A 56,522-nucleotide genomic window follows, 5' to 3' on the forward strand; every position below is an offset into this window, starting at 1 on the left:
GCCGTGACCAGCTCGGTCTCCGACCGGCTCGCCGAGCTGGGGCTCGACGGCACCGTCCGCCCCCGCGTCACCCTCTCCCGGAAGGCCGCCCGATGAGCGCCCGCACCGACTCGGTCAACCGCAGCGTGCTCACGCTGCTGGCCCTGCTCCTGCTCGCCGCGGGCGGGGTGGGTCTGGCGACGAGCTTCGGGGCCTTCGGGAGCGCGCCCGACGTGCTGCCGCAGGGGCTGCGGGACTTCGCCGCCGACCAGTGGTGGTTCTGGCTCGTCGCGGGTGCCGTCTGCCTGCTGATCGCGCTGCTCGCCCTCAGGTGGCTGCTGGCCCAGCTCAGCACCGACCGGGTCGGGCAGGTGGACCTGACCAGCGACGAGCGCGACGGCCGGACCGTGGTGCACTCCGGAGCGATCGCCGACGCCGTGGAGAACGAGGCGGAGGCGCTGCGCGGGGTGTCGAGTGCCTCGGCGCACCTGCGAGACGAGCGCGGCCGCCGGCTGAGCGTCACGGTGGACCTGACCGACTACGCCGACATCGCCGAGGTGCGGCGCATCCTGGAGGAGCGGGTCGTCGGCCACGCCCGCCAGGCGCTGGACGACCCGTCGCTGCCCGTCGACATCGAGCTGCGCCCCGGCCGGTCCCGCTCCGGCGGCCGCGGCCTGCTGTAGCGACCGAGCGCACGCTGAGGGCCCCTTCCCGACCACGGGAAGGGGCCCTCAGCGCGTCTTGATCAAGCCGGGGCTCGTGAAGCCGGGGACGCGGTCCGTCCTATCGCGCCGAGCGGGCCCCGGAGGGGTCCGCGCAGGCGCGATGCACACGCTCGGCGCAGCAGGGGAACGGCACCTGGCCGCGGTGCGATCCGGAGGATCGCAGTGTTCTAGTCGTCGCGGGCGTGCCGGCCGGTGCGCCGGCCGCTGGGCTCGTCGCGCTCGGCCAGGGTCGCGATGCCGTCGGCGTAGCCGCTGGCGTAGTCCCAGCTGACGTAGTCGTCGGGGTTGGGCTCGAACGGCGGCTCGTGCCGGCCGGTCTGGCCCTCCTCGAGCAGCTGGCGCAGGTTGGCCTGCATCAGCGCCCAGTCGACGTGGTGCTCTTCCTCGCAGTCGGGGCAGTCCACGACGATGCCCTTGATGCCCGTCGGCTCCAGGAGCGTGCGGAAGACCTCGAGCTCCGCGAGGTCGTCGAGCACCCCCGCGCGCTCCTCCATCGTGAGCGGTGGGGGAGCGGGACGGTCGGTGGAACCGAAGTCCGGCCCGAAGGCGTCGTCGAACGGGGACACGGTCACACGGTAGCCGCCGTACGGGCGGAAGGCCGCTCCTCATCCCCGCCGCCTACGATCAGGGGAGGTCCGCGGCCCCCGTACCCGGGGGCGCCGACCGGGAACAGTCCCCGATCTGCCCCGAAGGGTGGCCGCGCACATGCAGCCCGACGACCGCGACATGGAGCTGCCGGCGAAGTTCGCCCGCCTCGGCCTCACCTACGACGACGTGCTGCTCGTCCCCGGGGCGTCCGACGTCGTCCCCGCGGAGGTGGACACCAGCAGCCGGGTGACCCGGCGCATCACGCTGGCCGTCCCGCTGCTGTCCAGCGCGATGGACACCGTCACCGAGGCCCGCATGGCGATCGCCATGGCCCGGGTCGGCGGCATGGGCGTGCTGCACCGCAACCTCTCCGCCGAGGAGCAGGCCGGGCAGGTCGACCTGGTGAAGCGGTCCGAGGCCGGCATGGTGACCAACCCGGTGACCTGCTCGCCCGACAGCACCCTGGCCGAGGTGGACGCGCTGTCCGCCCGCTACCGGATCTCCGGTGCCCCGGTGGTCGACGCCGACGGCGTCCTGCTCGGCATCGTGACCAACCGCGACATGCGGTTCGAGACCGATCACGACCGGCTCGTGCGCGACGTGATGACGCCGATGCCGCTGATCACCGCGCCGGTGGGCGTCGACCCCGACGCCGCCCTGCAGCTGCTCTCCAAGCACAAGATCGAGAAGCTGCCGCTGGTCGACGAGGGCGGGCGGCTGCGCGGCCTGATCACGGTCAAGGACTTCGTCAAGCGCGACCAGTTCCCGCTGAGCACCAAGGACGCCGACGGCCGCCTCGTCGTCGGCGCCGCGCTCGGAGTCGGCGAGGACGCCTTCAAGCGCGCCGGCCTGCTCGTGGACGCCGGGGTCGACGTGCTCGTCGTCGACACCGCCCACGGCCACCAGCGCGCGGTGCTGGACATGGTCGCCCGCGTGAAGAAGGAGTTCGGCGGCGAGAACGGCGTCGAGGTCATCGGCGGCAACGTGGCCACCCGCGCCGGCGCCCAGGCCCTGGTCGAGGCCGGCGTGGACGCGGTGAAGGTCGGCGTCGGGCCGGGCTCCATCTGCACCACCCGCGTGGTCGCCGGCGTCGGCGTCCCGCAGATCACCGCCATCTACGAGGCCTGGCTGGCGGCGGGCCCGGCCGGCGTCCCGGTCATCGCCGACGGCGGGCTGCAGTACTCCGGTGACATCGCCAAGGCGCTGGTCGCCGGTGCCGACACGGTGATGATCGGCGGCCTGTTCGCCGGCGTCGAGGAGGCGCCGGGCGAGCTGGTCTTCATGAACGGCAAGCAGTACAAGACCTACCGCGGCATGGGCTCGCTGGGCGCGATGCAGAAGCGCGGCAACCAGTCGTTCAGCCGCGACCGGTACTTCGCCGACGACGTCCTCTCCGACGACAAGCTCGTCCCCGAGGGCATCGAGGGCCAGGTGCCCTACCGCGGCTCGCTGTCCGGTGTCGCCCACCAGCTGGTCGGTGGCCTGCAGGCGTCCATGGGTTACGCCGGCGCCGCCACCATCACCGACCTCAAGGAGCGCGGTCAGCTGACCCGCATCACCTCCGCGGGGCTGGTCGAGAGCCACCCCCACGATATTCAAATGACCGTCGAGGCTCCGAACTACCGGAGTCGGTGACCGAGATGAGCGTTCGGCCCTTGTCATCCAGTCAGACCGTCGAAGCCCCGAACTACCGGAGTCGCTGAGCATGAGCGTGCGTGACACCGTCGAGATCGGGCTGAACCGCTTCGCCCGCCGCGGCTACGACCTGGACGAGGTCTCCATCGTCCCGTCCCGCCGCACCCGGGACGTCGACGACGTCTCGACCGCCTGGCAGATCGACGCCTTCCGGTTCGACATCCCGCTGATCACCAGCCCGAGCGACGCCGTCGTCAGCCCGGCCACCGCGATCGCCGTCGGCCAGGCAGGCGGGCTCGGTGTGCTCAACGGCGAGGGTCTGTGGACCCGCTACGAGGACCCGGCGCCGGTCTACCGCGAGATCGCCGCGGCCGCCGCCGCCGGCGCCCCGCCGGTCGCCCTGCTGCAGAAGGTCTACGCCGAGCCGGTGAAGGCCGACCTGATCACCGCGCGGATCAAGGAGATGAGCGAGGCCGGGGTGACCACGGCCATCCGGGTCTCCCCGCAGCACACCCAGCAGCTGGCGCCCGCGGCACTGTCCGCGGGCGTGGACCTGCTCGTCATCCAGGGCACGATCGTCTCGGCCGAGCACGTGACGTCGAACGGTGACGCGCTGAACCTCAAGGAGTTCATCGCCGACCTCGACGTCCCGGTCATCGTCGGCGGGGCCGCGAACTACACCACCGCGCTGCACCTGATGCGCACCGGAGCGGCCGGCGTCATCGTCGGCGTCGGTGCCGACACCTACTCGACGACCGACGCCGTCATGGGCATCCGGGTGCCGCTGGCCAGCGCGATCGCCGACGCCGCCGCGGCCCGCCGCGACTACCTCGACGAGACCGGCGGCCGGTACGTGCACGTCATCGCCAACGGGGCGATCGAGACCAGCGGCGCCATCGCCCGCGCGCTGGCCTGCGGCGCCGACGCCGTCCAGCTGGGGGAGCCGCTGCGGATCGCCGCGGAGGCTCCCGCCGGTGGCGTGTGGTGGGACTCGGTGGCCGCGCACCCGCGGCTGCCGCGCGGTGCCACCTCCGCGCCGGTCGAGCCCGCCGGCTCGCTCGCGGACGTGCTGGGCGGCGCCGCGGAGTCCGCCGACGGCCGCACCAACCTGTTCGGCGCCCTGGCCCGCACGATGGCGAAGACCGGCTACCGGGACCTCAAGGAGTTCCAGCGCGTCGACCTCGTGATCGGCGGCTGACCCGCGTCATGGTCATGGACTTCCCGACCGTCCTCGTCGTCGACTTCGGCGCCCAGTACGCCCAGCTCATCGCCCGGCGGATCCGGGAGGCCGGCGTCTACTCCGAGCTCGTCTCCTCGGAGGTGCCGGTCGCCGACATCCTCGCCCGCAAGCCGGCCGCGATCGTGCTCTCCGGTGGGCCGTCGAGCGTCTATGCGCCGGGCGCCCCGAAGGTGGACCCGACGCTGTTCGAGGCGGGCGTCCCGGCCTTCGGCATCTGCTACGGCTTCCAGGCGATGGCCGACTCGCTCGGTGGCACGGTGGCCCGCACCGGCGACCGCGAGTACGGCGGCACCCCGCTGACCGTCACGACCGAGGGGCGGCTGTTCGGTTCGCTCCCCGTCGAGCAGAACGTCTGGATGAGCCACGGCGACGCCGTCAGCGAGGCGCCCCCCGGGTTCACGGTCACCGCCACCTCCACCGGCGCCCCGGTCGCGGCCTTCGAGGACGTCGACCGCAAGCTCGCCGGCGTGCAGTTCCACCCCGAGGTGAAGCACACCGCGCACGGGCAGACGGTGCTCGAGCACTTCCTGTTCGAGATCGCGGGCCTGGAGCGCTCCTGGACGATGAGCAACGTCGTCGACGAGCAGGTCGCGCTGATCCGCGAGCAGATCGGCGACCGCCGGGCGATCTGCGGCCTCTCCGGCGGCGTGGACTCCGCCGTGGCGGCCGCGCTGGTGCAGCGGGCCATCGGCGACAAGCTCACCTGCGTCTACGTCGACCACGGGCTGATGCGCGAGGGCGAGACCGAGCAGATCGAGCGGGACTTCGTCGCCGTCACCGGCGCGGACCTGCGGGTCGTCGACGCCAGCGAGCAGTTCCTCTCCGCGCTCGCCGGGGTCAGCGACCCGGAGCAGAAGCGGAAGATCATCGGCCGCGAGTTCATCCGGGTGTTCGAGCAGGCGGCCCTCGACGTCGTCGCCGACGCCCAGGCGCACGGCGAGACCGTCGACTTCCTCGTGCAGGGGACGCTGTACCCCGACGTCGTCGAGTCCGGCGGCGGCACCGGGACGGCGAACATCAAGAGTCATCACAACGTCGGTGGGCTTCCCGAGGACCTGCAGTTCACCCTCGTCGAGCCGCTGCGCACGCTGTTCAAGGACGAGGTGCGCGAGGTCGGCCGGCAGCTCGGCCTGCCCGACACCCTCGTGCAGCGCCAGCCGTTCCCCGGCCCCGGGCTGGGCATCCGCATCGTCGGCGAGGTCACCCGCGAGCGGCTCGACGTGCTCCGCAAGGCCGACGCGATCGCCCGCCAGGAGCTCACCGCGGCGAAGCTGGACACCGAGATCTGGCAGTGCCCCGTGGTGCTGCTGGCCGACGTCCGCTCGGTCGGCGTCCAGGGCGACGGGCGCACCTACGGGCACCCGGTCGTGCTGCGGCCGGTGTCCAGCGAGGACGCCATGACCGCGGACTGGACCCGGCTGCCTTACGACGTGCTGGCGAAGATCTCCACCCGCATCACCAACGAGGTGGAAGAGGTCAACCGCGTCGTCCTCGACGTCACGAGCAAGCCGCCGGGCACCATCGAGTGGGAGTAGGGACCTCCCTAACTCTCAACCATCGCCGCGCTGGAACGAGCTCGGTCCAGCAGAATGCACAGCGCTGGCCGACCTCCGGTGCCGCGCCGGCACCCTGCGTGGATCTGTCCCAACGGTGGAGCGTCTCGCCGCCGCGCGCGGGTACCAGCCGGTGCCTCGAGGGCGGGCTTCCTTCTGCGTCCGCGTGTGCACCTGATCGGTTGATCCCAGCACGAGCGCGAAGCGGTCATGCAACGGTGGAGACGTGGACACAGTCATCGTCGTCGTCGTGGCAATCGGAGCTGTCGCTGCCGGATTGGCCCAGCTCTACTACTTCTACTCGAGGAAGTGAGGAGCTGGTTCCTCGACGCCTTGGAGCCGACCAGGTCCGATGGCCATAGAGCGCTGAATTGAGACCGAGAATCTTTGTGTCTCAGCGGCGGCGCCGACATGTCTGTTCGCCGTCTCGCATTGGCGCGCCGCCGGCGTCGGCGAGTTGCGTCTATCTGCTGATGCCTGCGGATTCACGTTCTCTCACTGGCCATTTCGGGCGGCCGCAGCCACGCTGACGAGCGGTCCTCCCGGCCATCGCTCGGCATGGGCCGGCTACTTCGTGAACTCCAGCCCGAGGCCGTCGGGGGCGGTGAGGGTCAGCCGGTCGCGGACGATGCGCACGGTGCCGCCCTGGCGGAGCACGTCGAGCACGTGACCGTCCTGCTCGGCGCCCTCGGGCGGGCACTCCCCGTCGGCGACGACGTCGGCGGTCGCGAGCCGTTCGTCGGTCACCTGCCAGGTACCGCGCACCGGGCGGCAGCCGGTCGTCCCCTCGAGCGTGCCGTCGGCCCGGAACTCCAGCTCCGCCGGCCGCAGCGGTGACGACGCCAGCTGCGTGGTGGTCAGCGCCGCGAGCTGCCAGCGGCCGGCCAGGTCGGCGTCCTCGACCGGTGGGCGCGGGACCAGGCGCACGTCGACGCCACCGCCGCTGACGAGGAGCTCGCCGCCCTCGCGGCGGAGCCGGACGTCGGACGCGGTCAGCGCGTCCAGGTAGAGCCGTTCGAGCTCGGCGATGTCGGGGGAGCAACCGATCAGCGACTGGGCCAGCTCCTCGACCACCAGCCGGTCGCCCTCGATCCGGTAGGACTGCGCGCCGAAGCCGTTGCAGAAGGCCCGTCCGCTCAGCCGCTCGTCGAGGGTCAGCGTGCCGTCGGTGCCCGGCGGGATCGGCACGACTTCGCCGTCCCGGCGGAGCTCGGTGACCACCCACTCGCCGCGCACGTCGCCCAGCTCCCCGGCCGGTGGGGACCCACCGGTCGCGCCCCCACCGCCGCAGGCGGTCACGGCCAGGACCACCACCAGCAGCAGCGCGGTCCGCGTCATGCCAGCCCAGACGCTCGGCAGCACCGCAGAGTTCCGGACGACGACGGGGCCCGGGGAGCGACTGCTCCGCGGGCCCCGCCCGCTCCGCCTCCCCGGTTCACCGCGTGCGGCGCGACCTCCGCAGTTCCTTCCCCAGCAGCAGGACCCCGGCGGCCACCACGGCGATCCAGATGAACCCGCCGTCGGCCAGGAACTCCAGGCGCAGGTCCACGCCGGCCATCGCGGCGACGGCCAGGAGCACGAACAGCAGACCCGGCACCAGGGCGACCAGGTCGACCGCCCGCCGCGCCGGAGCCGGCTCCGGCCGGTCCTCGGTCGCGAGCGCCTTGACCTCTTCCCACTGCTGCTCCTGCCACGCGGTCGGCGTGGTCGGGAACTCGCTGTAGTCAGCCACGGGACACCTCCACCTCTCCGACACCGGCCTCGATGTCGATCACGAACTCGAGCTCGTCGTCGTCGGTCCAGGGCGCGGACCCGGTGCCCGGGAAGGTGCGCGGCCCGTCGACGCTCTCGCCGAAGACGTCGACCTCGCCGAGGCCGTGCTCCACGCTGACGCGCACGTCCGCGGAGCGGGGCACCACCACCTCGACGTTGCCGATGCCGTGCTCGACATCGATGCGGAGCGGCCCGTCCAGGTCCGCCAGCGGCACGTCGGAGAGGTCGACGGTGAGGTCACCGACCCCGCCGCGGTAGGTCTCCTCGACACCCGCGACGGTGCGCGGGGCGAAGGTGCGGTCGCCGACCTGGGCGTCGGTCGGGAACGGCTCCGTGGCCGCGACGACGACGGCGACCGACAGGACCAGGCCCAGGGCGATCAGCCCGCCGCGGGCCCGGCGACCACCGGTGAACGCGGCCGCCACGAGCCCGAGCCCGACCAGCAGCAGCGCCGTCCCGAGGAAGCCCACGGCGTCGAGGTCCCAGCCGGTGAACCGGTCGGTCAGCGCCAGGCCGCCCAGCACGATGAGCAGCACCGCGAGGGTGATGCCGGGCACCGGGGAGCGGGGCGCGGCGGGCTCCTTGGCGCGGACCGCGGGCCGGTCGACGGCGGGGCCGTCCGGGCCGGCGGGCAGCAGCACCCACAGGAGCAGGTAGACGAGGACGCCCGAGCCCGCCGCGAGGGTCAGGGCCACGAAGCCGACCCGCCAGAGCAGGGCGTCGATGCCGGTGTACTCGGCGAGCCCGCCGTTCACGCCACCGAGCACCTTGTCGGTGCGGCTGCGGCGCAGCTGGGGGCGGTCGGGCGGACCGGAGCGCGACGGGGGCTGCCAGGCCGGCGGCTCCACCGTCGTCGGGGGAGGGGGTGCGGAGGTCATGGCAGCAAGCGTGGCGGTGCCGGCGCCTGGAGACCATCAGGGAAACCCCCGAACCGACCCTGGTTCCTCTTCCGGGGTGATCACCGGTGTCGGGCGGCCGCCCGCCGGTGCGACCATCGACACCGTGACCACGTCCCTCGCCGCGCCGCCGCGCCCGCCGCTGGCGCGCCCGCGCTCCGGCCGGGTGATCTCCGGTGTGGCCGCGGGGACGGCGGTGCACCTGCGGCAGGACCCGGTCGTGGTGCGCGTGGCCTTCGCGCTGCTCGCGGTCACCGGCCTCGGCGTGATCGCCTACGCCCTGCTCTGGATGACCATGCCGGTGGCCGCCCCGGGTGAGGACCCGGCGCCGGCCTCGGCCGCCTGGCGGCCCGCCGGCAAGCGGCAGTGGGCGGCCCTGGTCGTGCTCGGGCTGGTGGCGGCCTCGCTGCTCGGCGAGCTGACGAGGTGGACCAGCAGCGACGTCGTCCTGCCGCTGCTGCTGGTCGGCGCCGGTCTCGCCGTCATCTGGCGGCAGCTGGACACCGACCGGACGCTGGCCGTCAGCGGGGTGCGGTGGGCCCTGGCCGGCGGCGTCGCGCTCGCCGGCGGCGGCCTGGTGATCCTGCTGGCCACCACCGGCCAGTTGGCCAACGCGCGCAACGGCTTCGCCGCGACCCTCGTCATCCTCACCGGGCTGGTCCTGGCGACGGCGCCGCTGTGGCGCCGGCTGCTGGACTCGCGGGCCGAGGAGCGCGCCGCGCGCATCCGGTCCGAAGAGCGCGCCGCGGTCGCCGCGCACCTGCACGACTCGGTGCTGCAGACCCTGGCCCTCATCCAGCGCAACGCCGAGGAGCCGCAGGCGGTGAGCCGGCTGGCCCGCAGCCAGGAGCGCGAGCTGCGGGCCTGGCTGTACGACCCCGCGGCCGTGCGCGAGGGCGGCACCTGGGCCGGCGTCGTCGCGGGCATGGTGGCCGAGGTGGAGGCCGACCACGCCTTCACCGTCGACCCCGTCGTCGTCGGCGACGCCCCGGTCGACGAGGCGCTCGCCGCCCTGGGTGCGGCCACCCGGGAGGCGCTGGTGAACGCCGCCAAGCACTCGGGCGTCGACTCGGCCGACCTCTACACCGAGGTCACCGCCCAGCAGGTGTCGGTCTTCGTCCGCGACCGCGGCAAGGGCTTCGACCCTGCCACCGTGCCCGACGACCGCCGCGGGCTGCGCGACTCCGTGCACGGCCGCCTGGCCCGCCTCGGGGGCACGACGCTGGTGCGCTCCGCCGTCGGTGAGGGCACCGAGGTCGAGCTGACCCTGCCGAGAGGTGCCGTGAGCGGACAGGGGCGTGAGCATCGCAGCGAGGAACGAGCGAGGAGCGGAGCGCCCCGCGGGAGCGAACCGAGGAGCAGAGCGTGACGCATCGGGTGTTCCTGGTCGACGACCACGCGATGGTGCGGGCGGGGGTGCGTGCCGAGCTCGGCGACGCCGTCGACGTCGTCGGTGAGGCGGCCGACGTCCCGACCGCGATCGAGGGCATCCGCGCCACGCGACCCGACGTCGTCCTGCTCGACGTGCACCTGCCCGGCGGCGACGGCCGGGCGGTGCTCGAGGCGCTGCGCGGCGAGCTGCCGGACGTGCGCTGGCTGGCGCTGTCGGTGTCCGACGCCGCGGAGGACGTCATCGCGGTCATCCGGGCCGGTGCGCGCGGCTACGTCACGAAGACCATCTCCGGGCCGGACCTGCTGGACGCGCTGCGCCGGGTGGCCGACGGTGACGTCGTGTTCAGCCCGCGGCTGGCCGGCTTCGTGCTCGACGCGTTCTCCGCCGGCCCCGCCGCGCCCGCGCCCGCCGAGGAGGTCACCGACCCCGGGCTGGACCTCCTGAGCGCGCGCGAGCGCGAGGTGATGCAGCTGCTGGCCCGCGGCTACACCTACCGCGAGATCGGCTCCCGGCTGTTCATCTCGGTGAAGACGGTGGAGTCGCACGCCTCGAACGTGCTCCGCAAGCTTCAGCTGTCCAACCGCAACGAGCTCACCCGGTGGGCGGCGACCAACCGCCTGCTCTGAGCGTCAGGCCGACTGCGCCGCGACGTGCGCGCGGGCGTCCTCGACCAGCGGCGCGGGGTCGCCCGCGCCGGTGAGCACCACCCACCCGTTCATTCGGCGGCCCTCCATCGGCTCGAACGGGGTGCCGCCGCCGTCCTCGACCAGCGCGGTGGGCCGGGCCGGCGGGAGCTTGAGCACCAGCTGCCCGTCCCACCGGATGGCGAAGAACTTCCGGCCGGTCCGCAGCCCCTGGCAGCCGAACATCGTGCCGCGCGTGACCTCGCCGTCGGTGAACCGGTCGACGAGGCCCTCCCAGCCGTCCTCCGTCATGCGGGCATCCTGCCGGGACCGGGCGCGCGGGTCCACGGTCTCAGACGCCGAAGGCCGCCCGGCGGAAGGCGTCGAACAGCGGGGGAGGCTGCGGCGAGGACCACATCTGGTTGGTGAGCAGCACGGCCGAGACGTCGGTGACCGGGTCGGTCCACCAGGTGCTGCCCAGCCCGCCGTCCCAGCCGTAGGACCCGGCGTGCCGTCCGCCCGGCTCGTCGGTGCGCCGCACGCCGATGCCCAGGCCCCAGCCGCCGCCCTCGTCGTCCACCGGTCCGACCTGCTCGGTGGTCATGGCGGAGACCGCGGCCTCGGTCAGCACCCGGGAACCGTCCGGAGCGCGACCGCCGTCGGCCAGCATGCGGGCCAGGGCGCCGAGGTCGTCGACGGTGGACACCAGGCCGTCGCCGCCGTCGGGGAACGCCGGGGGGAGGGCCCACTGGCCGTCCGCGGCGTCGTAGCGGTCCCGGGTGCCGTCGGGACCGGGCGGTGTCCAGTGCGGGCCCAGCCGGTCCCGGGCCGCGGCCGGCACGCCGAACCCGGTGTCGCGCATCGCCAGCGGCTCGAGGACCCGCCCGGCGAGCACCTCGGGGAGCGGTCGGCCCGCGGCCCGCGCCACCAGCACGCCGAGCACGCTCGCTCCGACGTGGTAGAGCCAGCGCGTCCCCGGCTGGTGCGCCAGGGGCACGCTGCCCAGCAGGCGCATCCACTCGTCGGCCGGGGGCGCGGCCTGCGGCTGCGGTGGGCCGGCGGGCAGCCCGGCGGCGGCCAGCGCCGCCACCGTCGGGGAGGGCCACGGCACCGTGAAGTCCAGGCCCAGCCCGAGCCGGAAGGTCAACAGGTCGCGCACGGTGATCGGGCGGACCGCGGGCGCGGTCCCCGCTCCCGGGTCGGCCGGATCGGCGAGGACCTGGCGGTCGGCCAGCTCCGGGAGGACGTCGTCCACCGGGTCGTCGAGGCGGAGCACGCCGTCGTCGACCAGCGTCATCGCGGCCACGGCCACCACCGGCTTGGTGACCGAGGAGATCCGGAAGACGCTGTCCGGCTCGACGGGGTCGTCGCTGCCGGGCACGTGCGTGCCGGCCGCCCCGCGGGAGAGGACCTTCCCGCCCCGGACGACGAGCCAGGCAGCGCCGGGCACCTGCCCCGCCGACACCGCCTCGGCCACCGTCGTGCCGATCCGTCCCGCCCGCTGTCCGTCCACGGAGGGGAGACCGTCGTCCCGCGGGGAACTGATCGGCTCAGGCGGTGTGGACGACGTGGAACACCTCGGCCAGGCGGCCGTCGGGGAGCCCGTGGGTGCGGGCGTTCTGCCGCATCCAGGCGGTGAGGAAGCCGTCCAGGTCGTCCATGTGGCTGACCTGGGTGACGTGGCGGCGCAGCGCCGCCAGCTTGCGGTCGACGAACTCCGTGACGTCGACGGCGTGGTCGGCGCGGGGGCTCGCGCCCAGCCACACCTCGGCCACGGTCCAGGCGTCGAGCCCTTCGTCGGCCAGCAGCTCGGGGAAGGCGAACGGGTTGCGGGCGTCGGGGTAGACCGCCCGCAGGGTGGACTCGCCGACGGTCATGTGGTCGGGGTGGCTCGCGCCGATGCGCTCCCAGAAGCGCTCCGGCGAGCTGGTCAGCACCCGCTGCGGCCGCACCTGGCGGATGACCCGGCTGATGTCGCGCCGCAGGTCGAGGGTCAGCTCCAGCCGGCCGTCCGGGTAGCCGAGGAAGCGGACGTCGGTGACGCCGACCTCCGCGGCCGCCGCGCGCTGCTCGGCCTGCCGCAGCGGCCCCATCTGCTCGCGCGGCGTCTCGTCGAACCCGCCGGCGTCGCCGTCGGTGACGATCAGGTAGGTGACCTCGGTGCCCGCCGCCGTCCAGGAGGCGACGGTGCCGGCGCTGCCGAAGTCGACGTCGTCGGGGTGGGCGAGCACGCACAGCGCGCGCTCGACGTGCTCGGCGGGGTGCTGCGGGAGGGGTCCGGTCACCCGCGGGAGCCTATGCCCGCGAGCTTCTCGGGGTTCCGGACGAGGAGGACCTGCTCGATGCGGCCGTCGACGACGACCAGCGACATCGCCAGCAGCGGGTCGCCGTCGGTCCAGGCCACGATGCCGGGCCCGCCGTTGACCTCCGCGACCTCGATCCGCAGACCGGCGAGCTCCATGCCCTGGGCGGCCACCCCGACCGCGAAGCGGGCGACCTTGTCGGCGCCGGTGATCGGCCGCAGCGCCGCCGTCACCTTGCCGCCGCCGTCGCTCACCAGGACGACGTCGGGGGAGAGGACCGCCAGCAGCGCGTCGACGTCCCCGCCGGCACAGGCGGCGAAGAAGCGCTCGGTGACCTCCTGCTGCGCCCGGCGATCGGTGTCGAATCGAGGCCGGCGGGCCTGCACGTGCTCGCGGGCCCGGTGCCCCATCTGCCGCACGGCGGCCTCGCTGCGGCCCAGCGCCTGCGCCACCTCGGCGACGGGCATGCCGAACACCTCGCGCAGGACGAACACGGCCCGCTCCGCGGGGGAGAGGGTCTCCAGGACCACGAGTACCGCCAGCGAGACCTGCTCGCCGAGCTCCGCGGTCTCGTCCGGGCCCGCGGGCGGGGGTGCGGCGGCCACCGGGTCGCTGCCGGTCAGCAGCGGCTCCGGGAGCCACGGGCCCACGTAGCTCTCCCGGCGGGCGCGGGCGGAGCCGAGCCGGTCCAGGGCCAGGTTGGTGGCGATCCGCACCAGGTAGGAGCGCGCGTCGGCCACCTCGTCCCGGTCGGCCGCCGACCAGCGCAGCCAGGTGTCCTGGACGACGTCCTCGGCGTCGGCCACGCTGCCCAGCATCTGGTAGGCCACGGAGAACAGCAGCCCTCGGTGGCGGTCGAACGGGGCGAGGGGCGGGGTCATGCCGGGATCCCGCAGCGGTCCCGGAACCCCTGGCTGGTCAGCCCGAGGGCGCTGGTGAGGCGGGACCGCGAGTTCTCCACGGAGCTGATCATCGTCAGCTCGACGAGCCGCGCGTCGTCCGGGTGCCTCCGCAGCTCGGCCACCATCTCGTCGGTGACCTCCAGCGGCGTCGAGGTCATCGCCTGGGCGTAGGCCATCACCTGCCGCTCCAGGTCGGAGTGGACGGCGCTGTCCCGCCACCGGGGCACGTCGCGCAGCTCGGCCGGGTCCACCCCGCGCCGGGATCCAGGACGGCGCCGTACGCCCGACGCGAGTACCACCCGGTCAGCCGGGTCATCAGCGTGCGGGGCGGGTCGAGAGGGATGCGGGCCATCGTCGGTTCCTCTCTCCGGTCGGGTGCACCGGTGGAGACGAGGCAGCCGCCGCGGGTGTGACACGGGGCGGTGGCGACGGCGCGACCGGGGTCGCGCAGACTCGCCGCGTGCCCTCGTTCACCCTCTCCGTCGCGCTGCGCTCCTCGACGCCGCTGGACGACGACGCGATCGACCGCATCCGTGCCGCGCTGCGCCCCGACGACCCGGAGCTCAGGGTCTGGCGGGAGCCGGACCGGGCGGTGCTGCGGGTGGCCACCGAGTGCGAGGCCGCGGACCTCGACGCCGCCCTGACCCTGGGGAAGGACCTGGCCGACGAGGCCGGCGCCGCGTGCCCGGGCCGCGTGTTCGAGGTGGCCGCGATGGACGACGAGGACTCGCAGGTCTGGCGCAGCGGGCCCTGAGGGTCAGAGCTTCCCGCGGCCCTGGCGCAGCAGCAGCATCCCGAGCGCGGCGCCGTCGGTGCCGAGCGCCTCGCGGAAGCGGGCGAGGACCTGCTGCTCGCGGGAGAGGTTGAGCCGGGTGCCGCCGCTGGCCTTGCGCAGTTCGCCGATCTCCTGGGAGACGGCCAGGCGGCGCTGGACCAGGTCGATGATCGCGGCGTCGCACGCGTCGATCTCGGTGCGCAGTGCGCCGATGCGCTCCACGTCGGTGCCGGTGACGGCGGCGGGGGGCGTGCTCATGGGGGTCTCCTTCGGTCGTCCGGCCCGGGACCCCTGAGAACGAGAAACGCCCCGGGCTCCTCGGGCCCGGGGCGTCTGTTGCGGCGTGTGCTCAGCCAGCGGTGACGGACACCGGATCCCGGTGGCCGTAGTAAAAGCTGACGGTGGCGAGCACGGTGCGAGTCTGCCACAGGCCGGTCGGAACCGTCACCCGTTCGGCTTACAGTGGCTCCGTCATGAGCAGCAGCATCCAGCAGTCCCTGCCCGGTACCGCCGCCCTGCAGCGGTCCGCCTCCGGTTCGATCGGGCGGGAGCTCGACCGGATGCTCGCCGGCCTCAACGGGCCGCAGCGCGACGCCGTCGTCCACGAGGGCGGGCCGCTGTTGATCGTGGCCGGAGCCGGGTCGGGCAAGACCCGTGTGCTCACCCACCGCATCGCCTACCTGCTCGGCGCCCGCGGTGTGCAGCCCGGCGAGATCCTGGCGATCACGTTCACCAACAAGGCCGCCGGCGAGATGAAGGACCGGGCCGCCGCACTCGTGGGCCCCCGCGCGCGGTCGATGTGGGTGTCGACGTTCCACTCGATGTGCGTGCGGATCCTGCGCGCCGAGGCGGCGAAGCTGGGCCTGAAGTCGTCGTTCACGATCTACGACCAGGGCGACTCCGTGCGCCTCATGACGATGGTCGCCCGCGACCTCGACCTGGACGCGAAGCGCTTCCCGGGTCGCAGCCTCGCCGCACAGGTGTCGAACCTGAAGAACGAGCTGGTCGACGAGGAGGAGTTCAGCCCCCAGACGGCGCCGGAGAAGGTGCTCAAGGAGGCGTACACGCTCTACCAGCGGCGGCTGCGCGAGGCGCACGCCATGGACTTCGACGACCTGATCATGAACACCGCGCACCTGCTGCAGGCGTTCCCCGACGTGGCCGAGCACTACCGCCGCCGCTTCCGGCACGTGCTGGTCGACGAGTACCAGGACACCAACCACGCGCAGTACGTGCTGATCCGCGAGCTGGTGGGTCCGGAGGGCGGGCCCGTCCCGCCGGCCGAGCTGTGCGTCGTGGGTGACGCCGACCAGTCGATCTACGCCTTCCGCGGCGCCACGATCCGCAACATCGACGAGTTCGAGCGCGACTACCCGCAGGCGACGACGATCCTGCTGGAGCAGAACTACCGCTCCACCCAGCGGATCCTCAAGGCCGCCAACACGGTGATCGCGAAGAACACCAGCCGGCGGCCGAAGAACCTGTGGACCGACTCCGGCGACGGCGAGCTGATCGAGGGCTACGTCGCCGACAACGAGCACGACGAGGCCGCCTGGGTCGCCGAGCAGATCGACGCCCTGGTCGACGAGGGCAAGGCCCAGCCGAAGGACATCGCGGTCTTCTACCGCACGAACAACGCCTCCCGGGTGTTCGAAGAGGTCTTCATCCGCGTCGGCATGCCCTACAAGGTCGTCGGCGGCGTGCGCTTCTACGAGCGCAAGGAGGTTCGCGACGCGCTGGCCTACCTGAAGCTGGTGGCCAACCCCGCCGACGTCGTGAGCCTGCGCCGGATCATCAACGTGCCCAAGCGCGGCATCGGCGACAAGGCCGAGGCGTGCATCGAGTCCTTCGCCGACCGGGAGCGCATCGCTTTCGGGTCGGCGCTGCGGCGGTGCAGCGAGATCACCACGCTCGCCACCCGCTCGCTCAAGGCGCTGCAGGAGTTCGTCGCGCTGCTGGAGGAGTTCGAGCAGCTGGTCGAGACCGGCTCCGGTCCGGCCGCCCTGCTGGAGAGCATCCTCGACCGCACCGGCTACCTCGCCGAGCTGCAGGCCAGCACCGACCCGCAGGACGAGGGCCGGGTCGACAACCTCAACGAGCTCATCTCGGTCGCCGCGGAGTTCGAGGCCGCCAACCCCGGGGGCTCGGTCACCGACTTCCTGGAGCAGGTCTCGCTGGTGGCCGACGCCGACCAGATCCCGGTCTCCGGCGACGAGGCGGGCGTCGTCACGATGATGACCCTGCACACCGCCAAGGGCCTGGAGTTCCCGGTCGTCTTCCTCTCCGGCATGGAGGACGGCGTCTTCCCGCACCTGCGCGCGCTCGGCGACCCGCGGGAGCTGGAGGAGGAGCGCCGGCTGGCTTACGTGGGCATCACGCGCGCCCGGCAGCGGCTGTTCATCTCGCGGGCGACAGTGCGCACGAACTGGGGGCAGCCGGCGTACAACCCGCCGTCGCGGTTCCTCGACGAGATCCCGGCCGAGACGATCCACTGGGAGCGGCTGGACCCGACGCCGGCCCCCTCGACCGGCTACCGCTCCGCGCAGACGCGGGTGGCCGCCACCGGGCTGTCGACCGGCGGGCTGCGCGGCGGCGCCGGCAACCGCCAGGTCATCTCGGTGGAGGTGGGCGACCGGGTGAGCCACGACGCTTTCGGTCTCGGCACGGTGGTGGAGGTGACCGGCGTCGGTGACAAGGCGCAGGCGACGGTCGACTTCGGCTCCGGCGGCACCAAGCGCCTGGTCCTCCGCTACGCCCCGCTGGTGAAGCTCTGACCGACGCCGTCCGGTTCACCGTGGTCGCCGTCATCGACGTGCCGGGGGAGGCCCTGGCCGCGTTCGGGCGGTACGAGGACGCCGTGCTGCCGCTGCTCGCGCGGCACGGCGGGCGGCTGGACCGCCGGCTGCGGTCGGCCGACGGCACGACGGAGGTCCACGTGCTGTCCTTCGCCGAGGAGAGCGGCTACCGGGACTACCTCGCGGACCCCGAGCGTGGTGGGCACCGGAGCCTGCTGACCGGCGTGGAGACGAGCCAGCGCGTGCTCGAGGGCCTGGTCGACGCCCCGTAGGGGGCGCCGGTCGCGTCAGACCTGGACGCCGCGCTCGGCGAGGTACTTCGCGGGATCGGTGGGACGGCCGTCCATCCCGCCGCGGTGGATCTCGTAGTGCAGGTGCGGGCCGGTGGACTGGCCCTCGTTGCCGACCTTCGCGATCTGGTCGCCGGCCGTGACGAGGTCACCCTCGGCGACGCTGAAGTAGCGCATGTGCCCGTAGATGTGGACGTTGCCGTCCGCGTCCTGGATGTAGACGGCGTTGCCGTAGCCCGAGGCGCGGCCCGCGCGGACGACGACGCCGTCGGTGGCCGCCAGGATGGGCGTGCCCAGGGGCGCGGCCAGGTCCAGCCCGTAGTGCATCGAGCCCCAGCGCATGCAGAAGCAGGTGGTCAGCGTGCCGCGCACGGGAAGCGCGGTCTTGGGCTGACGCGCGGCGCGCGAGGCGGCCAGCTCGTTGAGGCGGGCCTGGGCCTCGGCCTCGGAGATGCCCCGGCGGGCGTCGGCGCCCTCGAGGCCGCCGGCGAAGCTGACCTCGGTGCTCTCGCCGAGGCCGTAGTCCGACGCGGTGGCGGAGACGGCCGGTGCCTCGTCCAGCGTGGCCGGCACGTAGGCGACCAGGGCGCCGGCGACGAGCGCGGCGAACCACATCGGTGCGCGGCGGCCCGGCGGGTGGGGCAGCCGGCGGCCGGCCAGGAGCCGGTCGAGCAGAGAGGCCTTCCCGGTGGCGGGGGCGTCGTCCACGGCCGCGGCGGACTCGGCTCGCGCGGCGCGCCGGGCGGCGAGCGCCCGCGCGACGGTGGAGGACTGCTTCTCGACGGCGTCGGTCGCCGGTCGCTCCAGCACCTGTGCACTGCTGTGAGACACGGCGAACCTTCCCGGACTGCGTATCCAGCGAGCGCGCGGTGGCGTTCGTCGGGGGAGCGACGACGGCGAGGACCCCGGACTGGCGTCCGCCGGTTTCCACCGGCGCCGTGATCGAACCGTAACGATCCGTCAGGACGCGGCCAAGTACCGGACGCTGCGTGTCGCGATGTGCACGAGTCGTGAAGGGAATGAGTCGACTCGTGGGGCGGGAGGGTGCCGCTGTCAGGCGACGGCGGCGATGTGCCGGCCCGGGCGCGGCGCCGGGCGGAGGCCGGCGAGGGTGGCCGCCACCTCGTCCAGGACGCCCCGGTGGATGGGCAGCGACATGTGCCCCACCCCGCGGAAGAGCAGGTTGCGGGCGCCGAGGTCGGGGTGGTCGCAGCGGCCCGAGTGGGTCGGCAGCACCATCTGGTCCAGGTCGCTGTAGACGGCGGTGACCTGCGTGCGGCACCCCGGCGCCGGCTCCTCCAGCTCGCGCAGCACCGGCGATCCGGGGCGCAGCTGCCGCACCAGCGGCGTGGGCAGCACGTGCGCCAGCACCGAGCCCTGGTGCGGCGTGCCGAGCGTGACCAGCGATTCCACGTGCCGGTCGCCGCCCTGGCGCTGCACGTGGTAGCGGGCGATCAGCCCGCCGAGGCTGTGGCCCACGATGTGCAGCCGGTCGTGGCCGGTCTGCTCGCAGATGCGCTCGATCTGCTGCCCGAGGTCCGTGGCGGCCCGGGCGATGTCGGTGAGGAACGGGCTGTAGTTCCAGGAGCAGACGTGCGCGAAGCCGCGGCGGCGCAGGCTCCGGCGCATCACGGAGAAGACCGAGCGGTTGTCGACCAGGCCGTGCACCAGGAGGACCGGGACGCGGGCGGCCAGCGGGTCCTCGCAGAAGAGGGCGCGGACGGCGGGCGGCTGCTCCCCGGTGCGCCGGCGCGGATCCGGTCGGAGGGCCTCCATCCGGGTGCCCAGCGGGTACATCAGCACGTGCGCGCCGACCCAGGCGAGCTCGGTCAGCCCGCCGGTGAGGGTGGTCGGCGAACAGAGTCCCCGCAGCCCCCGTGGCGCACCCGGGGAGCGCTGCCCCGTGTGCGACTCTGGACCGGAGACCGGATCGACCGATGGCCGCATCGCCTGCTCCTCCCCGTCAGCACCGTCGGCGGGAGCGCGGGCTCGAGCCGTCCCGCCCGGTGGCGGTGCACGTGCTGTGCTCAGTTCACGCGACGATAATGCCTGCGTGTGGCGGGCGTCACACCGGTGGTGCCGGATCCCGGCCGATCGTGGCCTGTTCGTGACCAGCCAAGCCGAGGGGGAGACCGTGCCCGCCCGCGATGCCCGCACCGGGACCGACCGCACCCGAGCCACCGCCCGCCGGAACGGGGTGGAGAAGGAGCCCCCGGCCCCGGTGCTCACCGGGGACCGGCTCGTCGTCGGCACCGTTCCGCCGCTGGTCCCCGGAACCGGCGTCCTGCTCGTGCTGGCCGGCCTCGTCGGCATCGCCGCGGCGTTCGCCCCCTACCTGACCGTCGACGGGCAGCAGCTGCGCCAGGTGGACGGCGTCGGCAGTGCGCTGGTCGCCCTGCTGGTCCCGGGCGTGCAGCTCGCGGTGGGGGCGACGCTGATCCGGCGCGCGGTCCCCAAGTTCGGGCTCGCCTACGCCGCGGTCGCGGCGGCGCTGGCCGTCGGGCAGCTGCTGATCGAGATCTACCGCGGGCGCAGCTCCACGTCCCGCCCGGGCGTCGAGGTGCTGGCCGGTGAGGTGGTCCTGACCAGCGGCATCGAGGTCGGTGCCGGCTGGGTGCTGGGGCTCGGGGCGCTGGCGCTGACCGTGGTCGCCGGGCTCGTCGGCACGGTGGCCTGGGGGCGCACCGTCATGGAGGACCGCGGCCCGCTCGACGCCGTCCGGTCGCTGCTGGCCGGCGCGGCGGTGCTGCTCGGGGTGGCCACGGCCGTCTGCCTCACCGTCCCCACCGCCGACGTCCCGGACCAGCTCCGCACCGACCCGGCCACCGGCTTCGAGAGCGTGGTGACCCAGGAGGGCCCGCAGGCGCTGCTCGAGCGACCCGGCCTGGCGCTCCTGGGCGGCCTGCTGCTGACCGGGGCGCTCCTGCTGTGCTCCGTCGTGGCGCCCTCGCTGCGACCGCGGCTGGCCGTGGTGGGTGGCCTGCTCGCCGTCGCCGTCGCCGTCCTGGCTGCCGGGCTGGTCGGGCTGCAGGACGCCGCCTCGTCCGAGGAGCTGGAGTGGACCGTGCCGGGGATGGGCCTCCTCGCGCTGGGGCTGGCGTTCCTCGCGCTGACGGCCGTGGCCTGGCGCGCCCGCCGATCCGCCGTCTGACCAGTTCGGGCGCAACCGGTTCCGGGACGGGGCCCCGCGGTCATAAGCTCCGACCGTGGACGAACGCATCCGGGTGGTCATCGCCAAGCCGGGCCTCGACGGGCACGACCGCGGCGCCAAGGTGGTCGCGCGAGCGCTGCGCGACGCCGGCATGGAGGTCGTCTACACCGGCCTCCACCAGACACCCGAGCAGATCGTCGAGACCGTGATCCAGGAGGACGCCGACGCCGTGGGCCTGTCGGTGCTCTCCGGCGCCCACATGACGCTCTTCGCGCGGCTGGCCGAGCTGATGCGCGAGCGCGGGATCGACGACGTCGTCGTCTTCGGGGGCGGCATCATCCCGGAGGAGGACGTGCCGGAGCTCGAGCGGCTCGGCGTCTCCGGGGTCTTCACCCCCGGCGCCACCACCACCGACATCGTCGACTGGGTGCGCACCCACGTGGGAGCGCCGGCCGGCGCCTGACGGGCCGCCGTTCCGTCACCCCACCACGGGAATCGTGAAGGTCTGGGGGGCGCCGGTGCCGGTGGTCAGGCTGACCGGCTGCGGCAGGGTGGCTCCCCGGTAGGCGAGGTCGCCGCCGGCGAGCACGACCGCGAGCTGGTGGCCCTCCTCGAAGCGGTGCACGATGCCGGGCAGCTCGATGGTCACCGGCTTCGTCGCGTCCGTGATCCGCACGGGGGAGATCAGCCGGTTCGGCAGCTCGACCGTCTCGCCGTCCGGCCCGATGTCGTAGAGCTTCGCGTACGCGACCAGCTGCCCGGCCGGGCCGCCGCGCTGGGTGAGCTCCACCGAGGGCGCGTCCAGCTTGACGGTGAGCCGGGGTGAGCCGACGACGTCCAGCGGAGCCGAGAGCCTCCCGGTGGAGAACCGGATCGCCGTGCCGTCGGGGTCGGTGACCGGCTGCTGCTGGTCGAGGGCGGACGTCTCGGTGTAGTTCGGCCCGACCGGCGCGACGCTGCTGTAGCTGCTCGTCCCCGTGCCGACCTCCTCCGCGCTGTCGACCAGCGCCCCGCCCTCCGGCCCGGTGCTGGACAGGTGGAACGTGCGCTCGCTGCCGAGCGGGTAGCTCGCCGTGACGGCGTAGGCGTCCGCGATGGATCCGCCGGCCGGCAGCGCCCAGTCCCGGAAGTACGAGAACGTCGACCCCGGCGCGGGGCCCTGGCCTCGGACGTAGTGGTCCAGCCAGGCCAGCGCCTGCCGGCCGAGGTAGCTGTTCTCCGGGTCGGAGAGGTTCATCTCGCCCGGTGCCGGCGTCGAGTTGCTGTGCCCGAAGGACTGCCACACCAGCGAGACCGGCGTGCCCTGGGCCCGGAGCGACGTGTACGTCGCGACGGACTCCTGCAGGTTGAACAGCGTGTCGGCCTGCCCCTGCATGAGCAGCGCCGGCACCTGCATCTCGGCCATGTAGCTGGCCACCGAGTTCGAGCGGAGGAAGGCGATCGTGTCAGCGCTCGGGTAGCCCAGGAGTGCCACCTCGGCGAGAGCCCGGCACACCTCGGGCTCGAAGTTCGCGCAGTTCTGCTGGGCGAACTGCTGGGCCTTTTCCGGGTCGGTCAGCGCCGGCAGGTCCTGGACGCCGTTCGCGACGCCGAGTGCGGTGAACAGCGCCGCCCACTGGTACTTGAAGACGCCGGTGCCCGTGGAGCTGACCGAGCCCGACGTCGCCGAGCCTCCCGGCAGCGCGCTGTTCTCCGGGGCCAGGGAGTAGGAGAGGTCGTTCCAGGTGATGGTCGGGACGATCGCGTCCAGCCGGTCGGTCCCTGCGCGGCGCTCGGCCGCCGCGGCGGCGAATTGGATTTGTCCGCCGTACGAGCCGCCGATCATGCCGACCTGCGGGTCGTACGTCGGCTTCTTCCCCTCGGTCTCGCCCTTGTGGTCGCCCTTGCCCTTGTGCCCGTGCTTGCCCTTGTCTCCGTGTTCGGCCCTGCCCTTGCCGGAGGTCGCGGCCGGGGCGTCCTCGCGGGCCACCTGCGTGACGACGACCCGCTCACCAGTCGCGTCGTCCACCGCCTGGATCGAGGGGTCACCGCCGAGGAACCGCAGCAACTGGCTGGCGGCCGCGCCGTCGTGCTCGACGTCGTCCAGGGTGATCGGGCACAGGTCGCCGTCGACGAACCCGAGGCCGGTGTAGGAGAGCGTCACGTACCCGTGCTCGCCGAAGCCCTGCGCGAGCCCGTCCTGGTCGTCCTTGGTGCCGCCGAACCCGTTGGTCACCAGCAGCGCGGGGCCGGGGTTCTCCGCCGTCACCCCGTGCGGGACGTGCAGGTCGGCGTCGATCTTGCAGGTCCGCTTTTCCGGCCCGAGGTCCGTGACCGTGATCGTCAGGTCGCGGACGGTGGCGGGCGTCGCGGCGGCCGCCGGCGCCAGCGTGACCAGGCCCCCGGCGGCCAGCGCCGAGGAGAGCAGGACGGTCGCGACTCGGCGCACGGAGGGCTCCTCGGGTCGGGGACACGCGGTGGGCCTGCGCCGTTGCTGCTGCCAACGGGTGAGGCATCGTGTGATGCACCCCACGCGGGACCCAGTTCTACAACGCCCGGGGCAGCGCTGTGGTTACGGGCGGTCTACGGTGCCTTTTCGTGGATCTCTTCGAGTACCAGGCCCGTGACCTGTTGGCCTCGCACGGCGTCCCCGTGCTCCCCGGCGGCGTCGCCGAGACGCCCGAGCAGGCGGAGGCGATCGCCCGCGAGATCGGGCAGACCGTCGTCGTCAAGGCGCAGGTGAAGACCGGCGGCCGCGGCAAGGCCGGCGGCGTGAAGCTCGCCGACAACCCCGACGACGCCAAGGCGCGCGCCCAGGACATCCTCGGGCTGGACATCAAGGGGCACATCACCCACAAGGTGATGGTGGCCCAGGCCAGCGACATCGCCGAGGAGTACTACTTCTCCTACCTGCTGGACCGCTCCAACCGCACCTTCCTGGCCATGGCCTCGAAGGAGGGCGGCATGGAGATCGAGCAGCTCGCCGTCGAGCGTCCCGAGGCACTCGCCCGCATCGCGATCGACGCCAGCAAGGGCGTCGACGCCGCGAAGGCCGCCGAGATCGTCGACGCCGCGAACTTCCCGGCCGAGGTGCGTGACCAGGTCATCGCGATCGCGATCCAGCTGTGGGACGTCTTCGCCAAGGAGGACGCCACGCTGGTCGAGGTCAACCCGCTGGCCAAGGCGCCGGACGGCACCGTCCTGGCCCTCGACGCCAAGGTGACCCTCGACGAGAACGCCGGCTTCCGACAGACCGAGCACGCCGCGCTCGAGGACGCCGCCGCCGCCGACCCGCTCGAGGCGCGCGCCAAGGAGAAGGACCTCAACTACGTCAAGCTCGAGGGCGAGGTCGGGATCATCGGCAACGGTGCCGGCCTGGTCATGAGCACCCTCGACGTCGTCGCGTACGCCGGGGAGGAGTTCGGGGGCGTCAAGCCCGCCAACTTCCTCGACATCGGTGGTGGCGCCTCGGCCGAGGTCATGGCCAACGGCCTGGAGATCATCCTGTCCGACCCGGCCGTGAAGAGCGTGTTCGTCAACGTCTTCGGCGGGATCACCGCCTGCGACGCCGTCGCCAACGGCATCGTCTCCGCGCTGAGCATCCTCGGCGACGAGGCCACCAAGCCCCTGGTCGTCCGGCTCGACGGCAACAACGTCGAGGAGGGCCGGCGGATCCTCGCCGAGGCCAACCACCCCCTGGTGACCGTGGTCGACACGATGGACGGCGCCGCGCGTCGCGCCGCCGAGCTCGCCGCCTAAGCGCCCCGAAACGACAGGACTCCAGAGATGTCGATCTTCCTCAACGAGAACAGCAAGGTCATCGTCCAGGGCATGACCGGCTCCGAGGGCAGCAAGCACACGCAGCGCATGCTCGCCTCCGGCACCGCGATCGTCGGCGGCGTGAACCCCCGCAAGGCCGGTACCAGCGTCGACTTCGACGGCACCAGCGTGCCGGTGTTCGGCGGCGTCGCCGACGCCATGAAGGAGACCGGCGCCGACGTCAGCGTCATCTTCGTGCCGCCGCCGTTCGCCAAGGCCGCCGTCATCGAGGCCGTCGACGCCCAGATCGGGCTCGCCGTCGTCATCACCGAGGGCATCCCGGTGCACGACTCGACCTACTTCTGGGCGCACGCCCAGGGTGGCTCGACCCGCATCATCGGCCCGAACTGCCCCGGTCTGATCAGCCCCGGGCGCTCGAACGCCGGCATCATCCCGGCCAACATCACCAAGCAGGGCAAGATCGGCCTGGTGTCGAAGTCGGGCACGCTGACCTACCAGATGATGTACGAGCTCCGGGACATCGGTTTCTCGACCGCCATCGGCATCGGCGGCGACCCGGTCATCGGCACCACGCACATCGACGCGCTCCAGGCGTTCCAGGACGACCCGGAGACCGAGGCCATCGTGATGATCGGTGAGATCGGTGGCGACGCCGAGGAGCGGGCCGCCGACTTCATCAAGGCCAACGTGACCAAGCCGGTCGTCGGCTACGTCGCGGGCTTCACCGCCCCCGAGGGCAAGACGATGGGCCACGCCGGCGCCATCGTCTCCGGCTCCGCCGGAACCGCGCAGGCCAAGCAGGAGGCCCTCGAGGCCGCCGGTGTCCGCGTGGGCAAGACCCCGTCGGAGACGGCGAAGCTCATGCGCGAGATCGTCGGCGCGTAAGTCCTGACCGCTGCCCGGTACCCCGATCTCGGGGTGCCGGGCAGCGTCGTTCCCGGACCCCGGCGGCGACGCGCCGCACCCTGCCGTTGCGGTCGCGCGGCGGCCGCCGTCACGATCATGGGGACCCGAACCGTTCCGGAGGAGAGCCTGTGACCGCCAGCCAGCCCCCGAACCCGCCCGAGGGCGGGCAGCCGCCGCCCGGGGGGCAGCCGCCGGAGGCGCACGGGTCCTCGGCGGCCGGGCAGCAGCCCGGCCCGCCGCCGCAGGGCGCACCGCACCAGCACGGCGGGCCCCAGCACGGCCAGCCCCCGCAGCCCGGGCAGCCCTATTACGGGCCGCCCCAGCAGTACGGGCAGCCGCAGCCCTACGGCCAGCAGCAGTACGGCCAGCCCCAGTACGGCCAGCCGCAGTACGGTCAGCCCCCCTACGGTCAGCCCGCGTACGGCCAGCCTGCGTACGGGCAGCAGCCCCACCCCGGGCAGCCCTACGGTCAGCCGCCCTACCCGGGCCCGCCCCAGTACGGGCAGCCGCCCTACTACGGGCAGCCCCAGCCGTACGGCCAGCCGTACTACGGCCAGCCAGGACCCCATCAGCAGGGACCGCAGTTCCAACAGCCGCCCTACGGGGCGCCGAACCCCTACCTCCGCCGGCCCGGCGGGGGCGCGGAGTTCTCCGTCGACCTCAAGCGGGTCCGGAAGCTCGACTGGGCCGTCGCCGGCGGCGCGCTGCTCTTCCTCGTGCTCGCCCTCCTGCCCTGGTGGCGCTTCGGGGACGACACCTTCGGCGTGACCTTCAGCGGCTTCGAGGACGGCACGGTCGTCTCGGCCTTCCTGCTCTTCCTGCTCGCAGCCCTGTGGGCCGTGCTGCCGGGCTTCGTCAAGGCGACGGTGACCTTCCCGCGGGCGGCGGTGACCGTGGGGCTGGCCTCGCTCGGGCTGGTCCTGACGTTCTTCGCCTGGATGGACACCCTCAGCTACTCGTTCTCGATCTGGGCGCTGCTCGGCTTCCTCACGGCCGTGGCGATCACGGTGGTGGCCGCGCTGGCCCTGCGCCGCGATCTGCGGGAGCGGCCCGCCCGGCCGAGCGGGCCGTACGGGCAGCCGGGGCCGGCGCCGTATCCGTATCCCGCTCCACAGCCTCCCGCCCAGCAGCCTCCCGCCCCGCAGCCTCCCGCCGCCCAGCCGGGGGCCGCGCCGTGGTCGTCGCCGCCGCACCAGGGCCCGGGCCCTTCCGCGGGTCCCGGACCGGCTGCGGAGGGTGAGCACCCGCGCACGGACACCTGACCCGGGCGGTTCCGCGGAGGGGCGCCCGGCGCGTGCGCCCGGCATCCCCCCGGCGAGCTTGGGAGAGTGGGGGTGTGGTCGCCCTGCTCGCACGCCTGCCCTTCCGGCGGGACGACGGCGAGGTCGCGCGACCGGCGCCGTCGGTCCTGCTGGCCGCCGCCGCCGCGGTGGCCGTCACAGCCGTCGGGCTGCTCGGGCTGGGGCTCGCCGTCGTCGTCGTCCAGACGCTGGACCCTGTCGGCGGCCTGTCCACCGGGGCCTCGGCGGTGCTCGCGGCGCGGCTGTGGCTGCTCGCCCAGGGCGCCGAGCTCACCCTGCCCACGGGCCCGCTGGTGCTGGCTCCGCTGCTGCTCACCCTCCTGGTGTCCTGGGGACTGTCGTGGGCCGGGCGGGTCTCGGTCCGCGCGCTGGGCGGTGACGACGGCGGCGGCCGGGTCGTGCGGGCGGTCGGGGGCGTGGTCGCGCTGCACGTGGGGCTGACCCTGCTCGTCGCGCTCCTCGCGGGGGGCGGCGACGTGGGGGTCGGCTGGCTCCGCACCGCCGTCGGACCCCTCGTCCTCGCCCTGCTGGCCGTCGGGTGGGGTGCGGGCCGGGAGTCGGACCTGCTCGACGTCGTCCTGGACCGGCTCCCCGGCGCGTTCCGGCCGGTCCTGCGCGGCGTGCTCGCCGGGCTGTTCACCGCCTTCGCCCTGGCGTCGTGCGTGGTGGCCATCGCCCTGGCCGGCGACACCTCCGGGTACGCGGCCGTCTCCGGCTCCCTCGGCGGAGCCGCGGCCGGGGCGGTGGGGCTCGTCGGGCTGGGCGCCCTGCTCCTCCCGAACGCCTCGCTCGCGGTCCTCGGGCTCGCCGCCGGCCCCGGGTTCTCCGTCGGCACCGGCACCCTGGTGTCGGTGCACGGGGTGACCCTGGGCCCGGTCCCGGCGCTGCCCCTGCTCGCGGCGCTGCCGGACACCCAGGCGGTGCCGTTGGTCGCCTTCGCCTCCCAGGTGATCCCGGTCGTGGCCGGGCTGGTGGCGGGGACGACAGTCGGCCGCTGGTTCGGCCACGACGAGGGCGGCTCGGTCAGCGCCGGGCTCGCCGGCGTGCTCACCGGCGCGCTGCTCGGCGTCGTCGTGGGTCTCCTCGTGTGGGTCGGCGGCGGCACCCTCGGCGACGGCTCCCTCGCCGTGATCGGCGCCCCCGCGGTCGCCACCGGTATCGCGGTCGCCGCGCAGAGCGGGATCGCGGCGGCGGTGGCCGCCGCCGTCACCCGCTGGCGGGCCCTCGGCTGAGCCGCCTCCGAGCCCCTGCGAGGGGGCCGAGGATCGGCAGCCCCTACTGTCGGGGCCGTGGCTGCGGGCGGGGGAGAGACAGCAGACGAGCCTGCCCCGCGGGCGCGCGTCGTCGTCCTGCTGTCGGGTACCGGTTCGCTGTGCGCCGCCCTGCTCGCCGCGACCGACGACCCCGCCTACCCGGCCACGGTCGTCGCCGTGGGCGCTGACCGGGACGCCCCGGGCTTGGAGCACGCGCGCCGCCGGGGTCTCCCCACGTTCGTGTGCGCGCTCGGCGAGCTCACCGACCGGGCCGCCTGGGACCGCGCGCTGGCCGAGCGGATCGCCGAGTTCGAGCCCGACCTGGTCGTCTCGGCCGGCTTCATGAAGATCGTCGGACCGGCGGTGCTGGACCGGTTCGAGGGCAGGCTGATCAACACCCACCCGGCGCTGCTGCCGCTGTTCCCCGGCGCGCACGCCGTGCGGGACGCCCTCGAGGCCGGGGCCGGCGTGACGGGCTCGACGGTGCACCTGGTCGACGCCGGCGTCGACACCGGCCCGGTGCTCGCCCAGCGCGAGGTCCCGGTCCTGCCCGGTGACGACGAGGCCAGCCTGCACGAACGGATCAAGGACGTGGAGCGAGAGCTCCTGGTGGAGACGGTGGCGGCCTTCGTCACCCGGACGAGGAAGAGCCCCTGATGAGCGAGCGCACCCCCATCCGTCGTGCCCTGCTGGGCGTCTACGACAAGACCGGGATCGAGGAATTGGCCCGCGGGCTGGCCGCGGCCGGTGTCGAGCTGGTGAGCACCGGGGCCACCGCCCGCCGCATCGCCGACGCCGGGGTGCCCGTCACGCCGGTCGAGCAGGTCACCGGCTTCCCCGAGTGCCTGGACGGCCGCGTGAAGACGCTGCACCCGGCGGTGCACGCCGGCATCCTCGCCGACCGGCGCAAGCCCGAGCACGTGGCCCAGCTCGACGAGCTCGGCATCTCCGCCTTCGACCTCGTCGTGGTGAACCTCTACCCGTTCACCGAGACGGTCGCCTCGGGCGCCTCGCCGGACGAGTGCGTCGAGCAGATCGACATCGGCGGACCCGCGATGGTGCGCGCCGCGGCGAAGAACCACCCCTCCGTCGCCGTCGTCGTCGACCCCGGTCGCTACGACGACGTCCTCGCCGCCGTCTCGGCCGGCGGGTTCACGCTCGCCGGGCGGCAGAAGCTGGCCGCCGCCGCGTTCCGGCACACGGCGAGCTACGACATCGCCGTCGCCTCGTGGATGGGCAGCGTGCTCGCCCCCGACGAGGGCACCGCCTTCCCGGAGTGGGTGGGCGCGAGCTGGGAGCGCGCCGACGTGCTGCGCTACGGGGAGAACCCGCACCAGCAGGCCGCGCTGTACCGCGGTGGGGCGCTGCCGGGCCTGGCGCACGCCGAGCAGCTGCACGGCAAGGCCATGTCCTACAACAACTACGTCGACACCGACGCCGCGTGGCGGGCGGCGCACGACCACGACGAGCCGACCGTCGCGATCATCAAGCACGCCAACCCGTGCGGGATCGCCGTCGGTGCCGACATCGCCGCCGCGCACCGCAAGGCGCACGCGTGCGACCCGCTGTCGGCCTTCGGTGGCGTGATCGCGGCCAACCGCGAGGTCGACCTGACCATGGCCGAGCAGGTTTCCGAGGTGTTCACCGAGGTGGTCGTCGCGCCGTCCTTCACCGAGGACGCGCTGCAGGTCCTCACCGGGAAGAAGAACGTCCGCCTGCTGCGGCTGCAGCACGCCCCCGCGGGCGGGGCCGAGATCCGGCCGATCGGCGGCGGGCTGCTGATGCAGTCGGTCGACCGCATCGACGCCGAGGGCGACGACCCGACGACCTGGACGCTCGCCACCGGTGAGCCGCTCGACGCCGCCGGCCTCGACGACCTGGTGTTCGCCTGGCGGGCGGTCCGCGCGGTCAAGAGCAACGCCATCCTGCTGGCCCACGACCGGGCCACCGTGGGCGTGGGCATGGGGCAGGTCAACCGGGTCGACTCGGCGCGGCTGGCCGTGTCCCGGGCGGGGGAGCGGGCCGCCGGGTCCGTCGCCGCGTCCGACGCCTTCTTCCCGTTCGCCGACGGCCTGCAGGTGCTGCTCGACGCCGGTGTCCGCGCCGTGGTCCAGCCCGGCGGCTCGGTGCGGGACGAGGAGGTCGTCGCCGCCGCGGCGGCGGCCGGTGCGTCGCTGTACCTGACCGGCACCCGCCACTTCGCGCACTGATGCGGGGGACGCGTCCCCACGTCGGCCCGCCCGAGGCGGGCACCGAGGTCGAGGGGGCGGACTTCGCCCGCGTCGACTGGTGGGGTGCCGAGCTCGACGGCGTGACCTTCGTCCGCTGCCGGTTCGACGACGCCGGCCTCGAGGAGCTGGTCACCCGGCGCTGCGTGTTCGAGAACTGCGTGCTCACCGGCGTCCGCATGGCCGGTGCGCGGCACCTGGGCTCGGCCTTCCTGTCCTGCCGGTTCGACCGGGCGCGGCTGATCGACGTCACCTGGGACGGTTGCAAGCTGACCGGTTCGCACTTCCCGGGCGCGCACCTGCGGCCCATGACGGCGACCGAGTGCGACTGGAGCTTCACCTCGCTGCGCGGCGCGGACCTGTCCGGGCTCGACCTCTCCCGTCAGCGGTTCCGCGACGCCGACCTGACCGACGCCGACCTGCGCGAGTGCGACCTCACCGGAGCGGCGCTGGACCGGGCGCGGTTGCAGAGCACCATGCTGCGCGGCGCGGACCTGCGGGGCGCCTCGACCGACGGGATCAACTGGCGGGGGTTCGAGCTCACCGGCGTACGGCTCGACCTCGCCCAGGCGGTGCAGTTCAGCAGCGCGCACGGGGCCCTGGTCGGCGACTGACCCTCAGCCCTTGCGCGGGCCGGTGAGCACGGCCTTCGCGGCGCCGAGGACACCGCACACGGCGACGGCGATGCCGCACCAGAAACCGGCGTCGAAGAAGCCCAGGTCGAATCCGGCCGCCACGAGCGGCACCAGCACGGCCCACACGACCAACCCGCTCACTGCGAGCGCGACCAGGCCCCCGGTGCGGTGGCTGCGCGACGGCATCAGCATGCGCACGCCGAGCGCGAAGAGCAGCACCCCGCCGAGCACGATCACGAGCGGCTGCCACAACCCGGTGTCCACCACGTCCGACAGGCCGGAGAATCCCCGGCGCATCAGGTCCAGCCCGGTCGCGTCGCCGTCGGCCAGCCAGGGCAGCACGAGGCTCAGCAGCGCGGCGGTGCCGGCCAGCAGGAGGAGCAGACCGGCCACGGGGTCCGGGCGGCGGAGCACCGGCCGGCCGGTGGACCAGGCCGGCGCCGTCGCGGCGCCGGTCGGTGACGCGTAGGACATCTCGGTCGTGGCGGGTTCCCGATCGCGTTCGCTCATCGCGGCGCACCTCCTGCCCGGAGCCTAGGACCGCGACCCCGTCCGCGGGTCGGCTCGGGCAGACTGTCGGCGTGCCCGCGACGACTCTGGACGGCAAGGCCACCGCGGCGGCGATCCGCGCCGAGCTGACCGAGCGGGTGGCCGCGTCCACCGCGGCGGGGCACCGACCCGGGCTCGGCACGCTCCTCGTCGGCGACGACCCGGGCAGCCGCTGGTACGTCAACGCGAAGCACTCCGACTGCGCCCAGGTCGGCATCGCCAGCATCCAGCGCGAGCTGCCCGCCGACGCGACCGAGGCCGACGTGCTCGACGTCGTCGCCGAGCTCAACGCCGACGAGAGCTGCACCGGTTACATCGTGCAGCTGCCGCTGCCGCGGCACATCGACGAGGCGCGCGTGCTCGAGGCGATGGACCCGGCCAAGGACGCCGACGGGCTCCACCCGGTCAACCTCGGCCGGCTGGTGCTGAACGTGCCCGGGCCGCTGCCGTGCACCCCGGTGGGCATCGTCGAGCTCCTGCGCCGCCACGACGTCCCGATCGCCGGGGCCGAGGTGGTGGTCGTCGGCCGCGGGATCACCGTCGGGCGCCCGCTGGGCCTGCTGCTCACCCGGCGCACGGAGAACGCGACCGTCACCCTCTGCCACACCGGCACCCGCGACCTGGCCGCGCACGTGCGGAACGCCGACGTCGTCGTCGCCGCGGCCGGTGTGCCGGGGCTGATCACCGGCGCGATGGTCAAGCCCGGCGCCGCCGTCCTCGACGTCGGCGTGAGCCGGGTCGACGGGAGGATCGCCGGCGACGTCGCCGCCGACGTCGTGGACGTGGCCGGTCACGTGGCGCCCAACCCCGGGGGAGTGGGGCCGATGACCCGGGCGATGCTGCTGCAGAACGTGGTGCTGGCGGCCGAGCAGGCAGCCGCGGGCGGCCGGGCCGCGTGACCGTGACCCGCCCGCCGCTCTACGTCCGCCGGCCCTTCCTCGCCGGGCTGGTCCGCCAGGCGCCGCTGCTGGCCGTGCTCGTGGCGGTGGGTATCGGGCTGCTGCTGGTCACCTTCGAGCACTGGCGGATCGGTCTGGTGGTCGTCGGCCTCTCGATGGTGGGGGCCGCGCTGCTCCGGCTGCTGCTCCCCGTGCGGCGGGTCGGCTTCCTCGCCGTCCGCAGCCGGGCCGTGGACGTCGTCCTGCTCGCGGTGGCCGGGCTCGTGCTGACCGGGGTCGCGCTGGCCATCCCCGCCGCGTGACCCCCGGCAGCGCCGGGAGCGGGTGAGCGCTAGGTTGGCGGCCATGGCAGCGCAGCCCAGAAACGGCAAGGTGACCGTCGTCGGCGCCGGGTTCTACGGCTCCACCACCGCACTCCGCCTCGCGGAGTACGACATCTTCGAGACCGTGGTCCTCACCGACATCGTGGAGGGCAAGCCCGAGGGCCTGGCCCTCGACATGAACCAGTCCCGGCCCATCGAGGGTTTCGAGACCCGGGTCGTCGGCGTCGGGGGCGGGTCCTACGAGGGCACCGAGGGGTCCGACGTCGTCGTCGTGACCGCCGGTCTGCCGCGCAAGCCCGGCATGAGCCGCATGGACCTCATCGAGACCAACGCCGGCATCGTCCGGCAGGTCTCGGAGAACATCGCGAAGACCTCGCCCGACGCCGTCGTCATCGTCGTCTCCAACCCCCTGGACGAGATGACCGCGCTCGCGCAGCTGGCCACGCAGTTCCCGAAGGGCCGCGTCATGGGCCAGGCCGGGATGCTGGACTCCGCCCGCTTCACCAACAACGTGGCCGAGGAGCTCGGCGTCCCGGTGTCGTCGGTGCGCACGCTGACCCTGGGCTCGCACGGCGACACGATGGTCCCCGTGCCCTCCCGGTGCACGGTCGACGGCAAGCCGCTGGCCGACGTGCTGGCGAAGGACCGCATCGACCACCTCGTCGACCGCACCCGCAACGGCGGGGCCGAGGTCGTGGCCCTGCTCAAGACCGGCTCGGCGTACTACGCCCCGTCGGCCGCCGCGGCCCGCATGGCGAAGGCCGTGATCCAGGACTCGGGCGCGGTCATGCCGGTCTGCGCGTGGGTGGACGGCGAGTACGGCATCACCGGCGTCTACCTGGGGGTCGAGGCCGAGATCGGCAGAGAAGGAGTGCGGAAGGTCGTCGAGAGCGACCTCTCCGAGAGCGAGCTGGCCGGGCTGCACGAAGCAGCCGAGGCCGTGCGCGCCAAGCAGGCTGACGTAGCCGACCTCTGAGCGAACGCTCGGAGCCGCAAGCAGAGAGAAGGAACGCGCACGTGGCGAAGATCAAGGTCGAGGGCACCGTCGTCGAGCTCGACGGCGACGAGATGACCCGGATCATCTGGCAGTTCATCAAGGACCAGCTGATCCTCCCGTACCTCGACGTCAACCTCGAGTACTACGACCTCGGCGTCGAGCACCGCGACGCCACCGACGACCAGGTGACGATCGACTCCGCCAACGCCATCAAGAAGCACGGCGTCGGCGTCAAGTGCGCCACCATCACGCCGGACGAGGCGCGGGTCGAGGAGTTCGGCCTGAAGAAGATGTGGCGGTCCCCGAACGGGACGATCCGCAACATCCTCGGCGGCGTCATCTTCCGCGAGCCGATCATCATGCAGAACGTGCCGCGCCTGGTGCCGGGCTGGACCAAGCCGATCATCGTCGGCCGCCACGCCTACGGCGACCAGTACCGCGCCACCGACTTCAAGTTCCCCACCGCGGGCAAGCTGACCGTCACCTTCACCCCGGACGACGGTTCGCAGCCCATCGAGCACGAGGTCTTCCAGGCGCCCGGCGCCGGTGTCTCGCTGTCGATGTACAACCTCGACGACTCGATCCGCGACTTCGCCAAGGCCTCGCTGAACTATGGCCTCGACCGCGGCTACCCGGTCTACCTCTCCACGAAGAACACGATCCTCAAGGCCTACGACGGCCGGTTCAAGGACATCTTCGAGGAGGTCTTCGAGGCGGAGTTCAAGGAGAAGTTCGCCGCCGCCGGGATCACCTACGAGCACCGCCTCATCGACGACATGGTCGCCGCCTCCCTCAAGTGGGAGGGGGGGTACGTCTGGGCGTGCAAGAACTACGACGGCGACGTGCAGTCCGACACCGTGGCCCAGGGCTTCGGCTCGCTCGGCCTCATGACGTCGGTGCTCGCCACCCCGGACGGCCGCACGGTCGAGGCCGAGGCTGCGCACGGCACGGTGACCCGCCACTACCGGCAGCACCAGCAGGGCAAGGAGACCTCGACCAACCCGATCGCGTCGATCTTCGCCTGGACCCGGGGCCTGGCCCACCGGGGCAAGCTGGACGGCACTCCCGAGGTCACCCGCTTCGCGGAGACCCTCGAGAAGGTCTGCATCGACACCGTCGAGAGCGGTCAGATGACCAAGGACCTCGCTCTGCTGATCTCCAAGGACCAGCCGTGGCTGAACACCCAGGACTTCCTGGCGGCCATCGACAGCAACCTGCAGAAGGCCATGGCCTGATCCAGCGCTGACATGGCGTGATCAACGCCCGTCAGAGGCCCCCTCGATCCGATCGAGGGGGCCTCTGACGCGTTCTCGGGGCCTGTGGACGGCGCCGGCAGGGTGAGCTCACCGCCGTGCAGGCTGACGACATGCCCACACCTGCTGCGCGTCCCGACGCGCTGCGGGGACAGGTGTTCCGCGGATCCACCGCGGTGCGACGGGGGTTGCTCACGGCGAAGCAGCTCCGCAGCTCCGCCTGGGTCCGCCTGCGGCAGGACGTCTACGCCGATGCCGCGCTCGAGATCACGCACCGGCTGCTGCTGAGCGCCGTGGGCCTGGTGCTGCCGGTGGGTGCGGGCTTCACCGGCCTCAGCGCGGCGATGCTGTGGGGAGTCCCCGACATCGCTGGTCGCGACGACCCCGTCGAGGTCGTGCTTCCCGAGGGCTCGCGATGGCATCCCGGTGCTGGGGTGCGCGTGCACCGAACGGCCGGCGCCGTGGGGCTGGAGCACGCCGGGCGGTGGCGGTGCACGGGGCGGGTCGACACCGCGGTGGGACTCGTCCGGCGGGGCTCGGAGGAGGACGCCGTGGTGCTGCTGGACCGCCTGCTCGCCGCCGGGATGGTCCGGCTGGACGACGTGCGTGAGGCCGTGGCGGATCTCGCCCGGGGACGGGGCGCCGCGCAGGCGCGCCGGGTGGCGGCGCTCGCCGCCGAGTTCGCGGACTCGCCGCAGGAGACCCGGCTCCGGCTGGCCATCGTCCGGGCCGACCTGCCCATGCCGGTGCCCCAGTTCCGCGTCTTCGACGACGAGGGTTTCGTGGCCCGGGTCGACCTGGCCTATCCCGAGCTGCTGATCGCGATCGAGTACGACGGTCTCTGGCACGCCGAGCGCCGGGCGTTCCTGGACGACCGGCGGCGGCTGAACCGGCTCGTCGCCGCCGGGTGGGTGGTCCTCCACGTCACGAGCGACGACCTGAGGCACCCCGACCGGCTGGTCGCCCGGATCCGGGCCCTGCGCGCCCGGCGCCTCGCGGACATCAACGCCCGCTGAGCGCCCTCACGATGGGACCGAGGGGGCGCTCGGCGGGCGTTGATCACCCAGCGGCCAGGCTGGGTCAGCCGAAGAGCTGGGTCCACCAGGGGCCGGTGGGACCGGTGACCAGGCCGAGACCGTGGCGCCGCAGGCTGCAGTCGAGGATGTTCGCCCGGTGCCCAGGGCTGTCCATCCATGCCTGGACGACGGCGGCGGCGTCCTGCTGGCCGCGCGCGATGTTCTCCGCGCGCGCGGTCTGACCGGCGGCCTCTGCCCGGGCGAACGGATCCCGGCCGTTGGGGTCGTTGTGGCTGAAGAACCCGAGGTCGCGCATGGCGGCGCTGTGGGCGGTGGCGACGGCGGCCAGCCCGGCGTCGGCGGTCAGGGGGCCGCAGCCGGCCTGGGCGCGGTGCTCGTTGACCAGCTGGAGCACCTGGTTCTCGGCGGGCCCCGGGGTCGGGGCGCCGGCGGCCGTGCGGGCCACCGGGGCGCTGGGCGCCGGTGGAGGCGCCGGGGCGACGGGCTCCGGAGCGGAGGCGGGCTCCGGCGCCGGCGGAGCCGGGGCGGCTGCGGCCTCCTGGGGAACGGGCGGCGGTGCGGTGTCGGCGGCGGCCTCGGGCGTTCCGGGGAGCGTCGCCGCGTGGCCCTCGGCCGGCACGGTCCGAGTCCCCGGGAAGACCGACGTCGACGACGAGTCGACCGTCACGGGGGAGTGCTGCGGGGCGGCGGACAGGACCGGCACGGTCAGCAGCAGCGCGGCGACGACCGCCGTGGCGACCAGGACGAACGCGGCCCGGCGGCGGTGTGCCTGCCGGCGGAGCGCGGCCGAGGAGCGTCGGGCGCCGGCGGGTGCACGGGGCGAGGGCGGCGGGCCGGGCGGCAGTGAGCGCATGGATCCTCAGGATGATCACGAATCGTTACCTGACGAATACTAACGGTGCTCACTCTGTGACGGAACCCCTCGTCCTGATCTGCCGGGAAGGCTCGCCGCCGGTCACCCCGGATCGGGGAACGTGGAACAGGCACCATGGGACGCCCGTCCGACCCCGAACCTGAGGAGCACGCCGCCGGTGAGCGACGTCTGGCTCGACATCGTCATGGTCGCTGTGTTCGTCCTGATCGGTGGCGTGTTCGCCGGCGCGGAGATCGCCCTGGTCTCCCTGCGCGAGAGCCAGGTCCGGGCCATGGCCGACCGGGGACGGCGCGGCCGGGCCGTGCAACGGCTGCTCGAGGACCCCAACCGCTTCCTTGCGGCGGTCCAGGTGGGCGTCACCCTGGCCGGGTTCTTCTCGGCGGCGTTCGGCGCGAGCACCCTGTCCCGGCCGCTGGCCGACGTCCTCGTGGCCCGGGGCGTGAGTGAGCGGCTCGCGGGCACGCTGGCCCTGGTCCTGGTGACCCTCCTGATCAGCTACCTGTCGCTGGTCGTCGGCGAGCTGACCCCGAAGCGGCTCGCGCTGCAGCGGGCGGAGGGCTTCTCCCTGCTGATCGCCGCCCCGCTGAACGCGATCGCCCGGCTGTCCCGGCCGGTCATCTGGCTGCTGTCGACGTCGACGAACGGGCTGGTGCGTCTGCTCGGCGGCGACCCGAAGGCCAGCGGCGAGGCGATCAGCCAGGAGGAGCTGCGCGACCTGGTGGCGGCGCACGAGTCGCTGAGCAGCGACGAGCGCCGGCTCATCGACGAGGTCTTCCGGGCCGGGGAGCGCGAGGTCCGCGAGGTGATGACGCCACGCACCGAGGTGCAGTTCCTCGACGCGTCGACGACCGCCAGCCGGGCGGCCAAGCTGGTCGCCGAGTCGAACTGGTCGCGGTTCCCGGTGGCCGGCCGCGACCAGGACGACGTCATCGGCTTCGTGCACGTCCGCGACCTGTTCCTGCCCACCCACCCGGCGGGCCGCGCCGCGACGGTCGGCGACCTGTCCCGCGAGGTGAAGCGGCTGCCCGGCACCGCCGCCGTCCTCACCGTGCTCAGCGAGATGCGCCGGGAGAACCAGCACCTCGCGATCGTCGTCGACGAGTACGGCGGCACCGACGGCATCGTGACGCTGGAGGACCTCATCGAGGAGGTCATCGGGGAGATCTACGACGAGTACGACGAGGAGGTCGAACCCGCGTCGAAGCACTCACCCGACGAGCCGCGCGAGGTCGACGGCCTGCTCAACCTGGACGACTTCACCGAGGCGACCGGCCTGCGGCTGCCCGAGGGCCCCTACGAGACGGCCGCCGGCTACGTGCTGGCCGACCTCGGCCGGCTCCCCGAGCCGGGGGACGCCGTGGAGGTCGAGGGACGCCGGATCGAGGTCGTGGAGCTCGACGGCCGGCGGATCGCCCGCCTGCGCGTCAGCCCGCCGCCGGCGCCCGACGTCCCGGGGGACGCCGAGGAGGGTGAAGGCTAGCGGCGGGCCTGGGCGACGTCCCAGGCGTCGCGCACGATGCCCACCAGGTCGGTGTGCTTCGGGGCCCAGCCCAGGTCGGCGCGGATCCGGTCGCTCGAGGCCACGAGCTGGGCCGGGTCGCCCGCGCGACGCTCGCCGACGGTCACCGGGATCTCGTGGCCGGTGACCTCGCGGGCCGCCTCGACGACCTCCTGCACCGAGAAGCCGGTGCCGTTGCCGAGGTTGTAGATGCGGTGCTCGCCCGCCGCCGGTGCCGGCAGGGCCAGCAGGTGGGCGTCGGAGAGGTCCTCGACGTGCACGTAGTCGCGGATGCAGGTGCCGTCGGGCGTCGGGTAGTCCTGCCCGTAGACGGTGAGCGAGTCCCGCGCGCCCGAGGCCACCTGCAGCGCGATCGGGATCAGGTGCGTCTCGGTCGTGTGCCGCTCGCCCAGGCCGTAGGCCGCCCCGGCGACGTTGAAGTACCGCAGGCTCACCGCCGCGAACCCGTGCGCGACGGCGTAGGAGGTGAGCATGTGGTCGACGGCGAGCTTCGAGGCGCCGTAGGTGTTCGTCGGCCGGGTCGGCGCGTCCTCCGGGATCGGCACCAGGTCCGGCTCGCCGTAGGTCGCGGCGGTGGAGGAGAAGACGATGCGCCGGCAGTCGGCCGCCCGCATCGCCTCCAGCAGCGCGAACGAGCCGCCCACGTTGGTGTGCCAGTAGTCCTCGGGCTGCTGCTGGGAGACGCCGACCAGCGACTTGGCCGCGAAGTGCAGCACCGCCTCCGGCCGCACCTCGGCCAGCACCGGCGCGGAGTCGTGCAGCGACACCTGGGCCAGCGTGGCGCCCTCGGGCACCGCGTCGGCGTGCCCGGTGGAGAGGTCGTCGAGGACGGTGACCTCGTGGCCGTCGGCCAGCAGCGCCGCCGTCACTACGCTGCCGATGTAGCCGGCTCCGCCGGCGACGAGTACGCGCATGGCCCCACCCTATGAGGACGGGGCGGAGGGAGAGGAACTCGTGGTCAGTCCGCGTCCCGCGGTGCAGTCGCTGCCGGCCTACAAGCCCGGCCGCAACCCCGCCGACCTGGCCCGCGAGATCGGCGTCGAGCGGGCCGTGAAGCTGGCCAGCAACGAGGTCGCCTTCCCGCCGCTGCCCGCCGTCGTCGAGGCGGTGTCCAGGGCCGTCGGGGAGACCAACCGGTACCCGGACAACGGCGCGGTCGTCCTCACCCGCGCCCTGGCCGACCGCTACGGCGTCGACCCCGCCCAGGTGGCGACCGGCTGCGGCGCGGTCGCGATCTGCCAGGAGCTGGCGCAGGCCTACAACGACCCCGGCACGAGCATCGCCTTCGCCTGGCGCTCCTTCGAGATGTACCCGCTGCTGGCCCGCATCGCCGGGGCCGGCGCGGTCCAGGTGCCGCTGGTGCCCGGCAGCGAGGGCGGCGCCGCCGACACCCACGACCTCGAGGCGCTCGCCGCCGCGATCGACGACACCACGCGCCTGGTCTTCGTCTGCAACCCGAACAACCCCACCGGGACGGCGGTGCGCCGGGCGGAGCTGGAGGGCTTCCTCGACGCGGTGCCGGCCGGCACCCTCGTGGTGCTCGACGAGGCCTACCGCGAGTTCGTCACCGACCCCGACGTCCCCGACGGCGTGGAGCTGATGCGCGGGCGGCCGAACGTCGCGGTCCTGCGCACGTTCTCGAAGGCCTGGGGGCTGGCCGGGCTGCGCGTCGGCTACCTGCTCGCCGAGGACCCCGCCGTCGCCGACGCGGTGCGCCGCACCCACCTCCCGTTCAGCGTCGGCATGGTCGCCCAGGCCGCGGCCGTCGCGGCCCTGTCCAGCGAGGACGAGGTCCGCCGCCGCTGTGCCGCGGTGACGGCCGAGCGCGGGCGGCTCACCGCCGCGCTGCGGGACCGCGGGCTGGAGGTCGCCGAGAGCCAGGCGAACTTCGTCTGGCTGCCGGTGGCGGAGCGGACGGCGGAGCTCGCCGCGGCCCTCGAGGCCCGGGCGGTCATCACCCGGCCCTTCGCCGGCGAGGGGATCCGGGTCACCGTCGGCACCCCCGAGGAGGACGACGTCTTCCTCGCCGCGCTGGACGACGCACTGGCCCTCTGACCAGCGCCGCCGCTCCACGCGCGGCCAGCGGGACGGACGGGACGGGGGAGCCCGGAACGTCCGGGGAGGTCCAGCTGGTTTGATGGCCGACGTGGCTCTTCCCCGTGTCCTCTCCGGCATCCAGCCGACGGCGGGCTCGTTCCACCTCGGCAACCACCTCGGCGCGCTGCGTCAGTGGGTGGCCCTGCAGGACGGGCACGAGGCCTTCTACTGCGTCGTGGACCTGCACGCCATCACCGTCGCGCAGGACCCCGCCGAGCTCCGCCGCAACAGCCTGGTCTCGGCCGCCCAGCTGATCGCCCTCGGCGTCGACCCGTCGCGCAGCGCCCTCTTCGTGCAGAGCCACGTGCCCGAGCACCTGCAGCTCTCCTGGGTCCTGGAGTGCCTCACCGGTTTCGGCGAGGCCAGCCGGATGACCCAGTTCAAGGACAAGAGCCAGCGCGAGGGCACGGCCGGGACCACCGTCGGCCTGTTCACCTACCCGGTCCTCATGGCCGCCGACATCCTCATCTACCAGGCCGAGCGCGTGCCGGTGGGCGACGACCAGCGCCAGCACCTCGAGCTCACCCGCGACCTCGCGACCCGCTTCAACGGCCGCTACGGCGACACGTTCCGCGTGCCGGAGGGGTTCATCCCCGAGGGCGCGGCGCGGGTCATGGACCTGCAGTCGCCGGAGAAGAAGATGAGCAAGAGCCTGCCGCCGGCCGGCTGCATCCAGCTGCTCGACGACCCCCGGGTGACGGCGAAGAAGATCCGCTCGGCCGTGACCGACACCGGCCGCGAGATCGTCGCCGACCGCGAGAGCAAGCCCGGCATCACCAACCTGCTGACCATCCACAGCGCCCTGTCGGGCAGCTCGGTGGCCGACCTCGAGGCGCACTTCGCAGGCCGCGGCTACGGCGACCTCAAGAAGGAGCTCGCCGAGGTCGTCGTGGAGTTCGTGACGCCGGTCCAGCAGCGCACCCAGGAGCTGCTCGACGACCGGGCCGAGCTGGAGCGGATCCTCGCCGCGGGCGCGGGCAGGGCCCGCGAGGTCGCGTCCCGGACGGTCGCGGACGTCTACGAACGGGTGGGCTTCCTCCCGCCGGCCGGGCCCGCGGCATGAACGACGACACCTTCGTCGGCCGGCTGGCCGGCCCTCCGGAGACAGCGGTCATCGGGGTCGTCGTGCCCGTGCCCGAGCCCTGGGCGACGCTGCTCGTCGACTGGCGCACCAAGGTCGGCGACCCCCAGGCGACCATCGTCCCCCCGCACGTCACGCTGCTCCCCCCGACGGAGGTACCGGTCGGTGACCGGGCCGCCGTCGCCGAGCACCTCGCCGCGGTCGCGGCCTGCCATCCGCCGTTCGACATGCACCTGTCGGGCACCGGCACGTTCACGCCGGTCTCCGACGTGGTCTTCGTGACCGTCGCGCGCGGCATCGGCAACTGCGAGCTGCTGGCCACCGACGTCCGCCAGGGCCCGCTGGAGCGCTCGCTGTCGTTCCCGTACCACCCGCACGTGACCGTGGCCCACGACGTCCCACCCGGCATGCTCGAGCTGGCCTACTCCGGTCTGCAGGACCTCTCGGCGGAGTTCCGCGTCGACCACTTCACCGAGTTCGAGCAGACGCCGTCGGGCACCTGGGCGATCGCCCGGACCTACCCGCTCACCGGCCCCGAGCACTGACGAAGGACCCCCTCGCCCCCCACCGCTCGCTGCGCTCGCGGCGGCCCCCTGCGAGGGGGCCGTTCCAGCAGGTCACCGCAGGAGGCCGCAGACTCGGGTGGTGAGCTCCGCCAGCCGACAGGACGTGCCGGCCCGCAAGGCCTGGCCCGCCCGGCTGTGGGACCGGGTCGAGTCCCGGATCGACGCCGGGCGCGCGCGCTTCGGCTGGCTCGACCACCTCGCCCGTGCCGGTGGGCGCTACCAGCGCACCCAGGGCGACCTCATGGCCGCCGGCGTCACCTACTTCGCCTTCCTCGGGCTGTTCCCCGTCCTGCTCCTGGTCGCGTCGGTCATCGGCCTGGTCCTCGCGGGGGACGAGCTGCTCCAGCGGGAGCTCTACGCCGCGATCCGGGAGGCCTTCCCCGGCTCGACCGGTCGGCAGATCGTCCGCGACCTGCGCGGCGCGGTCAGCTCCGCCGAGGTGGTCGGCGTGATCGGCGTGGTCGGTTTCCTCTACGCCGGCCTCCGTGCCATGGACAAGCTGCGCGTCGGCATGGAACGGATCTGGAAGGGCCACGCCGACGAGCCGGAGTTCCTGCGGGACAACGTCCAGGACGTCCTGGCGCTGGTCCTGCTCGGCGCCGTCGGCCTGCTCAGCCTCGGGCTCACCGGGATCGCCACGCGGGCGACGTCCTGGGCCCTGGACGGCCTGGGCCTGGCCGACGTGGCCGGTCTCTCGGTGCTCACGACCGTGGTGGGCCTGGCGCTGGCCTTCCTCGGCGACACCGTCGTCTTCCTCTGGCTGCTCAAGGTGGTGCCCGCCACGCCGCACCCGCTGCGGCGGCTGCTGCCCGGCGCGCTGTTCGGAGCCGTCGGCTTCGAGGGCATGAAGCTGCTGGGGAGCCTCTACCTGTCGCTGATCTCGGGCAGCGTGACCGCGTCCACGTTCGGTGGCGCCGTCGGCATCCTGGTGTGGATCAACGTCGTCTTCCGGTTCGCGTTCTTCACCGCGGCGTGGACGGTCACCGGCCTGGAGGACCCGCCCCCGCCGGCCGACCGGACCGACGCCGTCGACGACGAGCCAGTCCCGCACCCAGCAACGTCGCGCTGAGGACGGCCGCGGCCCCCAGTGCCGGCAGCAGCCCCGGAGCCGGCTCGTCCGCCGGAGGTGCCGCCGCCCGGGGCGGGGCGGAGGAGGGTGCGGGGGGTGCGGGGGGTGCGGGGGTGGTCGTCGGCAGCAGGTCGTCCGGGCGCACGAGCCGGCCGACGCCCGGGCTGCCGGCCGGCACGGCGAACCCCCAGTCCAGCAGGAGCGCCGCCTGGTCGGCCGCCCGCAGCGGCACGTTCTCGGTGTCCAGGACGCTGACCACCAGGCGGCGGCCGTCCCGCTCGGCCGCCGTCACGAACGTGTGACGAGCCGCGTCGGTGAAGCCGGTCTTGCCACCGAGCCCGCCCGGATAGCCCGCCAGCGGGTTCTGGTTCTGGATCTGGAAGCCGGCGGAGCGGCCCTCCACCGGCGGGATCGCGGTGGTGGGGACGCGCAGCACCGCCGCCGTCGCCGGGTCCTCCAGCACGGCCCGGAAGATGAGCGCCAGGTCGTAGGCCGAGGAGGTCTGCCCGGCCACGTCGAGCCCGGACGGCGACCCGGCCACCGTGTCGTAGGCGCCGAGCGAGGCGGCGGTGGCGTTCATGGCCGCCACGGTCTGCTGCTGCCCACCCGCGGTGCGCGCCAGCGCGGCCGCCGCGTCGTTGCCCGACTGCAGGATCAGCGCTTCGAACAGCAGCGACACCGGGTAGCGGCCGCCGGCGACGAGGCCCACCCGGCTGCCCTCCACCCGCTCGTCGTCCTCCGTGGCCTCCACCACCTGGGCGGGGTCGAGCCGGTGCAGGAGCGTGAGCAGGGTGAGCGTCTTGAGGGTGCTGGCCGGGTAGTAGCGGCCGTGCGCGTCCCGGGCCGCGAGGACGGCGCCGGAGGTGGCGTCGGCGACCAGCCAGGCGCTCGCGCCGAGAACGGGCGGCGGGGTGGGGGCGTCCTCGGCGTACACGGTGCCCCGCGCGCCGAGCTGCCGGCCGCCGACCGTGCTGCCGTCGGGCGCGGTGCCCCGCGGGGGAGGCGTGACGAGGGGCGCCGACGGGGTCGGGCCGAGGTGTCCGCGGTGGGGCGCGCCGAGGTCGTCGGGGAAGGCGACGGTGCCGCGGCGGCTCCGGAGGGCGGCAGGAGCAGGACGACGGCGCCGATCAGGAACCCCGCGGTGCCGCGCCGTCGCATGGCCGCACCGTAGGCGTCGTGACGTGTCCCACGGTCGGCGGCGCCCCCGTCCCCGAACGGATGAGCCTTCGCAACGATCGTGTCTCAGTCCGCTGCAGAGGTTGTAGCCCCGCCAGGGGTCGCGGTTAGCGTCGCTGGCGGTGCCTCGCGGAGTCGCTCCGAGCGAGCCGGTGGCGCCGGCATTCCCTTCATCCGGGACACCGCCGATCCGGCGGGCCCGTCCCCCCAAGCAGAGGAGATCGTCTTGCGCCGAGCGCGGATGACGAAGGCCGCGGCGCTGCTGCTGGCCGGCAGCCTGGCCCTGGCGGCCTGCGCCAGCGACGAGGAGAGCAGCAGCGCCTCCGGCGGAAGCGGCGGCAGCGGCGGCGGCGAGGACCTGAAGATCGGCCTCGCCTTCGACACCGGCGGCCGTGGTGACCAGTCCTTCAACGACTCCGCCGTCGCGGGCGTCGAGGCGGCCATCGAGGAGCTCGGCGGCGAGGTGCAGGAGCTGTCGCCCAACGACGACGCCTCCAACCGCGGCGAGCTGCTGACCCAGCTGGCGGAGGCCGGCTACAACCCGGTCATCGCCGTCGGCTTCAACTACGACGAGGTCATCGCCGAGGTCGCGCCGCAGTTCCCCGACACCACCTTCGCGCAGGTCGACGGCTCCAACGCCGACGGCGCCAAGGGTGACAACGTCACCGGCCTCCTCTTCGCCGAGGAGCAGGGGTCCTTCCTCGCCGGCGTCGCCGCCGCGCTGAAGACCGAGACGAACAACGTCGGCTTCGTCGGTGGCGTCGAGAGCCCGCTGATCGAGAAGTTCCAGGCCGGCTTCGCCGCTGGTGCCGAGGCCGTGAACCCTGACGTCGAGGTGCAGGTCCAGTACCTGTCCCCGGCCGGTGACTTCAGCGGCTTCGGTGACCCGCAGAAGGGCAAGCTCGTCGCCCAGGGCATGTACCAGAACGGCGCGGACATCGTCTTCCACGCCGCGGGCGGTTCCGGCGAGGGTGTGTTCGAGGCGGCCGTCGAGGCCGGCAAGCGGGCCATCGGCGTCGACTCCGACCAGTACCTGACGGCTCCGGCCGACCAGCAGGCCGTGATCATGACCTCGATGCTCAAGCGCGTCGACAACGCCGTCCAGGCCTTCATCAAGGCCTACGCCGAGGGCGAGGTCGAGGGCGCCACCGACGTCACCAACGACCTGTCCACCGGCGGCGTCGGCCTGTCCACCTCGGGCGGCTACATCGACGACATCGCCGACCAGATCGAGGAGTTCGAGCAGCAGATCCTCGACGGCGAGATCACGGTTCCCACCACCCCGTGACACCCGGCCGCGGGCCCGCTCCGGCGGGCCCGCGGCCCCGGTCGACCCGACGGCGGGTCCGGGCGCACGTCGCCCGGGCCCGCCGTCGTGGGTCGCGGGCCGGGCAGGAGGGCCGCGCGCCACCGCCCCGGCCGGATGCGACATCATGCGGCAGCCGGTTCCCGTGCGGAGCCGGTCCCCGGCCCCGGTCCCCCCGGGCCGGTCGGTGCCCCGCGGCGGACCCCGCGGGAACCGGGACACAGGAACGGACGTGCGCCGCGCACCAGCGGGACGCACAACGAGGGAGAGGCCCACCATGGCCGCAACAGCAGCGCCCGGCGGCGCACCTGCCGCCGACGGCGCACCCGGCGACGGCGTGCCGTACGCGGTCGAGCTGCGCGGGATCACCAAGCGGTTCCCCGGGGTCGTCGCCAACCGCGACATCGAGCTGCGCGTCCGGCGCGGCGAGGTGCACGCGATCGTCGGCGAGAACGGCGCCGGCAAGTCGACGCTGATGAAGACCCTGTACGGGATGCACCGTCCCGACGAGGGCACGATCCTGCTCGACGGCCGCGAGACGACGCTGCGCAGCCCCGCCGACGCGATCGCCGCGGGCATCGGCATGGTCCACCAGCACTTCATGCTGGCCGACAACTTCACGGTCCTGGAGAACATCGTCCTGGGCAGCGAGCCCACCCGGCGCGGCCGGCTCGACCGGGCCGAGGCCCGCCGCCGGATCCTGGACATCTCCGACCGCTACGCGCTCAACCTCGACCCCGACGTCCTCGTGGAGGACCTCGGCGTCGGCGACCGGCAGCGGGTCGAGATCGCCAAGGTCCTCTACCGCGGGGCGACGACGCTGATCCTCGACGAGCCCACGGCGGTGCTCGTGCCGCAGGAGGTCGACGAGCTCTTCGGCAACCTCGCCGAGCTCAAGCGCGAGGGCCTGACGGTCATGTTCATCTCGCACAAGCTCGACGAGGTGCGGAAGGTCGCCGACTCGATCACCGTGATCCGCCGCGGCACCACGGTCGGCACCGCCGACCCGAAGACCACCACCGCGCGCCAGCTCGCCGAGCTCATGGTCGGCTCGGAGCTGCCCTCGCCGGAGACGCGCACCTCGACGGTGCGGGAGGCCGCGGTCCTGCAGCTCGACGGGGTCACCGTCGCCGCGCTCACCGGTCGTCCGGCCGTCGACGACGTCGCGCTGACCGTGCGCGAGGGCGAGGTCGTGGGCATCGCCGGCGTCGAGGGCAACGGTCAGGCCGAGCTCGTCGAGGCGATCATGGGCCTGCGGGCGCTGACCGCCGGCAGCATCGCCTTCGCCGGCCAGGACGTCAGCGGCTGGAGCACCCGCGCCCGCCGCGAGGGCGGCATCGGCTTCATCCCCGAGGACCGGCACCGCCAGGGCATGCTCCTCGAGGCGCCGCTCTGGGAGAACCGCATCCTCGGCCACCAGACCCGCCCGCCGGCGGTCAAGGGGCCCTTCATCGACCGCCGCTCGGCCCGCGCCGACACCGAGCGGATCATGAGCGAGTACGACGTCCGCGCCCCCGGGCCGGACACGCTGGCGCACGCCCTGTCCGGCGGCAACCAGCAGAAGCTGATCATCGGGCGCGAGATGAGCGCGGCTCCCAAGCTGCTCATCGCCGCCCATCCCACCCGCGGCGTCGACGTCGGCGCCCAGTCGGCCATCTGGGAGCTGCTCAAGGATGCCCGCGCCGAAGGATTGGGGATCCTCTTGATCTCGGCCGACCTCGACGAGCTGATCGGGCTCTCGGACACGCTGCACGTGATGCTGCGCGGCCGGCTCGTGGCCACGCTGGACCCGGCGTCGCTGACGCCGGAGGAGCTGGGCGGCCACATGACCGGCGCCCACGACGGCTCGGTCGGTGCCGCGTGACCGCGCTCCGCCGGCTCGGCACGTCCCTGGCCGCCCCCGCGCTGGCCGTCGTCGTCGCGCTCGTCATCACGACGCTGGTCATCGTGCTGATCGGGCAGAACCCGCTGACCGCACTGCAGGTGCTGGTCGACTTCGGCGACACCCCGGCCCAGCAGACCCAGGCGATCGTGGTGATCCTCAACCGCGCCGTGCCGCTCTTCCTCGCGGGTTTGGCGGTCTCGGTCGCCTTCCGCATGGGCCTGTTCAACATCGGCGTCGAGGGCCAGTACCGCATGGCCACCGTCGTCGCCGCGGGCGTGGGCGCGGCCGTGGTGCTGCCCGGCCCGCTGCACGTGCTGCTGATCATGGTCGTCGCGATGGCGGTGGGCGCCCTGTGGGCCGGCATCGTCGCCGTGCTCAAGGTGACCCGCGGCGTGAGCGAGGTGATCAGCTCGATCATGCTCAACTTCATCGCGCTGGGCACCGCCTCCTTCCTGCTCACCGGGCCGCTCCGGGGCAGCCCGGAGGGCGCGTCGATCATCACCACCGAGCGGCTCCCCGCCTCCGCCCAGTTCCCGGCGCTCAACGGGCTCTTCGGCGCGCTGGGCCTCGCCCAGCCGCGCGGCCAGCTGTTCGGCTTCCTGCTCGTGGCCGTGGTCGTGGGCATCGTGGTCTCGGTGCTGCTCAAGCGCACCCGGTTCGGCTTCGACCTGCGTGCCACGGGCCTCTCGCCGTCGGCCGCCACGGCCAGCGGGATCGACGCCCGGCGCATGGTCGTCAAGACGATGCTCATCTCCGGCGCGATCGCGGGCCTGATCGGCCTGCCCGACCTGCTCGGCCGGACCTACAGCTTCGGCACCGAGTTCACCGCCGGGCTCGGCTTCCTCGGCATCGCGGTCGCGCTGCTGGGCCGCAACAGCCCGCTGGGCATCGCCTTCGCCGCGCTGCTGTTCGCCTTCCTCGACCGGGCCGCGGTGCCGCTGCAGTTCGCCGACATCCCCGCCTCGGTGGTCACGATCATCCAGGGCACGATCGTGCTCTCGGTCGTCATCGCCAACGAGGTCTCCCGGCAGGTCACCAAGCGTCGCGCCGGACGGCAGAGCGGCCAGGCCACGCCGCCGGCCGCGGACGCCACCGGTCCCGCCGGCACCCGCATCGACGCGCGACAGGAGGCGGGGGCATGAACGCACCCCACGAAATCGCTCCGCTGGCGCTCCACGATCCCGCAGGGACCCCGCGATGACCGCGACCACCGCACCCACCAAGGCCACCGGCCGGGGTCCGCTGACCGAGCTGCTGCTCGGCGGCGGCCGGGCCCGGCGCATCACCTGGATGTTCGTCGGGCTGATGCTGCTCATGTCCGCCGTCCGGGTCATCTCCGGCGAGCAGGCGCTGACGTCGTCGTCGACGTTCGCCGCGGCGCTGCTGCTGGCCGTCCCGATCGGCCTCGCCGCGCTCGGCGGTCTGTTCTCCGAGCGCGCGGGCGTGGTCAACATCGGCCTCGAGGGCATGATGATCCTCGGCACCTGGGGCGCCGGCTGGGCCGGCTACCAGTGGGGCTGGGCGGCCGCGCTGATCGGCGGCGCGGTGTTCGGTGCCGTCGGTGGCCTGCTGCACGCGGTCGCGACCGTGACCTTCGGCGTGGACCACGTGGTCTCCGGCGTCGCGATCAACATCCTGGCCGAGGGCGTCGTCCGCTTCCTCTCCGAGCTGCTGTACGCCGGTGCCGCCAGCGGCGGTGGCGTCACCCAGTCGCCGTCGCTGTCCAGCCGGCCACCGAGCTTCTCGCTGCCGGTGCTCTCCTCCGGACCCGACCTGCTCGGGGACCTCGAACGGCAGCAGTGGTTCCTGCTGTCCGACGTCGCCGGACTGCTGCGCGGCCTCACCAGCGGCGTCGGCGTCCTGACGGTCCTGGCCGTCCTGCTGGTGCCGGCGACCTACCTGCTGCTGTGGCGCACCGCGTTCGGTCTGCGGTTGCGCTCGTGCGGTGAGAACCCGGCGGCCGCCGACTCGCTCGGCGTGCCGGTGAACCGGCTCAAGTACATCGCGGTGATCATCTCCGGCGCCCTGGCCGGCCTCGGCGGTGTCTTCCTGGTGTTCGTCGCCAACATCTACCGCGAGGGCCAGACCGGTGGTCGTGGCTTCATCGGCCTCGCCGCGCTGATCTTCGGCAACTGGCGTCCGGGTGGCCTGGCCGCGGGTGCCGGGCTCTTCGGCTTCGCCGACGGTCTGCAGCTGCGCAGCCGAGGCGCCGTCGTCGCCCTGCTCCTGCTGCTGGCCCTGCTGCTCGCCGTCGTGGCGGTCCTGCAGGCCCGGCGCGGCAAGCTGCTGCAGGCGGCCTTCGCCGGCGCGTTCGCCGGCCTGAGCCTGATCGGCTTCCTGACCATCGAGGAGCTGCCCGAGGGCATCGTCTCCTTCACCCCGCACCTGATCACGCTGCTCGTGCTCTCGCTGGCCTCGCAACGGCTGCGGATGCCGAAGGCCGACGGGCTCGTGTACCGACGAGGAGAGCACTAGTGACCGTGGACTGGGACGCGCTGCGCGCCGCCGCCCGCGAGGCGATGACGCACGCCTACGCCCCCTACTCGAAGTTCCCGGTGGGGGTGGCCGGGCTGGTGGACGACGGGCGCGTGGTCACCGGCTGCAACGTCGAGAACGCCTCGTACGGCCTCGGGTTGTGCGCCGAGTGCGGCATGGTCAGCGACCTGGCCCGCACCGGCGGCGGCACGCTGGTCGCCGTCGCGTGCGTGGGTGGTGACGGGCAGCCGCTCATGCCGTGCGGTCGGTGCCGGCAGCTGCTGTGGGAGCACGGCGGCGCGGACATGCTCATCGAGACCGTGTCGCTGGGGATCGTGCCGATGCGCGAGGTGCTGCCCGACGCCTTCGGCCCCGACGACCTGGTCGCCGCGGCCGAGCGGGGGCAGGGCTGATGGCCGCGTTCGACGCCATCGACGTCATCCGCACCAAGCGGAACGGCGGGCAGCTCCCGGGCGACCAGATCCGCTGGATCATCGACGCCTACACGCAGGGCACCGTGCCCGACGAGCAGATCAGCGCGCTGCTCATGGCGGTGTTCTTCCGGGGCATGGCGCCCGACGAGCTCGCCGCCTGGACCCAGGCGATGATCGACTCCGGCGAGCGCAAGGACCTGTCGCCGCTGGGCCGGCCGACCGCCGACAAGCACTCCACCGGCGGCGTCGGCGACAAGATCACCCTGCCCCTGGCGCCGCTCGTGGCCGCCTGCGGCGTCGCGGTGCCGCAGCTGTCGGGCCGGGGCCTGGGCCACACCGGCGGCACGCTGGACAAGCTCGAGGCGATCCCCGGCTGGCGGGCGGACGTGCACGAGGAGGCGTACCTCCAGCAGCTGCGCGACGTCGGTGCGGTCATCTGCGCGGCCGGTCACGACCTGGCGCCGGCGGACAAGAAGCTCTACGCGCTGCGCGACGTCACCGGCACGGTCGAGTCGATCCCGCTGATCGCCAGCTCGATCATGAGCAAGAAGATCGCCGAGGGCGCCGACGCGCTGGTCCTCGACGTCAAGACCGGCTCGGGCGCCTTCATGAAGAGCGCCGACGACGCCCGCACCCTGGCCCGCACGATGGTGGGCCTGGGCGAGGCGGCCGGGGTGCGGACCGTGGCCCTGGTGACGGCGATGGACCGCCCGCTGGGCCGCACCGCCGGGAACGCCGTCGAGGTCGCGGAGTCCGTCGAGGTCCTCGCCGGAGGAGGCCCGGCCGACGTCGTCGAGCTGACCCTGGCCCTGGCCCGCGAGATGCTGGCCGGCGTCGGGCGGGACGACGTCGATCCCGCGGACGCCCTGCGCGACGGGCGGGCCATGGACGTGTGGCGCCGGATGATCGCCGCCCAGGGCGGGGACCCCGACGCCCCGCTGCCGAAGCCTGCCGAGACGCACGTCGTGACCGCGCCGGCCACCGGCACCCTGACCCGGCTGGACGCCTACGCGCTGGGCGTCGCCGCCTGGCGGCTGGGCGCGGGCCGGGCGCGCAAGGAGGACCCGGTGCAGGCCGCGGCCGGCATCACCTGGACCGCCGGGGTGGGGGAGCAGGTGACCGCCGGGCAGCCCCTGCTGGAGCTGCAGACCGACGACGTCGACCGCATCCCGCGGGCGCTCGAGGCGCTCGAGGGCGCCATCGGCGTGGACACCGACGACCGGCCGCTGCCGCTGATCCTGGAGAAGATCACGGGCTGATCTGGTCGCGCCGAGTGGGCCCCGGAGGGGTCCGCGCAGGCACGACGCAGCGGCTCAGCGGCGGTCGGGACGGCACGTCGTCGCGGTGCGGCCCGGAGGGTCGCGGTGGACATGGGGGAGACTGTTACCTCGTGACGAGTTCCTCCGCGGCCACCGTGGTCAGCGACCGGCCGAAGCCCGGTGATCCGCTGGACCCCGACGCCGCGATCTCCATCCGCGGCCTGGTCAAGCGGTACGGCGACTTCACCGCCGTCGACGGGCTCGACCTGGACATCCACCGCGGCGAGATCTTCGCCCTGCTCGGCCCCAACGGCGCCGGCAAGACGACGACGGTGGAGATCTGCGAGGGCTACCGCGGCCGCGACGCCGGCGACGTCCGCGTGCTGGGCGTGGACCCCGCCGCCGGCGCACGCGCGTGGAAGGCCCGGCTGGGCATCGTGCTGCAGTCCAACGGGGGCGACAGCCAGCTCACCGTGCGCGAGCTGGTGCGCGCGCAGGCGTCGTACTACCCCGATCCCCGCGACGTGGACGAGGTCCTCGAGCTCGTCGGGCTGACCGAGAAGGCGCGGGTGCGCTCGCGCACGCTCTCCGGTGGCCAGCGGCGCCGGCTGGACGTCGCCCTGGGCATCGTCGGCCGCCCCGCGCTGCTCTTCCTCGACGAGCCGACCACGGGCTTCGACCCGGAGGCCCGCCGCCAGTTCTGGTCGCTGATCCGCTCGCTGCGCGACCTCGGCACGACGATGCTGCTCACCACGCACTACCTGGACGAGGCCGAGGCGCTGGCCGACCGCGTCGGCGTGATCACCTCCGGGCGGCTGGCCGCGGTCGCGGTGCCCAGCGCCCTCGGCGGCCGGGAGTCGGCGCCGGCGGTGGTCAGCTGGACCGAGGACGGCGTCCGGCGGACCGAGGCGACCGCCACGCCCACCGCGCTCGTGCGCGACCTGGCCGCCCGCTTCGACGGCGAGGTGCCCGACCTGGCCGTGGCCCGGCCCACCCTCGAGGACGTGTACCTGCAGATGATCGGGGAGGCCGGCCGATGAGCGCCGTGCGCCAGCAGCCCGGCGACCGGACGGCGCTGCCCTCGCTCGCGTCGGTCTACCGCTCCCGCGCGTCGGTGGAGCTCAAGGAGTTCTTCCGGCAGCGCGAGTCGGTGGTCTTCACGCTGATGCTGCCGGTGCTGCTGCTGGTCGTCTTCGGTGCGGTGCTGAACTTCGACCTCGGGTCGGGGGTCAGCTTCACCCAGTACTTCATGGCCGGGATCATCGCCGCCGGCATCCTCGGCGCCAGCCTGCAGAACATGGCCATCAGCATCGCCACCGAGCGGTCCGACGGAACGCTGAAGCACCTGGCCGGCAGCCCCATGCCGCGCAGCGCCTTCTTCGTCGGCAAGGTCGTGCAGGTCCTCGCCGTGACCCTCGCCATCATCGCCGTGCTCCTCCTGATCGGCGTCGTCTTCTACGGCATCGACCTGCCCTCGGGCGCCGACTGGCTGACCTTCGCCTGGGTCACCGCGCTCGGCGCGGCCGCCTGCACGTTGCTGGGCATCGCGATCTCGAGCCTGGCGAAGAACGGGCGCTCGGCGTCGGCCACGGTCACGCCGTTCGCGCTGCTGCTCCAGTTCATCTCGGGGGTCTTCTTCCAGTTCAGCGAGATCCCGACCTGGATGCAGACCGTGGCCTCGTTCTTCCCGCTCAAGTGGATGGCCCAGGGGCTGCGCTCGGTGTTCCTCCCCGACGCGCTGACCGCCGCGGAGCCGGCCGGAAGCTGGGAGCTGGGGCGGGTGGCGCTGGTCCTCGGGGCGTGGTGCATCGCAGGACTGGTGCTGTGCGTGCTGACCTTCCGCTGGCAGGACCGCGGCTCCGACTAGTCCCGGTCGTGCCTGCGGGGCAGGCAGGAGGGGCCAGGTAGCTTTTTCGGGTGCCTGCACCGCTGAACGCCGAGAACGTCCGCCGCGCCCCCAAGGTCCTCCTGCACGACCACCTCGACGGCGGCCTCCGCCCGCAGACGGTGCTGGAGCTGGCCGACGAGCTGGGGTACCGCGACCTGCCGGCCGGCGACGCGGAGAGCCTGGGCCGCTGGTTCCGCGACGCCGCCGACTCCGGGTCGCTGGAGTCCTACCTGGAGACCTTCGCGCACACCGTCGCCGTGATGCAGACCCCCGAGGCCGTCCAGCGGGTCGCCCGCGAGTGCGCCCTGGACCTCGCCGCCGACGGTGTGGTCTACGCCGAGGTGCGCATGGCGCCGGAGCTGCTCAGCGCCGGGATGCCGCTGGAGGCCGCCGTCGAGGCGATGGTCGACGGCTACGCGCAGGGCGCTCGCGAGGCCGGCACCCCGATCCGGGTCGGCACGCTGCTGTGCGCCATGCGGCAGGCCGACCGCTGGGAGGAGGTGGCCGGGCTCGTCGTCCGCTACCGGGACGCCGGCGTGGTCGGCTTCGACCTGGCCGGGCCCGAGGACGGCTTCCCGCCCGACCGCATCCCCGCCGCGCTGGAGCTGCTGGACCGCGCCGGTGCCCACCGCACCGTGCACGCCGGTGAGGCGGCCGGCATCGGGTCGATCCGCGCCGCGCTCGACGGCGCCCGGGCCGAGCGGCTCGGCCACGGCGTGCGGATCGCCGACGAGGTCGCCGAGGACGGCTCCCTCGGCCCGGTGGCGCAGCGGGTGCGCGACGAGCAGGTGCCCCTCGAGGTCGCGCCGTCGTCCAACGTGCAGACCGGCGCCTACCCCTCGCTGGCCGAGCACCCGGTCGACCGGCTGCACCGGCTGAGCTTCGCCGTCACCCTGAACACGGACAACCGGCTGATGAGCGGCGTCTCGGTCAGCAGCGAGGTCACCGACGTGGCGACGACGTTCGGCTGGACCTGGGACGACGTGCAGACGGTCACCGAGCGCGCCCTCGCCGGCGCCTTCCTGCCCGAGGACGACCGGCGCCGGCTGCTCGACGACGTCGTCCGCCCCGGCTACGCCGACCTCCGGGGCTGACGTCGTGCTGCTGCTGGCCGCCGCGGAGCAGGCAGGGCAGTCGCTCGAGCACGTCCGGAACCTCGGGATCGCCTTCGGCCTCTCGGCGCTCATGGGGTTGGAGCGGGAGCTGCGGCAGAAGGCCGCGGGGTTGCGCACCCTGACCACCGTGGGTTTCGCCTCGGCCCTGTTCATGGCCATCAGCGAGGCCGCCTTCGGCGATTCCCGCATCGCCGCGCAGGTGGTGTCGGGCCTCGGCTTCATCGGCGGTGGCCTCATCTTCGTGCGGCGCGACGCCGTGCGCGGGCTGACCACGGCCGCGGTCGTGTGGCTCACCGCCGCGATCGGCATGGCTGCCGGCGCCGGGTTGTGGATGTTCGCGGTCGTGGCCGTGGCGGCGCACTTCCTGGTGTCCTACGGCTTCACCCCGCTGGCCCGCCGGCTCTCGGGCCGGGTGGAGCGGGTGCACTCGCTGGTGCTCACCTACCGCGACGGCGAAGGTGTGCTCCGCCGGGCACTGGCCGAGTGCACCCAGCGCGGGTTCACCGTGCGCGACCTCGCCACGACCGCCGAGGACCTCGGCGGCATGACGGCGCCCGGTGCGCGGCAGGCGACGGTGCGCATCTCGGTGGAGGGCGCGGGGTCGGCGACCGAGCTCGCCGCGGGGCTGTCGGACCTCGACGGCGTCCTCGCGATCACCGCCGGCGCCTCGGACGAACAGGCCGACTGACCAGCGACGATCGTCCCCGGGGGTGGGGCTCGTCACCCCCGGACGCGGGAACAGCCCCTCGACCTCCGCTGCTACCCTCGGTGTACCGGCACAAGGCCGGTCATCCTCCCGGACGGTTTGTCCGGGCACGAGCGCATCCGTGCAGATCCCGCGTTCCACACCTGGGCGCAAAGCGATCGCCAAGTGAGGACCGCCGGCATTCGACGGCGCTCCTTCTTTTCCACGGGACGCGCTCCGAGCAGTATCGGAGCCCCACCCCGCATGACTTCGGTCCACCCTGTCGCGTTCGAGTCCACGTCGGACGAGACCGCTGTCGAGAACACCATCGAGAACGTCGAGAACACCGCGGACGAGGCCCCCCAGGGCCCCACGTTCGGCCAGCTGGGCCTGCCCCAGCCCCTCGTGACCGCCCTCGAGCGGCGCGGCATCCACCGCCCGTTCGCCATCCAGACCTCCGCCCTGCCCGACGCCCTCGCCGGCCGCGACGTGCTCGGCAAGGCGGCGACCGGCTCGGGCAAGACGCTGGCCTTCGGCCTGCCCCTGCTCGCCCGCATCGGCGCCGAGGTCAAGCAGGGCCGCCGCGCCCCGCGCGGCCTGGTCCTCGTGCCGACCCGCGAGCTGGCCCAGCAGGTGCACGACAACCTGGCGCCCCTCGGGCAGTCCACCGGCGTGCAGCTCGCCACCGTCTACGGCGGCGCGCCCATGTACCGCCAGATCCAGCAGCTGCGTCGTGGCGTCGACGTCATCATCGCCACGCCCGGCCGCCTGCAGGACCTGATCAACCAGGGCGAGGCCACCCTCGCCGAGGTCGTCATCACCGTGCTGGACGAGGCCGACTTCATGGCCGACCTGGGCTTCCTCCCGGTCGTCAAGGAGCTGCTCGACCAGACCGCCCGCGACGCCCAGCGCCTGCTGTTCTCGGCGACGCTGGACGGCGAGGTCGACGCCCTCGTGCGCCGCTACCTCAAGGACCCGGCCCGGCACGAGGTCAAGCGCGCCGGCGACGACGCGCCCCCGGCCGAGCACCTGGCCTTCAGCCTCGCCTTCCGCGACAAGCTGCAGGTGGCGACCGAGCTCGCCGGCCGTCCCGGCCGGACGATCATCTTCGCCCGCACCCAGCTCGGCGTCGACCGCCTGGCCGAGAACCTCAAGGCCGCCGGCATCAAGGCCGAGGCCATCCACGGTGGTCTCCCGCAGTCCGCGCGCAAGCGCGCCCTGGAGGAGTTCACCGACGCCCGCTCGCCGGTGCTCGTGGCCACGGACGTCGCGGCCCGCGGGATCCACGTCGACGACGTCTCGCTGGTCCTGCACTACGACCCGCCGGCCGAC

57 protein-coding genes (2 of these 57 running past the window's edge) are annotated in these 56,522 nt (G+C 73.7%); 40 read left to right on the forward strand and 17 right to left on the reverse strand.

Annotation, left to right across the window (positions count from 1 at the left end; all coding sequences use genetic code 11):
* Nucleotides 1-96, forward strand: partial view of a DUF6286 domain-containing protein gene (locus DQ244_RS10190; protein ID WP_113811358.1) — the 3' end only. The gene continues 435 nt to the left of window position 1, outside the view; the window shows 96 of its 531 coding nt (coding positions 436-531); its start codon lies beyond the left edge, outside the window; the stop codon is at nt 94-96.
* A complete protein-coding gene (locus DQ244_RS10195; protein WP_113811359.1) occupies nt 93-662 on the forward strand; it encodes an alkaline shock response membrane anchor protein AmaP in 570 nt (189 codons plus the stop codon). The genes DQ244_RS10190 and DQ244_RS10195 overlap by 4 nt, the downstream gene beginning before the upstream one ends.
* 209 nt (nt 663-871) lie before the next feature.
* On the opposite strand, the gene DQ244_RS10200 is transcribed toward DQ244_RS10195, so the two are convergent.
* Nucleotides 872-1,270 carry a DUF5319 family protein gene (locus DQ244_RS10200; protein ID WP_113811568.1) on the reverse strand — a complete coding sequence of 133 codons (399 nt, stop codon included), beginning with the start codon at nt 1,268-1,270 and terminating at the stop codon, nt 872-874.
* Between the two features lie 139 nt (nt 1,271-1,409).
* On the opposite strand from DQ244_RS10200, the gene guaB reads away from it, so the two are divergent.
* The 3 genes from guaB to guaA all read left to right on the forward strand — a co-directional run bounded on the left by guaB (nt 1,410) and on the right by guaA (nt 5,702).
* Complete coding sequence (guaB, locus tag DQ244_RS10205; RefSeq protein WP_113811569.1) at nt 1,410-2,927, forward strand: IMP dehydrogenase; 1,518 nt, start codon at nt 1,410-1,412, stop codon at nt 2,925-2,927.
* Between the two features lie 70 nt (nt 2,928-2,997).
* Nucleotides 2,998-4,125, forward strand: a complete 1,128-nt coding sequence (locus DQ244_RS10210) for a GuaB3 family IMP dehydrogenase-related protein (RefSeq protein ID WP_199580333.1) — start codon at nt 2,998-3,000, stop codon at nt 4,123-4,125.
* Nucleotides 4,126-4,133: 8 nt separating this feature from the next.
* Nucleotides 4,134-5,702, forward strand: a complete 1,569-nt coding sequence (gene guaA, locus DQ244_RS10215; protein ID WP_113811360.1) for a glutamine-hydrolyzing GMP synthase — start codon at nt 4,134-4,136, stop codon at nt 5,700-5,702.
* 585 nt (nt 5,703-6,287) lie between these two features.
* Here guaA and DQ244_RS10220 read toward each other — a convergent pair.
* The 3 genes from DQ244_RS10220 to DQ244_RS10230 all read right to left on the reverse strand — a co-directional run bounded on the left by DQ244_RS10220 (nt 6,288) and on the right by DQ244_RS10230 (nt 8,371).
* A complete protein-coding gene (locus DQ244_RS10220; protein ID WP_147251497.1) occupies nt 6,288-7,058 on the reverse strand; it encodes an META domain-containing protein in 771 nt (256 codons plus the stop codon).
* 97 nt (nt 7,059-7,155) lie between these two features.
* Complete coding sequence (locus DQ244_RS10225; RefSeq protein WP_113811362.1) at nt 7,156-7,452, reverse strand: hypothetical protein; 297 nt, start codon at nt 7,450-7,452, stop codon at nt 7,156-7,158.
* Nucleotides 7,445-8,371 (reverse strand): PspC domain-containing protein, encoded by a 927-nt coding sequence (locus DQ244_RS10230; RefSeq protein ID WP_113811363.1) that lies wholly within the window; start codon nt 8,369-8,371, stop codon nt 7,445-7,447. The genes DQ244_RS10225 and DQ244_RS10230 overlap by 8 nt, the downstream gene beginning before the upstream one ends.
* Before the next feature lie 124 nt (nt 8,372-8,495).
* Between DQ244_RS10230 and DQ244_RS10235 the strand changes: the two genes are divergently transcribed.
* Together DQ244_RS10235 and DQ244_RS10240 are read left to right on the forward strand one after the other, a co-directional pair.
* Nucleotides 8,496-9,758, forward strand: a complete 1,263-nt coding sequence (locus DQ244_RS10235) for an ATP-binding protein (RefSeq protein ID WP_113811571.1) — start codon at nt 8,496-8,498, stop codon at nt 9,756-9,758.
* Nucleotides 9,755-10,408: a response regulator transcription factor gene (locus DQ244_RS10240; RefSeq protein WP_113811364.1), complete on the forward strand. Its 654-nt coding sequence runs from the start codon at nt 9,755-9,757 to the stop codon at nt 10,406-10,408. The genes DQ244_RS10235 and DQ244_RS10240 overlap by 4 nt, the downstream gene beginning before the upstream one ends.
* A 3-nt stretch (nt 10,409-10,411) precedes the next feature.
* Here DQ244_RS10240 and DQ244_RS10245 read toward each other — a convergent pair whose 3' ends face one another.
* From DQ244_RS10245 to DQ244_RS10265, 5 genes are read right to left on the reverse strand one after another with little or no spacing between them, the layout of a single operon-like run.
* Entirely contained in the window at nt 10,412-10,717 is a 306-nt protein-coding gene (locus DQ244_RS10245) for a TfoX/Sxy family protein (protein ID WP_113811365.1), read from the reverse strand.
* 40 nt (nt 10,718-10,757) lie between these two features.
* Nucleotides 10,758-11,918, reverse strand: a complete 1,161-nt coding sequence (locus DQ244_RS10250) for a serine hydrolase (RefSeq protein ID WP_158544511.1) — start codon at nt 11,916-11,918, stop codon at nt 10,758-10,760.
* A gap of 37 nt (nt 11,919-11,955) precedes the next feature.
* Nucleotides 11,956-12,690: a PIG-L deacetylase family protein gene (locus tag DQ244_RS10255; RefSeq protein WP_113811367.1), complete on the reverse strand. Its 735-nt coding sequence runs from the start codon at nt 12,688-12,690 to the stop codon at nt 11,956-11,958.
* Nucleotides 12,687-13,589: an RNA polymerase sigma-70 factor gene (locus DQ244_RS10260; RefSeq protein ID WP_113811368.1), complete on the reverse strand. Its 903-nt coding sequence runs from the start codon at nt 13,587-13,589 to the stop codon at nt 12,687-12,689. The genes DQ244_RS10255 and DQ244_RS10260 overlap by 4 nt, the downstream gene beginning before the upstream one ends.
* Complete coding sequence (locus tag DQ244_RS10265; RefSeq protein WP_199580335.1) at nt 13,586-13,861, reverse strand: carboxymuconolactone decarboxylase family protein; 276 nt, start codon at nt 13,859-13,861, stop codon at nt 13,586-13,588. The genes DQ244_RS10260 and DQ244_RS10265 overlap by 4 nt, the downstream gene beginning before the upstream one ends.
* 209 nt (nt 13,862-14,070) lie before the next feature.
* Between DQ244_RS10265 and DQ244_RS10270 the strand changes: the two genes are divergently transcribed.
* Nucleotides 14,071-14,364 carry a hypothetical protein gene (locus DQ244_RS10270; protein ID WP_147251498.1) on the forward strand — a complete coding sequence of 98 codons (294 nt, stop codon included), beginning with the start codon at nt 14,071-14,073 and terminating at the stop codon, nt 14,362-14,364.
* A 3-nt stretch (nt 14,365-14,367) separates the two neighbouring features.
* Here the strand turns inward: DQ244_RS10270 and DQ244_RS10275 are convergent, their stop codons facing one another.
* Entirely contained in the window at nt 14,368-14,643 is a 276-nt protein-coding gene (locus DQ244_RS10275) for a chorismate mutase (protein WP_113811370.1), read from the reverse strand.
* Between the two features lie 215 nt (nt 14,644-14,858).
* Between DQ244_RS10275 and pcrA the strand changes: the two genes are divergently transcribed.
* Entirely contained in the window at nt 14,859-17,159 is a 2,301-nt protein-coding gene (gene pcrA, locus DQ244_RS10280) for a DNA helicase PcrA (RefSeq protein WP_113811371.1), read from the forward strand.
* A gap of 20 nt (nt 17,160-17,179) precedes the next feature.
* The gene (locus tag DQ244_RS10285; RefSeq protein ID WP_113811372.1) at nt 17,180-17,452 is read left to right on the forward strand and encodes a hypothetical protein; all 273 of its coding nucleotides are present in this window, start codon (nt 17,180-17,182) and stop codon (nt 17,450-17,452) included.
* A gap of 15 nt (nt 17,453-17,467) precedes the next feature.
* Here the strand turns inward: DQ244_RS10285 and DQ244_RS10290 are convergent, their stop codons facing one another.
* Together DQ244_RS10290 and DQ244_RS10295 are read right to left on the reverse strand one after the other, a co-directional pair.
* Nucleotides 17,468-18,301 carry a M23 family metallopeptidase gene (locus DQ244_RS10290; protein ID WP_233491300.1) on the reverse strand — a complete coding sequence of 278 codons (834 nt, stop codon included), beginning with the start codon at nt 18,299-18,301 and terminating at the stop codon, nt 17,468-17,470.
* Between the two features lie 222 nt (nt 18,302-18,523).
* On the reverse strand, nt 18,524-19,417 hold the full coding sequence (locus DQ244_RS10295; protein ID WP_113811373.1) for a triacylglycerol lipase: 894 nt from the start codon (nt 19,415-19,417) through the stop codon (nt 18,524-18,526).
* Nucleotides 19,418-19,577: 160 nt separating this feature from the next.
* On the opposite strand from DQ244_RS10295, the gene DQ244_RS10300 reads away from it, so the two are divergent.
* The gene (locus DQ244_RS10300; RefSeq protein ID WP_233491301.1) at nt 19,578-20,621 is read left to right on the forward strand and encodes a hypothetical protein; all 1,044 of its coding nucleotides are present in this window, start codon (nt 19,578-19,580) and stop codon (nt 20,619-20,621) included.
* Nucleotides 20,622-20,676: 55 nt separating this feature from the next.
* Nucleotides 20,677-21,084: a cobalamin B12-binding domain-containing protein gene (locus DQ244_RS10305; RefSeq protein ID WP_113811374.1), complete on the forward strand. Its 408-nt coding sequence runs from the start codon at nt 20,677-20,679 to the stop codon at nt 21,082-21,084.
* Nucleotides 21,085-21,099: 15 nt separating this feature from the next.
* Here the strand turns inward: DQ244_RS10305 and DQ244_RS10310 are convergent, their stop codons facing one another.
* Nucleotides 21,100-23,049: a CocE/NonD family hydrolase gene (locus DQ244_RS10310; RefSeq protein WP_158544513.1), complete on the reverse strand. Its 1,950-nt coding sequence runs from the start codon at nt 23,047-23,049 to the stop codon at nt 21,100-21,102.
* A 149-nt stretch (nt 23,050-23,198) separates the two neighbouring features.
* Here DQ244_RS10310 and sucC point away from each other — a divergent pair, with 149 nt between their 5' ends.
* The 7 genes from sucC (at nt 23,199) to DQ244_RS10345 (ending at nt 30,682) form a co-directional block, all read left to right on the forward strand.
* On the forward strand, nt 23,199-24,359 hold the full coding sequence (gene sucC, locus DQ244_RS10315; RefSeq protein WP_113811376.1) for an ADP-forming succinate--CoA ligase subunit beta: 1,161 nt from the start codon (nt 23,199-23,201) through the stop codon (nt 24,357-24,359).
* Nucleotides 24,360-24,386: 27 nt separating this feature from the next.
* The gene (sucD, locus tag DQ244_RS10320) at nt 24,387-25,265 is read left to right on the forward strand and encodes a succinate--CoA ligase subunit alpha (protein ID WP_113811377.1); all 879 of its coding nucleotides are present in this window, start codon (nt 24,387-24,389) and stop codon (nt 25,263-25,265) included.
* A gap of 149 nt (nt 25,266-25,414) precedes the next feature.
* Entirely contained in the window at nt 25,415-26,548 is a 1,134-nt protein-coding gene (locus DQ244_RS19630) for a hypothetical protein (protein ID WP_199580336.1), read from the forward strand.
* A gap of 74 nt (nt 26,549-26,622) precedes the next feature.
* A complete protein-coding gene (locus DQ244_RS10330; RefSeq protein WP_113811378.1) occupies nt 26,623-27,819 on the forward strand; it encodes a DUF6350 family protein in 1,197 nt (398 codons plus the stop codon).
* Nucleotides 27,820-27,876: 57 nt separating this feature from the next.
* A complete protein-coding gene (purN, locus tag DQ244_RS10335) occupies nt 27,877-28,497 on the forward strand; it encodes a phosphoribosylglycinamide formyltransferase (protein WP_113811379.1) in 621 nt (206 codons plus the stop codon).
* Nucleotides 28,497-30,050: a bifunctional phosphoribosylaminoimidazolecarboxamide formyltransferase/IMP cyclohydrolase gene (gene purH / locus DQ244_RS10340; RefSeq protein WP_113811380.1), complete on the forward strand. Its 1,554-nt coding sequence runs from the start codon at nt 28,497-28,499 to the stop codon at nt 30,048-30,050. The genes purN and purH overlap by 1 nt, the downstream gene beginning before the upstream one ends.
* Nucleotides 30,050-30,682, forward strand: a complete 633-nt coding sequence (locus DQ244_RS10345; protein WP_113811381.1) for a pentapeptide repeat-containing protein — start codon at nt 30,050-30,052, stop codon at nt 30,680-30,682. The genes purH and DQ244_RS10345 overlap by 1 nt, the downstream gene beginning before the upstream one ends.
* Nucleotides 30,683-30,685: 3 nt before the next feature.
* Here DQ244_RS10345 and DQ244_RS10350 read toward each other — a convergent pair whose 3' ends face one another.
* Entirely contained in the window at nt 30,686-31,213 is a 528-nt protein-coding gene (locus tag DQ244_RS10350) for a hypothetical protein (protein WP_233491302.1), read from the reverse strand.
* A 71-nt stretch (nt 31,214-31,284) separates the two neighbouring features.
* On the opposite strand from DQ244_RS10350, the gene DQ244_RS10355 reads away from it, so the two are divergent.
* The 5 genes from DQ244_RS10355 to DQ244_RS10375 all read left to right on the forward strand — a co-directional run bounded on the left by DQ244_RS10355 (nt 31,285) and on the right by DQ244_RS10375 (nt 35,740).
* A complete protein-coding gene (locus tag DQ244_RS10355) occupies nt 31,285-32,151 on the forward strand; it encodes a bifunctional methylenetetrahydrofolate dehydrogenase/methenyltetrahydrofolate cyclohydrolase (protein WP_113811382.1) in 867 nt (288 codons plus the stop codon).
* Nucleotides 32,148-32,453, forward strand: coding sequence for a DUF3017 domain-containing protein (locus tag DQ244_RS10360; RefSeq protein WP_233491303.1), 306 nt, complete (start codon nt 32,148-32,150; stop codon nt 32,451-32,453). The genes DQ244_RS10355 and DQ244_RS10360 overlap by 4 nt, the downstream gene beginning before the upstream one ends.
* 43 nt (nt 32,454-32,496) lie before the next feature.
* Entirely contained in the window at nt 32,497-33,450 is a 954-nt protein-coding gene (gene mdh, locus DQ244_RS10365) for a malate dehydrogenase (RefSeq protein WP_113811383.1), read from the forward strand.
* A 41-nt stretch (nt 33,451-33,491) separates the two neighbouring features.
* Nucleotides 33,492-34,706: an NADP-dependent isocitrate dehydrogenase gene (locus tag DQ244_RS10370; RefSeq protein WP_113811384.1), complete on the forward strand. Its 1,215-nt coding sequence runs from the start codon at nt 33,492-33,494 to the stop codon at nt 34,704-34,706.
* 131 nt (nt 34,707-34,837) lie between these two features.
* Nucleotides 34,838-35,740, forward strand: coding sequence for an endonuclease domain-containing protein (locus DQ244_RS10375; protein ID WP_233491304.1), 903 nt, complete (start codon nt 34,838-34,840; stop codon nt 35,738-35,740).
* A 64-nt stretch (nt 35,741-35,804) separates the two neighbouring features.
* On the opposite strand, the gene DQ244_RS19900 is transcribed toward DQ244_RS10375, so the two are convergent.
* On the reverse strand, nt 35,805-36,614 hold the full coding sequence (locus DQ244_RS19900; RefSeq protein WP_233491305.1) for a CAP domain-containing protein: 810 nt from the start codon (nt 36,612-36,614) through the stop codon (nt 35,805-35,807).
* Nucleotides 36,615-36,792: 178 nt separating this feature from the next.
* On the opposite strand from DQ244_RS19900, the gene DQ244_RS10385 reads away from it, so the two are divergent.
* Nucleotides 36,793-38,115, forward strand: coding sequence for a hemolysin family protein (locus tag DQ244_RS10385; protein ID WP_113811386.1), 1,323 nt, complete (start codon nt 36,793-36,795; stop codon nt 38,113-38,115).
* On the opposite strand, the gene galE is transcribed toward DQ244_RS10385, so the two are convergent.
* Nucleotides 38,112-39,068, reverse strand: a complete 957-nt coding sequence (gene galE, locus DQ244_RS10390; RefSeq protein ID WP_113811387.1) for a UDP-glucose 4-epimerase GalE — start codon at nt 39,066-39,068, stop codon at nt 38,112-38,114. The two genes, DQ244_RS10385 and galE, sit on opposite strands and share 4 nt — an antisense overlap.
* A gap of 40 nt (nt 39,069-39,108) precedes the next feature.
* Between galE and hisC the strand changes: the two genes are divergently transcribed.
* The 4 genes from hisC to DQ244_RS10410 all read left to right on the forward strand — a co-directional run bounded on the left by hisC (nt 39,109) and on the right by DQ244_RS10410 (nt 42,967).
* A complete protein-coding gene (hisC, locus tag DQ244_RS10395; RefSeq protein ID WP_199580337.1) occupies nt 39,109-40,209 on the forward strand; it encodes a histidinol-phosphate transaminase in 1,101 nt (366 codons plus the stop codon).
* 82 nt (nt 40,210-40,291) lie between these two features.
* The gene (gene trpS / locus DQ244_RS10400; protein WP_113811389.1) at nt 40,292-41,314 is read left to right on the forward strand and encodes a tryptophan--tRNA ligase; all 1,023 of its coding nucleotides are present in this window, start codon (nt 40,292-40,294) and stop codon (nt 41,312-41,314) included.
* Nucleotides 41,311-41,877, forward strand: a complete 567-nt coding sequence (locus DQ244_RS10405; RefSeq protein ID WP_113811390.1) for a 2'-5' RNA ligase family protein — start codon at nt 41,311-41,313, stop codon at nt 41,875-41,877. Before trpS ends, DQ244_RS10405 begins: the two co-directional genes overlap by 4 nt.
* A gap of 100 nt (nt 41,878-41,977) precedes the next feature.
* Complete coding sequence (locus DQ244_RS10410) at nt 41,978-42,967, forward strand: YihY/virulence factor BrkB family protein (protein WP_233491306.1); 990 nt, start codon at nt 41,978-41,980, stop codon at nt 42,965-42,967.
* Here DQ244_RS10410 and DQ244_RS10415 read toward each other — a convergent pair.
* The gene (locus tag DQ244_RS10415; protein WP_233491307.1) at nt 42,879-43,901 is read right to left on the reverse strand and encodes a D-alanyl-D-alanine carboxypeptidase family protein; all 1,023 of its coding nucleotides are present in this window, start codon (nt 43,899-43,901) and stop codon (nt 42,879-42,881) included. The genes DQ244_RS10410 and DQ244_RS10415 overlap by 89 nt on opposite strands.
* A 468-nt stretch (nt 43,902-44,369) precedes the next feature.
* Here DQ244_RS10415 and DQ244_RS10420 point away from each other — a divergent pair, with 468 nt between their 5' ends.
* The 11 genes from DQ244_RS10420 to DQ244_RS10470 all read left to right on the forward strand — a co-directional run.
* Nucleotides 44,370-45,431: a BMP family protein gene (locus DQ244_RS10420; RefSeq protein WP_233491308.1), complete on the forward strand. Its 1,062-nt coding sequence runs from the start codon at nt 44,370-44,372 to the stop codon at nt 45,429-45,431.
* 295 nt (nt 45,432-45,726) lie between these two features.
* Nucleotides 45,727-47,313, forward strand: a complete 1,587-nt coding sequence (locus DQ244_RS10425) for an ABC transporter ATP-binding protein (protein ID WP_113811392.1) — start codon at nt 45,727-45,729, stop codon at nt 47,311-47,313.
* On the forward strand, nt 47,310-48,476 hold the full coding sequence (locus DQ244_RS10430; RefSeq protein ID WP_113811393.1) for an ABC transporter permease: 1,167 nt from the start codon (nt 47,310-47,312) through the stop codon (nt 48,474-48,476). The genes DQ244_RS10425 and DQ244_RS10430 overlap by 4 nt, the downstream gene beginning before the upstream one ends.
* Nucleotides 48,477-48,531: 55 nt before the next feature.
* Entirely contained in the window at nt 48,532-49,809 is a 1,278-nt protein-coding gene (locus tag DQ244_RS10435; protein ID WP_113811394.1) for an ABC transporter permease, read from the forward strand.
* Nucleotides 49,810-49,853: 44 nt separating this feature from the next.
* A complete protein-coding gene (locus DQ244_RS10440; protein WP_369832108.1) occupies nt 49,854-50,222 on the forward strand; it encodes a cytidine deaminase in 369 nt (122 codons plus the stop codon).
* Nucleotides 50,222-51,502 carry a thymidine phosphorylase gene (locus tag DQ244_RS10445; RefSeq protein ID WP_113811396.1) on the forward strand — a complete coding sequence of 427 codons (1,281 nt, stop codon included), beginning with the start codon at nt 50,222-50,224 and terminating at the stop codon, nt 51,500-51,502. Before DQ244_RS10440 ends, DQ244_RS10445 begins: the two co-directional genes overlap by 1 nt.
* Before the next feature lie 131 nt (nt 51,503-51,633).
* Nucleotides 51,634-52,542, forward strand: coding sequence for an ABC transporter ATP-binding protein (locus tag DQ244_RS10450; RefSeq protein WP_199580338.1), 909 nt, complete (start codon nt 51,634-51,636; stop codon nt 52,540-52,542).
* The gene (locus tag DQ244_RS10455) at nt 52,539-53,369 is read left to right on the forward strand and encodes an ABC transporter permease (protein ID WP_113811397.1); all 831 of its coding nucleotides are present in this window, start codon (nt 52,539-52,541) and stop codon (nt 53,367-53,369) included. Before DQ244_RS10450 ends, DQ244_RS10455 begins: the two co-directional genes overlap by 4 nt.
* Before the next feature lie 50 nt (nt 53,370-53,419).
* On the forward strand, nt 53,420-54,484 hold the full coding sequence (locus DQ244_RS10460; RefSeq protein WP_113811398.1) for an adenosine deaminase: 1,065 nt from the start codon (nt 53,420-53,422) through the stop codon (nt 54,482-54,484).
* A 4-nt stretch (nt 54,485-54,488) separates the two neighbouring features.
* A complete protein-coding gene (locus DQ244_RS10465) occupies nt 54,489-55,193 on the forward strand; it encodes an MgtC/SapB family protein (protein ID WP_233491309.1) in 705 nt (234 codons plus the stop codon).
* 261 nt (nt 55,194-55,454) lie between these two features.
* Nucleotides 55,455-56,522, forward strand: partial view of a DEAD/DEAH box helicase gene (locus DQ244_RS10470; RefSeq protein WP_233491310.1) — the 5' portion only. Its footprint extends 405 nt past the window's final position; only the first 1,068 of its 1,473 coding nucleotides appear in the window; it begins with the start codon at nt 55,455-55,457; its stop codon lies off the right edge, out of view.

Source organism: Blastococcus sp. TBT05-19, assembly GCF_003319095.1.
Lineage (GTDB): Bacteria > Actinomycetota > Actinomycetes > Mycobacteriales > Geodermatophilaceae > Blastococcus.

Bases quoted from the DNA above. Each gene is read 5' to 3' on its own strand.
- purH (WP_113811380.1), top strand. From the start codon at position 28,497: ATGAGCGAGCGCACCCCCATCCGTCGTGCCCTGCTGGGCGTCTACGAC.
- sucD (WP_113811377.1), top strand. From the start codon at position 24,387: ATGTCGATCTTCCTCAACGAGAACAGCAAGGTCATCGTCCAGGGCATG.
- DQ244_RS10455 (WP_113811397.1), top strand. From the start codon at position 52,539: ATGAGCGCCGTGCGCCAGCAGCCCGGCGACCGGACGGCGCTGCCCTCG.
- DQ244_RS10445 (WP_113811396.1), top strand. From the start codon at position 50,222: ATGGCCGCGTTCGACGCCATCGACGTCATCCGCACCAAGCGGAACGGC.
- DQ244_RS10350 (WP_233491302.1), bottom strand. From the start codon at position 31,213: ATGAGCGAACGCGATCGGGAACCCGCCACGACCGAGATGTCCTACGCG.
- galE (WP_113811387.1), bottom strand. From the start codon at position 39,068: ATGCGCGTACTCGTCGCCGGCGGAGCCGGCTACATCGGCAGCGTAGTG.
- DQ244_RS10440 (WP_369832108.1), top strand. From the start codon at position 49,854: ATGACGCACGCCTACGCCCCCTACTCGAAGTTCCCGGTGGGGGTGGCC.
- pcrA (WP_113811371.1), top strand. From the start codon at position 14,859: ATGAGCAGCAGCATCCAGCAGTCCCTGCCCGGTACCGCCGCCCTGCAG.
- mdh (WP_113811383.1), top strand. From the start codon at position 32,497: ATGGCAGCGCAGCCCAGAAACGGCAAGGTGACCGTCGTCGGCGCCGGG.
- DQ244_RS10195 (WP_113811359.1), top strand. From the start codon at position 93: ATGAGCGCCCGCACCGACTCGGTCAACCGCAGCGTGCTCACGCTGCTG.
- DQ244_RS10220 (WP_147251497.1), bottom strand. From the start codon at position 7,058: ATGACGCGGACCGCGCTGCTGCTGGTGGTGGTCCTGGCCGTGACCGCC.
- DQ244_RS10295 (WP_113811373.1), bottom strand. From the start codon at position 19,417: ATGCGGCCATCGGTCGATCCGGTCTCCGGTCCAGAGTCGCACACGGGG.
- DQ244_RS10375 (WP_233491304.1), top strand. From the start codon at position 34,838: ATGCCCACACCTGCTGCGCGTCCCGACGCGCTGCGGGGACAGGTGTTC.
- DQ244_RS10405 (WP_113811390.1), top strand. From the start codon at position 41,311: ATGAACGACGACACCTTCGTCGGCCGGCTGGCCGGCCCTCCGGAGACA.
- DQ244_RS10260 (WP_113811368.1), bottom strand. From the start codon at position 13,589: ATGACCCCGCCCCTCGCCCCGTTCGACCGCCACCGAGGGCTGCTGTTC.
- DQ244_RS10210 (WP_199580333.1), top strand. From the start codon at position 2,998: ATGAGCGTGCGTGACACCGTCGAGATCGGGCTGAACCGCTTCGCCCGC.
- DQ244_RS10435 (WP_113811394.1), top strand. From the start codon at position 48,532: ATGACCGCGACCACCGCACCCACCAAGGCCACCGGCCGGGGTCCGCTG.
- DQ244_RS10245 (WP_113811365.1), bottom strand. From the start codon at position 10,717: ATGACGGAGGACGGCTGGGAGGGCCTCGTCGACCGGTTCACCGACGGC.
- DQ244_RS10275 (WP_113811370.1), bottom strand. From the start codon at position 14,643: ATGAGCACGCCCCCCGCCGCCGTCACCGGCACCGACGTGGAGCGCATC.
- DQ244_RS10230 (WP_113811363.1), bottom strand. From the start codon at position 8,371: ATGACCTCCGCACCCCCTCCCCCGACGACGGTGGAGCCGCCGGCCTGG.
- guaA (WP_113811360.1), top strand. From the start codon at position 4,134: ATGGTCATGGACTTCCCGACCGTCCTCGTCGTCGACTTCGGCGCCCAG.
- DQ244_RS10425 (WP_113811392.1), top strand. From the start codon at position 45,727: ATGGCCGCAACAGCAGCGCCCGGCGGCGCACCTGCCGCCGACGGCGCA.
- DQ244_RS10345 (WP_113811381.1), top strand. From the start codon at position 30,050: ATGCGGGGGACGCGTCCCCACGTCGGCCCGCCCGAGGCGGGCACCGAG.
- trpS (WP_113811389.1), top strand. From the start codon at position 40,292: ATGGCCGACGTGGCTCTTCCCCGTGTCCTCTCCGGCATCCAGCCGACG.
- DQ244_RS19900 (WP_233491305.1), bottom strand. From the start codon at position 36,614: ATGCGCTCACTGCCGCCCGGCCCGCCGCCCTCGCCCCGTGCACCCGCC.
- guaB (WP_113811569.1), top strand. From the start codon at position 1,410: ATGCAGCCCGACGACCGCGACATGGAGCTGCCGGCGAAGTTCGCCCGC.